Origin of the sequence: Paenarthrobacter sp. NPDC092416, from assembly GCF_044755025.1 — a bacterium.
GTDB lineage: Bacteria > Actinomycetota > Actinomycetes > Actinomycetales > Micrococcaceae > Arthrobacter.
On record NZ_JBIVQG010000017.1, the window covers coordinates 1 to 57,671 of the forward strand.

At 63.8% G+C, this 57,671-nt stretch carries 48 protein-coding genes (1 of these 48 running past the window's edge); 27 read left to right on the forward strand and 21 right to left on the reverse strand.

Translation table 11 applies throughout. From position 1 onward, the window contains the following. Positions 1–259 precede the first annotated feature (259 nt). Positions 260–664: a cupin domain-containing protein gene (locus ACIQC5_RS21620; RefSeq protein WP_400287151.1), complete on the reverse strand. Its 405-nt coding sequence runs from the start codon at positions 662–664 to the stop codon at positions 260–262. A gap of 35 nt (positions 665–699) precedes the next feature. Next, positions 700–1,605: a helix-turn-helix transcriptional regulator gene (locus ACIQC5_RS21625; protein ID WP_400287152.1), complete on the reverse strand. Its 906-nt coding sequence runs from the start codon at positions 1,603–1,605 to the stop codon at positions 700–702. A gap of 130 nt (positions 1,606–1,735) precedes the next feature. On the opposite strand from ACIQC5_RS21625, the gene ACIQC5_RS21630 reads away from it, so the two are divergent. Both ACIQC5_RS21630 and hrpB read left to right on the forward strand, forming a co-directional pair. Beyond that, entirely contained in the window at positions 1,736–2,779 is a 1,044-nt protein-coding gene (locus ACIQC5_RS21630; protein WP_400287153.1) for an NAD(P)-dependent alcohol dehydrogenase, read from the forward strand. Between the two features lie 131 nt (positions 2,780–2,910). Then, positions 2,911–5,520 (forward strand): ATP-dependent helicase HrpB, encoded by a 2,610-nt coding sequence (hrpB, locus tag ACIQC5_RS21635; RefSeq protein WP_400287154.1) that lies wholly within the window; start codon positions 2,911–2,913, stop codon positions 5,518–5,520. An 18-nt stretch (positions 5,521–5,538) separates the two neighbouring features. Here the strand turns inward: hrpB and ACIQC5_RS21640 are convergent, their stop codons facing one another. Together ACIQC5_RS21640 and ACIQC5_RS21645 are read right to left on the reverse strand one after the other, a co-directional pair. Next, on the reverse strand, positions 5,539–7,170 hold the full coding sequence (locus ACIQC5_RS21640) for an amidohydrolase (RefSeq protein ID WP_400287155.1): 1,632 nt from the start codon (positions 7,168–7,170) through the stop codon (positions 5,539–5,541). Then, complete coding sequence (locus ACIQC5_RS21645) at positions 7,160–8,617, reverse strand: APC family permease (protein WP_400287156.1); 1,458 nt, start codon at positions 8,615–8,617, stop codon at positions 7,160–7,162. Before ACIQC5_RS21645 ends, ACIQC5_RS21640 begins: the two co-directional genes overlap by 11 nt. A 143-nt stretch (positions 8,618–8,760) precedes the next feature. On the opposite strand from ACIQC5_RS21645, the gene ACIQC5_RS21650 reads away from it, so the two are divergent. The 3 genes from ACIQC5_RS21650 (at position 8,761) to ACIQC5_RS21660 (ending at position 12,441) form a co-directional block, all read left to right on the forward strand. Further along, positions 8,761–9,378: a TetR/AcrR family transcriptional regulator C-terminal domain-containing protein gene (locus ACIQC5_RS21650; protein ID WP_400287157.1), complete on the forward strand. Its 618-nt coding sequence runs from the start codon at positions 8,761–8,763 to the stop codon at positions 9,376–9,378. 32 nt (positions 9,379–9,410) lie between these two features. Beyond that, positions 9,411–10,190, forward strand: coding sequence for a M50 family metallopeptidase (locus ACIQC5_RS21655; RefSeq protein WP_400287158.1), 780 nt, complete (start codon positions 9,411–9,413; stop codon positions 10,188–10,190). Positions 10,191–10,356: 166 nt separating this feature from the next. Then, positions 10,357–12,441: an elongation factor G-like protein EF-G2 gene (locus ACIQC5_RS21660; protein WP_400287159.1), complete on the forward strand. Its 2,085-nt coding sequence runs from the start codon at positions 10,357–10,359 to the stop codon at positions 12,439–12,441. Positions 12,442–12,444: 3 nt separating this feature from the next. On the opposite strand, the gene ACIQC5_RS21665 is transcribed toward ACIQC5_RS21660, so the two are convergent. Further along, positions 12,445–13,110 (reverse strand): alpha/beta family hydrolase, encoded by a 666-nt coding sequence (locus ACIQC5_RS21665; protein WP_400287160.1) that lies wholly within the window; start codon positions 13,108–13,110, stop codon positions 12,445–12,447. Between the two features lie 100 nt (positions 13,111–13,210). Here ACIQC5_RS21665 and ligD point away from each other — a divergent pair, with 100 nt between their 5' ends. Together ligD and ACIQC5_RS21675 are read left to right on the forward strand one after the other, a co-directional pair. Next, a complete protein-coding gene (ligD, locus tag ACIQC5_RS21670) occupies positions 13,211–14,236 on the forward strand; it encodes a non-homologous end-joining DNA ligase (protein WP_400287161.1) in 1,026 nt (341 codons plus the stop codon). Positions 14,237–14,432: 196 nt separating this feature from the next. Next, entirely contained in the window at positions 14,433–15,554 is a 1,122-nt protein-coding gene (locus tag ACIQC5_RS21675; RefSeq protein WP_400287162.1) for a serine hydrolase domain-containing protein, read from the forward strand. A gap of 38 nt (positions 15,555–15,592) precedes the next feature. On the opposite strand, the gene ACIQC5_RS21680 is transcribed toward ACIQC5_RS21675, so the two are convergent. From ACIQC5_RS21680 to ACIQC5_RS21710, 7 genes are all read right to left on the reverse strand, one after another. Further along, positions 15,593–16,213 carry an L-threonylcarbamoyladenylate synthase gene (locus ACIQC5_RS21680; protein WP_400287163.1) on the reverse strand — a complete coding sequence of 207 codons (621 nt, stop codon included), beginning with the start codon at positions 16,211–16,213 and terminating at the stop codon, positions 15,593–15,595. A gap of 20 nt (positions 16,214–16,233) precedes the next feature. Continuing rightward, the gene (locus ACIQC5_RS21685; protein ID WP_400287164.1) at positions 16,234–17,088 is read right to left on the reverse strand and encodes an ABC transporter permease; all 855 of its coding nucleotides are present in this window, start codon (positions 17,086–17,088) and stop codon (positions 16,234–16,236) included. Next, positions 17,078–18,031 (reverse strand): ABC transporter ATP-binding protein, encoded by a 954-nt coding sequence (locus ACIQC5_RS21690; RefSeq protein WP_400287165.1) that lies wholly within the window; start codon positions 18,029–18,031, stop codon positions 17,078–17,080. Before ACIQC5_RS21690 ends, ACIQC5_RS21685 begins: the two co-directional genes overlap by 11 nt. Then, positions 18,028–19,083 (reverse strand): outer membrane lipoprotein carrier protein LolA, encoded by a 1,056-nt coding sequence (locus tag ACIQC5_RS21695; RefSeq protein ID WP_400287166.1) that lies wholly within the window; start codon positions 19,081–19,083, stop codon positions 18,028–18,030. The genes ACIQC5_RS21690 and ACIQC5_RS21695 overlap by 4 nt, the downstream gene beginning before the upstream one ends. Before the next feature lie 269 nt (positions 19,084–19,352). After that, positions 19,353–20,423 carry an SIS domain-containing protein gene (locus tag ACIQC5_RS21700; protein WP_400287167.1) on the reverse strand — a complete coding sequence of 357 codons (1,071 nt, stop codon included), beginning with the start codon at positions 20,421–20,423 and terminating at the stop codon, positions 19,353–19,355. 86 nt (positions 20,424–20,509) lie between these two features. Next, the gene (locus tag ACIQC5_RS21705; RefSeq protein WP_400287168.1) at positions 20,510–21,427 is read right to left on the reverse strand and encodes an N-acetylglucosamine kinase; all 918 of its coding nucleotides are present in this window, start codon (positions 21,425–21,427) and stop codon (positions 20,510–20,512) included. Further along, on the reverse strand, positions 21,424–22,857 hold the full coding sequence (locus tag ACIQC5_RS21710; RefSeq protein WP_400287169.1) for a sugar porter family MFS transporter: 1,434 nt from the start codon (positions 22,855–22,857) through the stop codon (positions 21,424–21,426). Before ACIQC5_RS21710 ends, ACIQC5_RS21705 begins: the two co-directional genes overlap by 4 nt. Before the next feature lie 112 nt (positions 22,858–22,969). On the opposite strand from ACIQC5_RS21710, the gene ACIQC5_RS21715 reads away from it, so the two are divergent. From ACIQC5_RS21715 to ACIQC5_RS21740, 6 genes are all read left to right on the forward strand, one after another. Further along, entirely contained in the window at positions 22,970–23,701 is a 732-nt protein-coding gene (locus tag ACIQC5_RS21715; protein WP_400287212.1) for a GntR family transcriptional regulator, read from the forward strand. Between the two features lie 64 nt (positions 23,702–23,765). After that, positions 23,766–24,560, forward strand: a complete 795-nt coding sequence (locus ACIQC5_RS21720) for an IclR family transcriptional regulator (protein WP_400287170.1) — start codon at positions 23,766–23,768, stop codon at positions 24,558–24,560. A gap of 233 nt (positions 24,561–24,793) precedes the next feature. After that, positions 24,794–25,555, forward strand: coding sequence for an SDR family NAD(P)-dependent oxidoreductase (locus ACIQC5_RS21725; protein ID WP_400287171.1), 762 nt, complete (start codon positions 24,794–24,796; stop codon positions 25,553–25,555). Positions 25,556–25,604: 49 nt separating this feature from the next. Beyond that, positions 25,605–27,263, forward strand: a complete 1,659-nt coding sequence (locus tag ACIQC5_RS21730; RefSeq protein WP_400287172.1) for an FAD-dependent oxidoreductase — start codon at positions 25,605–25,607, stop codon at positions 27,261–27,263. Continuing rightward, positions 27,260–27,550 (forward strand): Dabb family protein, encoded by a 291-nt coding sequence (locus ACIQC5_RS21735; protein WP_400287173.1) that lies wholly within the window; start codon positions 27,260–27,262, stop codon positions 27,548–27,550. Before ACIQC5_RS21730 ends, ACIQC5_RS21735 begins: the two co-directional genes overlap by 4 nt. 64 nt (positions 27,551–27,614) lie before the next feature. Further along, positions 27,615–28,985, forward strand: a complete 1,371-nt coding sequence (locus ACIQC5_RS21740; protein ID WP_400287174.1) for an MFS transporter — start codon at positions 27,615–27,617, stop codon at positions 28,983–28,985. Here the strand turns inward: ACIQC5_RS21740 and ACIQC5_RS21745 are convergent. From ACIQC5_RS21745 to kynA, 3 genes are read right to left on the reverse strand one after another with little or no spacing between them, the layout of a single operon-like run. Then, the gene (locus ACIQC5_RS21745; protein WP_400287175.1) at positions 28,972–29,823 is read right to left on the reverse strand and encodes a PaaX family transcriptional regulator C-terminal domain-containing protein; all 852 of its coding nucleotides are present in this window, start codon (positions 29,821–29,823) and stop codon (positions 28,972–28,974) included. The two genes, ACIQC5_RS21740 and ACIQC5_RS21745, sit on opposite strands and share 14 nt — an antisense overlap. Further along, entirely contained in the window at positions 29,820–31,058 is a 1,239-nt protein-coding gene (locus ACIQC5_RS21750) for a kynureninase (RefSeq protein ID WP_400287176.1), read from the reverse strand. Before ACIQC5_RS21750 ends, ACIQC5_RS21745 begins: the two co-directional genes overlap by 4 nt. Before the next feature lie 47 nt (positions 31,059–31,105). After that, complete coding sequence (gene kynA / locus ACIQC5_RS21755; protein WP_400287177.1) at positions 31,106–31,975, reverse strand: tryptophan 2,3-dioxygenase; 870 nt, start codon at positions 31,973–31,975, stop codon at positions 31,106–31,108. 153 nt (positions 31,976–32,128) lie between these two features. Here kynA and ACIQC5_RS21760 point away from each other — a divergent pair, with 153 nt between their 5' ends. The 6 genes from ACIQC5_RS21760 (at position 32,129) to ACIQC5_RS21785 (ending at position 36,813) form a co-directional block, all read left to right on the forward strand. Next, on the forward strand, positions 32,129–32,635 hold the full coding sequence (locus ACIQC5_RS21760; RefSeq protein ID WP_400287178.1) for an HAD domain-containing protein: 507 nt from the start codon (positions 32,129–32,131) through the stop codon (positions 32,633–32,635). A 178-nt stretch (positions 32,636–32,813) separates the two neighbouring features. Next, the gene (locus tag ACIQC5_RS21765) at positions 32,814–34,019 is read left to right on the forward strand and encodes an anion permease (protein WP_400287179.1); all 1,206 of its coding nucleotides are present in this window, start codon (positions 32,814–32,816) and stop codon (positions 34,017–34,019) included. Continuing rightward, positions 34,016–34,237, forward strand: coding sequence for a hypothetical protein (locus ACIQC5_RS21770; protein WP_400287180.1), 222 nt, complete (start codon positions 34,016–34,018; stop codon positions 34,235–34,237). Before ACIQC5_RS21765 ends, ACIQC5_RS21770 begins: the two co-directional genes overlap by 4 nt. 127 nt (positions 34,238–34,364) lie before the next feature. Beyond that, positions 34,365–35,339, forward strand: coding sequence for a hypothetical protein (locus tag ACIQC5_RS21775; RefSeq protein WP_400287181.1), 975 nt, complete (start codon positions 34,365–34,367; stop codon positions 35,337–35,339). Continuing rightward, positions 35,336–36,247, forward strand: coding sequence for a hypothetical protein (locus ACIQC5_RS21780; protein ID WP_400287182.1), 912 nt, complete (start codon positions 35,336–35,338; stop codon positions 36,245–36,247). Before ACIQC5_RS21775 ends, ACIQC5_RS21780 begins: the two co-directional genes overlap by 4 nt. Positions 36,248–36,261: 14 nt before the next feature. Next, the gene (locus tag ACIQC5_RS21785) at positions 36,262–36,813 is read left to right on the forward strand and encodes a dihydrofolate reductase family protein (protein WP_400287183.1); all 552 of its coding nucleotides are present in this window, start codon (positions 36,262–36,264) and stop codon (positions 36,811–36,813) included. 12 nt (positions 36,814–36,825) lie between these two features. Here ACIQC5_RS21785 and ACIQC5_RS21790 read toward each other — a convergent pair whose 3' ends face one another. Beyond that, positions 36,826–37,290: a hotdog fold thioesterase gene (locus tag ACIQC5_RS21790; RefSeq protein WP_400287184.1), complete on the reverse strand. Its 465-nt coding sequence runs from the start codon at positions 37,288–37,290 to the stop codon at positions 36,826–36,828. Positions 37,291–37,450: 160 nt separating this feature from the next. Between ACIQC5_RS21790 and polA the strand changes: the two genes are divergently transcribed. The 4 genes from polA to rpsA all read left to right on the forward strand — a co-directional run bounded on the left by polA (position 37,451) and on the right by rpsA (position 44,181). Further along, positions 37,451–40,093, forward strand: a complete 2,643-nt coding sequence (polA, locus tag ACIQC5_RS21795; protein WP_400287213.1) for a DNA polymerase I — start codon at positions 37,451–37,453, stop codon at positions 40,091–40,093. A gap of 75 nt (positions 40,094–40,168) precedes the next feature. Further along, positions 40,169–41,470, forward strand: a complete 1,302-nt coding sequence (locus ACIQC5_RS21800; protein WP_400287185.1) for a GNAT family N-acetyltransferase — start codon at positions 40,169–40,171, stop codon at positions 41,468–41,470. A 34-nt stretch (positions 41,471–41,504) separates the two neighbouring features. Further along, positions 41,505–42,530: a polysaccharide deacetylase family protein gene (locus ACIQC5_RS21805; protein WP_400287186.1), complete on the forward strand. Its 1,026-nt coding sequence runs from the start codon at positions 41,505–41,507 to the stop codon at positions 42,528–42,530. A 172-nt stretch (positions 42,531–42,702) separates the two neighbouring features. Further along, positions 42,703–44,181: a 30S ribosomal protein S1 gene (gene rpsA, locus ACIQC5_RS21810; RefSeq protein ID WP_377672504.1), complete on the forward strand. Its 1,479-nt coding sequence runs from the start codon at positions 42,703–42,705 to the stop codon at positions 44,179–44,181. A 1,184-nt stretch (positions 44,182–45,365) separates the two neighbouring features. Here rpsA and ACIQC5_RS21815 read toward each other — a convergent pair. Then, positions 45,366–46,055 (reverse strand): IMPACT family protein, encoded by a 690-nt coding sequence (locus ACIQC5_RS21815; protein ID WP_400287187.1) that lies wholly within the window; start codon positions 46,053–46,055, stop codon positions 45,366–45,368. A gap of 22 nt (positions 46,056–46,077) precedes the next feature. Here ACIQC5_RS21815 and coaE point away from each other — a divergent pair, with 22 nt between their 5' ends. From coaE to ACIQC5_RS21835, 4 genes are all read left to right on the forward strand, one after another. Next, the gene (gene coaE, locus ACIQC5_RS21820) at positions 46,078–47,319 is read left to right on the forward strand and encodes a dephospho-CoA kinase (RefSeq protein ID WP_400287188.1); all 1,242 of its coding nucleotides are present in this window, start codon (positions 46,078–46,080) and stop codon (positions 47,317–47,319) included. A gap of 29 nt (positions 47,320–47,348) precedes the next feature. Beyond that, complete coding sequence (gene uvrB, locus ACIQC5_RS21825) at positions 47,349–49,448, forward strand: excinuclease ABC subunit UvrB (RefSeq protein WP_400287189.1); 2,100 nt, start codon at positions 47,349–47,351, stop codon at positions 49,446–49,448. Positions 49,449–49,614: 166 nt separating this feature from the next. Beyond that, a complete protein-coding gene (locus ACIQC5_RS21830; protein WP_400287190.1) occupies positions 49,615–50,643 on the forward strand; it encodes a TerC family protein in 1,029 nt (342 codons plus the stop codon). Between the two features lie 29 nt (positions 50,644–50,672). Beyond that, positions 50,673–52,001, forward strand: coding sequence for an MFS transporter (locus tag ACIQC5_RS21835; protein ID WP_400287191.1), 1,329 nt, complete (start codon positions 50,673–50,675; stop codon positions 51,999–52,001). Between the two features lie 60 nt (positions 52,002–52,061). Here the strand turns inward: ACIQC5_RS21835 and ACIQC5_RS21840 are convergent, their stop codons facing one another. From ACIQC5_RS21840 to ACIQC5_RS21855, 4 genes are all read right to left on the reverse strand, one after another. Then, entirely contained in the window at positions 52,062–53,447 is a 1,386-nt protein-coding gene (locus ACIQC5_RS21840) for an alpha/beta fold hydrolase (RefSeq protein ID WP_400287192.1), read from the reverse strand. After that, on the reverse strand, positions 53,398–53,898 hold the full coding sequence (locus ACIQC5_RS21845; RefSeq protein WP_400287193.1) for a GNAT family N-acetyltransferase: 501 nt from the start codon (positions 53,896–53,898) through the stop codon (positions 53,398–53,400). The genes ACIQC5_RS21840 and ACIQC5_RS21845 overlap by 50 nt, the downstream gene beginning before the upstream one ends. A gap of 94 nt (positions 53,899–53,992) precedes the next feature. Further along, positions 53,993–55,348 carry a CoA transferase gene (locus ACIQC5_RS21850; RefSeq protein WP_400287194.1) on the reverse strand — a complete coding sequence of 452 codons (1,356 nt, stop codon included), beginning with the start codon at positions 55,346–55,348 and terminating at the stop codon, positions 53,993–53,995. A 12-nt stretch (positions 55,349–55,360) separates the two neighbouring features. After that, positions 55,361–57,671, reverse strand: the 3' portion of a protein-coding gene (locus ACIQC5_RS21855; protein WP_400287195.1) for a DEAD/DEAH box helicase. Its footprint extends 224 nt past the window's final position; the window shows 2,311 of its 2,535 coding nt (coding positions 225–2,535); its start codon lies beyond the right edge, outside the window — the gene reads right to left on this strand; it ends in the stop codon at positions 55,361–55,363.

Sequence of the window (57,671 nt, forward strand, 5' to 3'; positions counted from 1 at the left end):
CGGATCATCAAAAACAGAGCGTCGCAATCATGCCGGGACCGGCAGGCCAGCACACCCACATCCTTCACCAGAAAGGGGCTACGAAAAAGGTAACGGGCGATCGGGAATACGCGACGGGAGGTGAGAGGGCGATCGGGAAAACGCGACGGGAGGTGAGAGGGCGATCGGGAAAACGCGACGGGAGGTGAGAGGGCGATCGGGAATACGCGACGGGAGGTGAGGGAGATCAGGAAAATCCGCGGGGACAAACCGCTCCGGATCACTCCGGGTAGCCGTACTCCTCCTCACCCACCAATTCGCCCCAGGTGGTCTCCGAGCCGTCACCAGCGCCAGTGGTCTCCCACATAGCAAGGTGGCTCATGAAATGATCCGGCGCAGCACCATGCCAATGCCATTCTCCCGGCGGTGTGTAAATGGTGTCGCCTTGGCGGATCACTTGGACGTCGCCTCCGCGTGACTGCACCAATCCGACGCCGTCGGTAACGTGCAGGGTCTGGCCAGCGGCGTGGGTGTGCCATGCTGTCCGGGCGCAGGGGGCGAAACGAACGATGTTGACGCGCATCCTTGAGGGTTCCTCGCCCTTGGCGATCACGTCGAAGTAGACATCGCCGGTGAAGAGGCCTGCAGGGCCTTTGGTGCTGGTCGTCTTGGGAGTGATTTCCATGATTCCTTTTTGTGGCGGAATGTTTAGTGGCGCAACTAGTCGTGATTCATGTTCCGGAGAGCTTCTTCGGGTTCGGGTGCAAGGGGAGTCGCGGCCCAGCTGGCAAGTAGCTTGAAGGCGTCGGCCGTGGGCGTACCTGGCTCTGCGTTGTAGACGGTCAAGGTCAGTCCGGCGTCTGCCGAGAACTCCATTGCTTCGTAGAGCATATGGAGTTCACCGACGATCGGATGGCGGAAGAATTTTTGCCCGGTGTAGTGCTGGCGAACGTTGTGCGCAGCCCATCGAACACGGAATTCCTCGCTGCGGGTGGACAGTTCGCCGACCAAATCGGTCAATCCACGGTCGTACGGGTCGCGTCCGGCCTCGGTGCGCATGATGGCCACGGTGTCGTTCGCGGCGCGTTCCCAATCAGGGTAGAAGTCGTGGCTGCGTTGATCGAAGAACAGGTATCGGGCAAGGTTGGGCGGCTCCGCCGCGTTGCCGCGTTGATCCGCATAGACCTCGGAGTAGAGCGCCCGTCCCATGGCATTGCTCGCCAGAATGTCCAGGCGGCCGTTGCGCACGAAGGCCGGCGAGTGCGTGATCGCATCAAGAGTGAGCTGAACGCCGGGACGGATGGCCTGTTTCCGCACCGGCCTGCGGCGCATCTTCCCGCCGTCGCTGGCCGCGCGGGCAAGGTCAAAGAGGTGGGAACGTTCGGCGTCGTCCAGTTGCAGGGCATTGGCCAGCGCCTCAAGGACACTTTCCGAGACACCTGAGAGGTTTCCTCGCTCCAGCCGGGTGTAGTACTCCACGCTGACACCTGCCAGGACGGCAACCTCGCCGCGGCGGAGCCCGGGTACGCGCCGGTTGCCGCCATAGGCGGCAAGTCCCGCCTGCTCGGGTGTGATCTTGGCCCTCCGAGTGGAAAGGAAATCACGCGTCTCGGTCCGATTGTCCATGCTTCCAACGGTATGTCTTCCGGGCGGTTAAGGGAGTCCCTGTCAGTACCCCTAACAGCAGTAACTCCTTCCATGTATCGGAACAGGGTTAGATGGGAACATCCAATAAAGTCCACCCAACAGGAGAAACATGCCTACGGCCAACGCTTACGCCGCCCCGTCCGCCACCGGAGACCTGACTCTGACCACCATCGAACGCCGTGAGGTGGGCGCCCACGACGTGCACATCGACATCAAGTTCGCCGGCATCTGCCACTCGGACATTCACACCGTGCGCGGTGAGTGGGGCCCGCAGCAGTATCCACTTGCACCCGGCCACGAGATCGCCGGCATCGTCACCGAAATCGGCCCAGCAGTCACAAAGCACAAGGTTGGCGATCGTGTCGGCGTCGGCTGCATGGTCAACTCCTGCAAAGAGTGCAAGAACTGTTTGGCCGGCGAGGAGCAGTACTGCCTCAACGGGAACGTCGGCACCTATGGTGCAGTTGACCGCGACGGAAGCATTACCCAGGGCGGTTACTCCAGCAACGTCGTCGTGAACGAAGACTTCGTCGTCTCTATCCCGGATGGGCTGGCCCTCGACGTAGCCGCACCGCTGCTGTGCGCTGGCATCACCACTTACTCGCCGCTGCGCCACTGGGGCGCAGGTCCCGGCAAGAAAGTCGCGGTGGTCGGCCTTGGCGGCCTGGGCCACATGGCCGTCAAGCTCGCCCACGCCATGGGCGCTGAGGTTACTGTGCTCTCGCAGTCCCTGAAGAAGATGGAAGACGGCCTGAGCCTGGGTGCGGACCACTACTTCGCCACCAGCGATCCGTCCACGTTCGAGACGCTCGCCGGCAGCTTCGACCTCATCATCAACACCGTCAGCGCCTCCATCGACATCAGTGCCTACCTGCAGTTGCTGACGCTCGACGGCACGCTGGTCAACGTTGGCGCTCCGGCCGAACCTCTGCCGGTAAACGTCTTCTCGTTGATCACGGGTCGCCGCTCGTTCGCCGGTTCAGCGATCGGCGGCATCCGCGAAACCCAGGAAATGCTCGACTTCTGCGCCGAGCACGGCTTGGGTGCCGAGATCGAGGTCATTCCGGCCAGCAGGATCAACGACGCCTACGAACGCGTCCTCGCCTCGGATGTCCGCTACCGCTTCGTCATTGACGCCTCCACCATCGCCTAAAGCTACCGTTCCGGGGCACCATCAGGCCGCGGCCCTTTGACCACCGTCAAGTGACTGACCAGCGTCAAGTCACTGACCACGGTCAAGGGACCGCGGCCTCGTGTGCTGCTCCCAGCAGGGACAATGGTCTGGTGACTTTCAGACTGGACATCATCGGAACAGGATTGGTCTTCGCTGATTCCTTCACGGACCTAGCCACCGCTTTGGAAGAACAGGGCGACGGCGGTACGGCAGTTGTGCAGGCACCGCCGGGTACGGGCAAGACCACCTTGGTGCCGCCGTTGCTCTCCAACCTCGTGGATAAAAGGCACCCGGGCCAGGCACGCGTCGTCGTGACTCAACCCCGGCGGGTAGCCGCGCGCTCAGCCGCGCGACGCCTGGCCTCGTTGGACGGCAGTCGGCTGGGTGGGCGCGTCGGCTACACAGTCCGCGGTGACAGCAAGACCGGCCCGGACACGATCGTGGAATTCGTCACGCCCGGCATCCTCCTCCGGCGCCTCCTCGCCGACCCCGGCCTTGACGGCGTTCACGCGGTCATCCTGGACGAAGTCCACGAGCGCGGTCTCGAAACCGACCTCCTCGTCGGCATGCTCGCCGAAGTCCGCGAACTGCGCGAGGACCTCACGCTGGTCGCCATGTCTGCCACCTTGGATGCCCCGCGTTTCGCGGCGCTGCTGGGAGGCAAAGCGCACGACGGCGGTCAGCCGGCGCCTGTTGTCGACTGCCCTTCCGCGCTGCACGCCCTGGAGGTCGCCTGGGTTCCGGGCCCCACCCACCGCATGGACGCGCGCGGCGTGGCGCGCAGTTTCCTTGATCATGTTGCAGATACCGCCGCCGCCGCACATGCCGCTGCCCTTGAGGGGAATCCGGAGGTCGACGCCTTGGTCTTCCTCCCGGGGGTCCGTGAAGTGTCCGACGTCGCCGCCAGGCTTCGCGCGCGGGTCCGGGGTGAAATTGAGGTGCTTGAGTTGCACGGCCAGATCGGGCCGGAGGCGCAAGACCGGGCGATCTCGGGCCGCGTGCCCGGCGGATCACCGCGGATCATCGTGTCCACAGCACTGGCCGAGTCATCCCTCACGGTGCCGGGCGTGAGGCTCGTCATAGATTCAGGCCTGTCCCGGGAACCGCGCCGCGACGCTGGCCGCGGAATGTCGGGCCTGGTCACGGTGTCTTGCTCCAGGGCATCAGCTGAACAACGCGCGGGACGTGCCGCACGCCAAGGACCCGGCAAGGTGGTCCGTTGCTACGACCAGAAGGATTTCGCCGCGTCTCCAGCCCACCAAACACCGGAGATCTCCGTGGCAGACCTGACTGGCGCGGCCTTGGTGCTGGCGTGCTGGGGAACACCCCGCGGCGACGGACTCGCCCTGCCGGACGCCCCGCCACGCGCAGCCATGGATGACGCCGTGGAAGTGCTTCGCGAGCTGGGAGCGATAACAATCCACGGCGCTGCCACCGATCTTGGCAAGACCTTGGCGCGCGTCCCTGCGGACCCGCGGCTTGCCCGGGCTTTGTTGGACGGGTCCGCCGTGGTGGGCCGGCGGGCAGCGGCGGAAACGGTCGCCTTGGTGGCTGGCGATCAGCGCGCACCCGGTGCCGATCTCACCAAGTTGCTGGGTTCGCTGCGGGCTGGCACGGACCCGGCCGCCAGGCGTTTCGCTGAGGACGTCAAACGCTTGGAAACGATCGCGCGTCAGGAGGCAGCCGCCGTCGTCCATCCGAAACCAACCTCGGACGTGACGGCAAGGGAGGCACCCGGCTTTGTGGTGGCGCTGGCTTTCCCGGACCGGATCGCCAGGCGCGTCCCCGGTGACGGCCCCGCAAGCTATCTCCTGACATCAGGCACCAGGGCCGGGTTGCCGGCAGGAAGTCCGCTTTCCGGGTACGACTGGTTGGCCGTTGCAGAAGTATCCCGTGCCCAGGGTCGGGACGCCGCCGGGACGGGCGCCGTGATCCGCTCCGCAGCACCGCTTTCGGCGCAGCTGGCGGAAGCGGCCGCGCCGGAGCTCCTCACCGAAACCGTGCATGCCACCTTCAGCGCGGGCCGGGTCACCGCCAGGCTGGAGCGACGGCTGGGTGCCATGGTGTTGTCCTCGACGCCGGTCCGACCGGCCGTTGAGGATGGGCGCCACGCTGTGGCCGAGGCACTGAAGAAGGCAGGCCTGGCCATGATCGGTTGGTCCGCCCCGGCTGATGCCCTGCGTAAACGGCTTGCACTGCTACACCGGGAACTCGGCAATCCTTGGCCGGACGTCAGCGAACAGAGCCTGTTGTCACGGCTGGACGAATGGCTTGGTCCGGAACTCGAAACCATGGCTACGGGCGTGCCCGCCAGCTCCCTTGACCTCACCGAAGCGTTACGGCGACTGCTCCCGTGGCCGGAGGCCGCCCGGATGGAGGGCTTGGTTCCTGAGCGCCTGGAAGTACCGAGCGGCTCACGGGTGCGGATCGACTATCCGGAGGTGGACCACGACGCCGGCCGGCCGGTTGTGGCGGTCAAGCTCCAGGAATGCTTCGGTTGGGACAGCACGCCGCGACTGGTGGACGGCAGGGTGCCGGTGCTCTTCCATTTGTTGTCCCCGGCCGGACGACCATTGGCGGTGACGGACGATCTCGCGTCATTCTGGTCCGGACCGTATTCCCAGGTCCGGGCAGAGATGCGTGGGCGTTACCCCAAGCATCCCTGGCCCGAAGATCCCTGGACGGCGCCGGCTACGGCCAAGACCAAAAACCGGATGTAACGGGCGCTGGCTGCGGGGCTATCCGAGCCGGTCCAGCATGAACTGGATCTCGCCATCCACGAACGTTCCGAGCACAGCGCCCGCAGCGAACTCATCGGGGGCCGTGGTCAGCGGGTCGAGTTCGAACGCTGTGAAGTCGGCGCGCTTGCCCACGGTAATTGACCCTGAAACGTCCCACTGTCCTGCCGCCTTGGCCGCGTGCGAGGTGTATCCCTCAAGGGCCTGCAAGGCAGTGAGGGCTTGACCGGGAGCGATGGGAACCTGATCGGGATGCCCGGAACGGCGCCGCAACTGGGCATCGGCAATGATCGGCAGGGGTTGGTACGGGGCGATGGGCCAGTCGGAGCCGATGCCGAGGACGACGCCGGCATCCCGGAGGTCCCGGCAGCGCCAAGCGTGATTTGCCCTTTCCTTGCCGAGTCGCAGGGACCAATTGTCGCTATGGTCGGCCAGCGAGTAGTGCGTGCAATGGGAGGGCTGCATGCTGGCAACGACACCCGATTCCTTGAACCGCGCCACCAGGTGGTCAGGCACTGTTTCGATGTGCTCAATCCTGTGGACGGTCCGGCGCAGCACATCGGAGGCTACAGATCCGCGCAGCGACTCCAACGCGTCAAGGACATGGGACACGCCCGCGTCGCCAATGGCGTGGGTGGCCGTTGGAATGCCGCGCGCGGCGAAGTAGCTGACAGCGGCAGTGTATTCCTCCGGCCGTGGCCAGAAGGGGGCGGTGGACTCGCCGTAGGTGTCCGGTTCATAGAGCCATGCGGTTCCGTTGTCCACGGTTCCATCGACGAACAGTTTGATGGCTTCGATGGACCAACGGCGCCCACCGGTTCCGATGCTGCGAGCCAACTCTTTCCAGTCAGCTTCGCCGGTGCCGGGCATGCACCATGGCGCCGTCCGAAGCCGCAGGGGCAGCTCGCCGTCGGCCTCCAAAGCGCGGAAAAGCGCTGATGATTCATCGCTGTGGTCCATGACGTGGCCGCCGGTGAGGCCTGACCGCGCGAAGTCCCGAAGGAGCGCGCCCAAGCGGTTCTTCCGCTCATCGAACGACTCTTGGGGCACGTACCGCTGGACAAGTTCAATGGCGGCCGCTTCCAGCAAAAGTCCAGTGGGAACACCCTCGGAATCGCAGACTACCTCGGCCGCCTGCTGGAACTCGTGCCGGCCGCGGATCCCCGCGATCTCCAGCGCCCGGCTGTTCGCCAAGGCGGAGTGCCCGTCGAACAAGCGCACTATTGCCGGCCTGTCGCCGGACACCTCGTCGAGCACGCGCCGATGCAGGGGAACGGTCCCGAAAGCATTCGGGTTCAGTCCCCACCCACGTAACCACCCGGCGTCGTTCGCGGCCTCTGCCCGGAGCAGCGCGCGGACCTCGTCCAGCGTTGTTGCGCCTGACAGATCGCAACCGATGGTCAGATCGAGCCCGAACACGGGGTGAATATGGCAGTCAACCAGGCCAGGGGTCAGGGTCGCGTTGCCGAGGTCCACCACACGGGTGCCGGCCTGCCGCCACTCGTGGGCGTCCAAGCGGCTCCCGATGGCGGTCACCAGACCGCCACGCACCGCTACGGCTTGGACGGGGTCACCGTGGCGATCATCGAGCGTGTGGATGGTGTCGGCAAGGACGATGAGGTCAGGAGTCATGGGTTTCAAAGCTTCCAATTCGGGCGAAGACGTCGGGGCGGGCGGTCCGCAGGCTGCGGGCAATGAGCAGGCCTGCCAGGAAAACGAGCGGCGCCACCAGCAAGAGGATGGTGTTGGTCAGGGCGTCGGCGAACGTCAGGAGTTCGATGTTGATGGCGATCAGCGCAACAACTCCGAAGAGCAGGATCGCCGATGCGATGCTCAGGGGCACTAGCATGCGGTTGGTCGCTGCGGCAGGGTTGCGGCGCAGATAGATGAAGGCGGCCACCGACACCAGGCCCTGCAGGGCAACGATGCCGAAGATGCCTGGAGTATTGACCCAGATGAGCAGCTGCTTGTAGGGGTCTGCTCCTGCGATGGCGCAGATGATGATAACAACGGCGGCCAGGACGGTTTGGATCTGCCCGGCACGGTGTGGCGACTTGTACTTGGGGTGGGTCTTGCCCAGGAAAGCGGGAAGGACGCCGTCTTTGGCGAGCATGTACACGTAGCGGTTGATGGCGTTGTGGAACGCCAGTTGGGATGCGTAAACGCTGGTTACTATCAGCACATACATGACTACCTCGGCCCACGGACCAACGTAGTGGTTGATGGTGGCGAAGAACATGCCATCGGCCAGTTCACCGGCGGCGGCTACCACATCGCCGTCACCGTAGGCCTGGATGACGGTCCACACGATGAAGGCGTAGAAGACTGACATGAAGCCTACGGCGATGTATGTTGCGCGGGGCACGGACTTGTCCGGGTTGCGGGCTTCGCGCCGGTAGAGAACGGTGGATTCGAAGCCCATGAAGGCGGCGAAGCAGATGGCCAGGATGGCAAGGACTCCCGGGGTGAAGGCATGTTCGGGAAGGAAGGACGTCAGGCTGATGCCCTTGGCGCCGCCGCCGGCGAGGATGCCTGCTCCCATGATGGCCAAGATGGCCGTCTCGGCAATGAGCAGGACGCCCAGGACTTTGGCGCCGACGTCGATGCCCCGGTAGCCCAGGAACCAGACGGCTGCGATCGCGACGAGCGCCACTACGGGCCAAGGTACGTCCAGTCCGAACAGGACAAGCAGCATCGCCTGGGTTTGCACGGCGAACAGGCCGTAGACGCCGATTTGCAGGCAGTTGTAGGAAACGATCGCCAGGATGGCGGAGGCCAGGCCGACTGTCTTGCCCATGGCAAGGGTGATGTACGTGTAGAAGCCACCTGCGGCTTTGACGTGGCGCGTCATGGCCATGAAGGAGACGGCGAAGACCAACAGCACGGCACCGGCAATGACATAGCCCATGGGGGCGCCAATGCCCCCGATACCGATGGCAACAGGGGCCACGCCAGCCATGACGGTCAAGGGCGCTGCCGCGGAGATCACCAGGAAGGCGATACCGCCGGTGCCGATGGCATTTCGTTTGAGCCCGTTTCCAGCATCCGCTGCTGGGGGTCGGGTTTCGAGATCAGACATGGGGGTCCTCTGGGTCAATGCGGGGAGTTTGGAGGTTTATAAGCGAAAGGCTTTCGTTTATCGTAGAGCCTTGTGATCCCCGGCACAATACCTGTGGGCAAAGTTCTGGTTAGAGTCGTAACAACAACTGATTGGAGACCTCAATGCCCCGCCCCTTGGTTCCGCTGATTTCCATAGACGCACTCGTCTCGGCTGCCTTGGAGTTGGTGGACGAGGCGGGGGACTTCAGCCTGCCAAAACTGGCCAAGAGGATCGGCGTCAGCCAATCGTCCATTTACAACCACGTCAGCGGACGCGAAGAAATCCTTGAGCTCATGCGTGGCCGGATCATTGCCGAAAGCCCGTATGCCGTCCACGAAGGCCAGGACTGGGAAGCCGCCCTGCGGACCGTAATCCGCAGCTACCGCGACGCGTTCGCCCGGCACCCACGCCTTGCGCCCCTTCTTGTGCTGCAAACCGTCCAGGAGTCCCAGGTTCTGTCCCTCTACGAAAACCTGGCAGTTGCCTTGGAAGACGCCGGGTTCCGGGGACAGGACGTGGTGTCCGCCATTTCCACGATCGACAGTTTCGCGCTGGGCTTCGCCCTGGACCTGGCAGCTCCCGACGTCGTGTGGGCACCTCCCGCCGAGGGTTACCCCACGCTTAGCCGGGCGCTCACTTACGCTGGCCCGTCTGATCAACGCGGCGAGCGGGCCTTCGACTTCGGCCTGGAGATCCTGATTGCGGGACTCCGCTCCCGACTGCAGTCGACGGCAGCCTGACTCCCAGACTTGTTCCGTAGGATTTCCCGTTGATGAGAACCGTGATCCACCGTGGCATTGGCACAGCAACCGAACCAGGAAACCTCGCGGAGGCGTGGTGGCTTGCCGTAGTGCGTGGGTTCACCGATACGCACACCACCGTGGTGCCCCTGCCGGCCCTTCTGGGCATCCTGGCGTGCGCCGTTGTCCTCAGCATCCCGCGGGTCACCTGGCGTTGGTTCGGTCTCTACGTCACGTTCGTCCACGAACTGGGCCACGCTTACGCCGCGCTCATGACGGGCCGATTTGTGCATGGCCTGCGGATCGGGCTGGATCATTCAGGACGTCTGGTCAGCAGCGGCCGCGGCAACTTTGGCGCAGCCTGGTCCGGGTTCTGGGGCTATCCGGCACCGGCCGTGGTGGGGCTCGCCCTCATTGGCGCCGTTGCCGCCGGGCGTTCCGGCGCCGCGATGTCGGTGGGCGCGCTGATCCTGCTGGTTTCCCTGATTTTCCTGCGGAACCTCACCGGGATCCTCGTGGCCGTATGTAGCGCGGCCATCGCCCAGGTGCTCGTTTTGTTCGCGCCGCCCACCACGGTCAACTACGTTGTCCTGGCCCTTGGCATCGCCCTTTCCGTCGGTGGCGTGCGCGACCTGTTCAAGGTGGCCGGCGTCCACACCCGCCGTCGCGACCGCCTGGCCGCGTCGGACGCCTATATTTTGGGCCGGTCCACGGGCGTCCCCGCGTTCGTCTGGTTGTCCGGCTTTGCGGTGGTCATCACCGGATGCGCGGCGGTCTCCGCATGGTTGTTGTGGGGAATGCTCTCCACCTAGCGCGCTGCCCATGGTCCTCGTGCAGAGGCGCACGACGCCGGACTGGCAACTTTTGACCGCTGGTGGCTCTTGCCGTGTGGTCGCCTGAGGGTGTCCAATCCTCTTACACGTTCGAACTTTTCGCGCGTTCGAACTCCGAGCTTGGATACGACACCAGGAGGTGCTCATGTCCGCGAAGGGCACACGCGAGACGGCCAAGGCTGCCGGCCCCGGAACTGCCGAGACCAGGCGCAGCGAGAATGGGACGGTACTTGCGGCCAGCGATCCTGCGAAGATCCGCAACGTTGCGCTTGTGGGACATTCGGGCGCCGGCAAGTCCATGCTGGTCGAAGCCTTGCTGGCCGCAACCGGAGCCATCACCAGGATGGGGTCCATCAGTGAGGGGACCACCGTCAGCGATTCGGACCCGTCAGCCATCCATCAACAAAGATCCGTCACGCTCACGGTCGCACCGATCCTCGTTGGCGACATCAAAGTCAATCTGATCGACACGCCAGGGTACACCGACTTCACCGGGGAACTGCGGGCAGGGCTCCGGGCCGCCGATGCAGCGCTCTTTGTCGTCTCAGCCGTCGACGGCATCGACGGCGCAACGGTGGCCCTCTGGAACGAATGCGAAAAGATCCGCATGCCGCGGGCAGTGGTGGTCAGCCGCCTGGATCATCCGCGCGCGGACTTCAGTGCCGCCGTCGCCAGGTGCCAAGAGGCTTTCGGCGACGCCGTCCTGCCGCTCTATCTACCGGGTGACGGGGGACTGCTGGCTGTACTCCATGGAACCGGCAACGGACCCGCGGTGGAGGAAGTCCGGGGCGCGTTGATCGAAGGGATCATCGCGGAGAGCGAAGACGAAACGCTTATGGACCGCTACCTCGAAGGCGGGGAGCTTCCCCTTCAGGACCTGATCAGCGACCTCGAAACGGCCGTGGCCCGTGGATCGTTCTTCCCCCTGCTTCCTACCTCTGCCGAGACCGGACTCGGACTTCCGGAGCTGATGTCGTTGCTGACCGAGGCCATGCCGTCACCTCCGGAGCGGGCGATTCCGCCCGTGATGCAGCTCGACGGTTCTGCCCTGCGTTCCCTTGAGGGTGACCCGTCGGGGCGACTGGCCGCGGAAGTCGTGCGAACCACCGTTGATCCGTTCCTGGGCAGGGTCTGCCTGGTCCGTGTTTTCTCGGGCACCCTCCGCGAAGACTCGTCGATCCATATTGGCGGGCGGGGCCTGGCTGACCGGGGACATGAGGATCACGACAGCGATGAGCGCGTTACTCATCTTTATGCGCCCGTGGGACAGAGCTTGAAGGCCATTCCGTATTGCATCGCCGGAGATATTTGTGCCATCAGCAAACTGGCCAATGCCGAAACGGGCGACACCGTCTCGGATAAGGACTCGCCTTTGCTGATCGAGACGTGGAGCATGCCGGAACCCTTGATGCCAATAGCCATTGAGGGGGCTTCGCGCAGTGACGAGGACGCGCTGGCCAAGAGTATGGGCAAGGTTGCCGCCGCCGATCCGACCCTTCGCGTGGAGCGTAACCCGGACACGCACCAGCTCATTTTGTGGTGCATGGGCGAGGCGCATGCAGACGTAGTGCTGGACAGGCTGCGGGCCCAAGGGGTCAAACTCCAGACAGTGGAGGTGATCACACCGCTTCGCGAAACCTTCGCGTCCAAGGCGACCGGGCACGGAAGGCATGTTAAGCAGTCGGGCGGCCACGGGCAGTTCGCCATCTGTGACATCGAGGTTGAGCCGCTGGCACGCGGCGAGGGATTCCTGTTCGCCGACAAGATCGTGGGCGGGGTCATTCCGGGGACGTTCGTTACTTCAGTGGAGAAGGGCGTGCGGGCCCAGATGCTCAAGGGGGTATCGGCCGGATTCCCCGTGGTTGACATCAAAGTGACCCTCGTTGGTGGAAAGACCCACAGCGTGGATTCCTCGGACGCAGCGTTCCAGTCAGCCGGAGCCTTGGCTCTCCGCGAAGCCGCGGCCACCGCCAAGATCCAACTGCTCGAACCCGTATCTGCCGTGGTCGTTAGCGTTCCCGACGATTACGTGGGTGCGGTGATGAGCGACCTCTCCACCCGGCGGGGGCGCGTCACCGGGACTACTGCAGCCAACGGCGAAGGAACGGAGATCAGCGCCGAAGTCCCGGACCAGGAACTTCTTCGCTACGCCATTGAACTCCGCGCCCTCACAGCAGGCACCGGGCGTTTCCGCCGGTCCTATCTGCGGCACGAACCCGTGCCGAAGTAGCCTTCAGGCGTTGTCCCTGAGGAAAGCCGCCACCGCAGGCGCGAGCGACGCGCCAAGCTCGGCGCTAGTGCGTTTGACGCCCTTTACGGCGAACGAATGGTCCGCATCTTCGCTCCACTGGAGCGTCGCCGTCGGGCCGATTTTGCCCACCACGGACTCAAGGAGTTCCGGAGTCGCGAAAGTGTCCCGGGTGCCTTGGAGGAAGAGCATGGGGACGGTCACGCCATACAAGTGTTCGTCGCGCAGCTTTTCCGGCTTTCCCGGAGCGTGCAGCGGATAGCCCAGGTACACCAAGCCTTTGGCGCGCATGCCTTCCGCTACGGCCATGGAGGCCATCCGCCCACCGAAGGACTTTCCGGCAGCCCACAGCGGTCCGTGCTCTGCCAGTCCGGCGGCCTTTTCCATGACCGCCCGCCAGGTAGCGATGGCCAGCGGGGGACGATCCGGGAAGCGTCGGCCTGCTTCCCGGTAGGGAAAGTTGAAACGCAGGGTCGCAACGCCTTCAGCTGCCATGGCTTCGGCGAAGCCCTGGAGGAAGGGGTGCTCCATGCCGGCCCCGGCGCCGTGGGCTACCACCAGGGTCGCAAACGACTCGTCGGGGCTCAGATAAAGTCCGGACACCTCGGTATCACCGACAGCAATGGTCACAGGGGTTTCAGTGTTTGGCATGTATCCATCATGGGGCAGCCGCGACGTCCCGCCGGGCACACGGGACGAAAAACGCCTGCAGGTGCTGACGCGCGCCACCTTAACGGGGTAGCTTGTGCCCATGGCGAGCGAAGCAACCACCGTTACTGTGCCCGGTCCCGAAGGCCCCCGCGAGGTTCGTATTTCCAGTCCGAGCCGGGTGGTGTGGCCTGAAGCGGGGCTGACAAAATTGGATCTCGCCAACTACCTCATTGACGTCGGCGAGGCATTCGTTGCGGCCAACGGAAATCGTCCGGTCAGCCTTCAACGCTATTCCGGCACCATCGAGGGTGAGATGTTCTTCTCAAAAAACCCTCCCAAGGGCGCCCCGGACTACATCCGAGCGGTGACGGTGACGTATCCGAGTGGACGTTCCCATCCACAGTTGGTCATCGATGAACCGGCCGCAGCTGTGTGGGCCGCACAAATGAATACCGTGGTGTTCCACCCCTGGGCCTCGCGGGCCAACGATCCGGATAATCCTGACCAGTTGCGGATCGACCTGGACCCGCAGCCCGGAACGGACTTCGATGACGCCATCCCGGCCGCCCAGGAGTTGCGTTCGGTCCTCGCAGAAGCCGGATTAACGGCTTTCATTAAGACCTCGGGTAACCGGGGACTTCACGTCTATGCGCCCATTAACCCCAAGCATGAGTTCCTTGACGTCCGCCACGCCGTGATCGCCGCGGGCCGTGAATTGGAGCGTCGCATGCCGGAAAAGGTCACCACTGCGTGGTGGAAGGAGGAGCGGGGGACCAAGGTCTTTGTAGACTTCAACCAGGCCAACCGGGACCGGACCATCGCCGGCGCCTACAGCCCCCGCGCGGTGCCGCAAGCACAGGTTTCCTGCCCGCTCACCTGGGATGAGCTCGAGAATGCGGACCCGGCCAAATACACCATCAAGACTGTCCCGGACCGGCTGAAGAAGACGGGCGATCCGTGGGCTTCCATGCACGATGAGCCCGGCAACATCGATGCCTTGCTGCAGTGGTGGGAACGTGACGTCAAGAACGGCCAAGGCGAAATGCCCTTCCCACCCGAGTTCCCCAAGATGCCGGGCGAGCCCATGCGTGTGCAGCCGAGCCGGGCGCGTAAGCCGGAGGAGTAGACGGGGAGTCCGTGTGCGGCCGGATCCACGGAAGGGAGGGGCGGGCAGCGCTACTTTGGCAGTCGGCGTGCTCGTGCTCCTCAGCGTGTTTCTGGGCGGCTGCACCGGTGAACCCGGCCCCGGGCCCTTCCAGCCCACCCCGTCGTCGACCGCCTCCGCGCCGAACGTAACGTCGTCGACGTCGAACCCTCAGGCGGTGACTCCGTCACCTCCGGCGCCCTCCCCAACGGAGGTACCGGCGACGGCGTCGCCCGCGTTCCGGGAGCTTATTGCGATGCTTGAGCTGTACAGCCGGGAAACGCTCCAACAAGGTGGATCGGCCGTGCTGATCCACCTCAAGGTGGGGGACCAGGAATGGTCCCATGCGGCAGGCGTCCGAACCCGCGAGGGCGGCGCTGCCGTCCAGCTCAGCGATCCCGTCCACGTCGGGGGACTCACCCAAACCATGGTTGCCGTTTCGGTGTTGAAGCTCGTTGACGAAGGCAAACTCGTATTGGATGACCCGGTCAGCCGGTATGTACCTGAGATCGACGGACTCCTGCGTCCGGCGGGCCAGCTCTCCGTGCGCCAACTCCTGGGCCACACGTCCGGCCTCCCTGACTACTATGGGCCGTTGATTGGCGCCGGCCCAGCCCGGCAAGTTCTCACCACGCCGGTGAGTCCGCAACAGCGGTTGGCTCTTGCCAGGACTCTTCCCTTGCCCTTGGGCGGGCAGCAAGGGTTCAACTTTTCACGCTCGAACTACGTGCTGCTGGGGATCCTGGTGGAGCGGCTTCGCGGCAGGCCGCTCGCTGATGTCCTGAAGGCCGATATCGTGGAGCCGCTGTCGCTGACGGCCACGGCCCTAGTGGGCGCGGACCCGCCGCCAGCGGATCTTGTCCATGGCTACTTGGTGCCGGCCGCTGGGGACGGCGAACCGATGGACGTTGCCTACCCGGCCATGTTGAGGGACTCCGCGGCGGACGGCATGGTGTCCACGGTGCAAGAGACGAACACGTTCCACGCCGCCTTGCTGCGCGGAGAGCTCGTGTCGCCAGCCAGCCTCATTGCGATGAAGGGCAGCGCCTACTCCGAGTACGGACTGGGCCTGGACAACTGGAATGACAGGTGCACCAACGGTTCCTATCACGGGGAGTCCGGCGAGGTGCCAGGCTACGGGAGTGTTTCCATGAGCAGCGCTGACGGCAAGCGGCAACTCACGATTTCCGTGGCACTGCCGCCACAGCCATTGTCAGCGGTGCCCTCGGCCGCTGTGCTGGAAATGACCGGGCTCGCGCAGCTTGCGTTGAACGCCGGCTGCCGCTTCCAGTTCCGATAACGCGCGGGCGTGGCCCGCGACATCAGCACAAACGCTGTCTATTCGAACCGGGACGGATCGCCGGTCCCACGGCGCACTACCTCGGCAACGCCGCTGGAGAAGTCGATGACTGTGGTTGGCTCGGCGCCCGTGTCCCCGGAATCGATGACGGCGTCCACTTCGTGATCCAACCGTTCCTTGATCTCCCAGCCTTGGGTGAGTGGTTCGTCCTGGTCCGGGAGCAGCAGGGTGCTGGAGAGCAGCGGCTCCCCGAGTTCAGCGAGGAGCGCTTGCACCACCTTGTGGTTCGGGATGCGCACGCCCACAGTCTTTTTCTTGGGGTGCAGCAGGCGCTTTGGTACTTCCTTGGTGGCAGGAAGGATGAAGGTGTAGCTGCCCGGGGTGACGGCCTTGATGCTCCTGAAGACGTCGTTGTCGATCATGACAAACTGGCCCAGCTGGGCGAAGTCCTTGCAGACAAGGGTGAAATGGTGTTTGTCGTCGAGATGCCGGATGGTCCTGATGCGGTCCAGTGCCTCCCGGTTGCCGATCTGGGCGCCCAGCGCATAGCAGGAGTCTGTGGGATACGCGATCAGGCCGCCGTTCTGCAGCATATTAACCACTTGGCCAATGGCGCGCGGTTGGGGATCTTCAGGGTGGACGTCAAAGAATCTGGCCATGGAACGAGATTACGGCAAAGCTAGGACAAGACGTCCTTGGTAGAGAACTTCCCGTAGGCCAGCGCGCCGCAGACCGCGATGTAGCCGGCCTGCAACAATGCGTTGTCGCCAAACGACGTCCAGGAAATGGGCTGCCGCAACAGGTCCGCGAAACCCAGCCAGTGGTGGCTGAAAAGCCATGGGTGCAGCCACTCCAACTGCGGTAGGTTGTCCAGCACCTGGGAGACCACCGACAGCACGATGGTGGCAGCCATGGCACCCACTGGTACGTCCGTGAACGTGGAGATGAGCAGGCCGATCGCGGAGAGGCCCAGAAGGGATACCGTGATGTAGGCAGCGATCAGCAACGATCGCACGGCCGATTCACCCACGCTGATCGTGTCCCCGGACAACAGCGTCACCGGTCCGACAGGGAATAGTACGACGCCGGCCAAGGCGCCGAACGCTGCCACTGTGGCGGTCGCGGCGAAGCAAAACGTGACGGCCCCGGCATACTTCACCAGGAGGAGGCGGATGCGTCCCGCCGGAGCCAGCAGCAGATACCGCAGGGTGCCCAGGTTTGCTTCCCCGGCGATCGTGTCACCTGCCACCACGCCTACCGTGAGCGGAAGGAACAGTGGAACGCAGACCACCAGGGCAGTGACGGCGACGAACAGTCCGTTTTGGGTGATGCGGTCCAGGAAGAGCGGACCCCGGCCGGGCGTCGTTGGCCGTGACGAGAGTTTCACGGCGATGGCTATCAATATCGGCACCGCTGCCAAGGCAAGGAGCATGGCCCAGGTCCGCAGCCGCCGGAACAACACGGACAATTCCGAGCCCAGCAGTGCCCAACCGACCCCGGGCCGGACAGGTGGTACGGCAGTTTCAGCCGACAACGTCGAACCCCTCTCCCGTCAGGGACACAAAGCGTTCCTCCAAGCTTGCGTTTTCGACGGCGAAGCCGCGCACCCGCACCCCGTCTGCCACGAGCGCGGCAACAATCGCCTCGGGTTCCACACCGTCGAGTCCTGTCCCCAGCAGCGCACCGCCGCCGGGAACCTCGCCAGGGACCAACCCCAGGCGGGTCAACACACGGAAAGCACGTTCGACGTCGGGCGTTCGCACCAGAACATGCGCTTGGCCCGCAGACCGGAGCTCGTCCAGCGTCCCTTGGGCAACGAGACGGCCAGCACTCATGACCCCCACGTGCGTGCACATCTGGTCCACCTCGGCCAGCAGATGGCTCGACACGAAAACCGTGGTGCCGCCGGCAGCGAGCGAACGGACCAGACTGCGGACTTCCCGCGTGCCTTGGGGATCGAGCCCGTTGGTCGGTTCGTCCAGCACCAGCAGCTCCCGTGGCCGGAGCATGGCGTTGGCCAGGCCGAGGCGCTGCTTCATGCCCAGCGAATAGGCGCGCACCTTCTTCCCGGCCGCTTGACCCAAGCCCACTCGGTCCAAGGCGTCGTGGACCCGCTGGCGACGGGTGGACGATGACGCGTGGCGATCGGCTGAGTCGAGCCGCATGAGGTTGCCGGCTCCACTGAGAAACGGATAGAAGCCCGGGCCTTCCACCAGGGCACCCACGTCCGGCAGCACTGACGCGAGCTGCAGTGGCATTTCTTGGCCCAAGACGCGGATCTCACCGCTGTTGGCGGAGGCAAGCCCCAACAGAACACGGATGGTGGTTGTTTTGCCGGAACCGTTGGGCCCGAGGAAGCCGAAGACAGAGCCGCGTGGGACCGAAAGATCGATGCCATCGACCGCAGACCGGTGACCGAAGCGCTTAACGAGCCCATGCGTCTCTATGGCGAGGTCGCCCGATGCGCTGTCTGTCACGAGGCGAGAGCTGCCGACTGCAGCCGGTCCAAAGGCACCATGCCCACGTAGATGCGGCCGTCGTCGAGAATCAGGACGCTCAGCAGGGACGTTGTCAGGGCACGCCCACCGGGAACCGGCTGAAGCGCCTGGGCGAACTGCGGGTTGGTAGTGAGCTCGGCCGGCGCCGATCCTGCGGGCAGGCCAAGCACCGTGTCCCAGCCGCTGCCTGAAACGGAAGGGCCGTTATGCCGAAGAAGCGGCAAATCCTGCGGCGTAGTTCCGTCAGGCAGAGTTCCGTCAGGCGGAGTTCCGTCAGGGGTCGTTCCGTCAGGCGGAGTTCCATCGGGTACCGGCATGGTGGGTTCCGGTACGGTCGTGGCGGGCGTACCAGGTGTGGCGGGGACAGCCTTTTCCGTAACACTGGCCCCCGGCGGAGGAGTGAAGTCAAACAGGCCCGCATCCGGGGTGGAGAGGTTCAACTCTGTGTACTTGAGCGAGTAAGCAGCCTCGGGCTGCCCCTTCGCCCGCACCTCAACACCCACCGGGAGCCCGGTTTCGGAGTCGACGTCGATCGCCACGGAATCCACCAGCGTCTCCGAGCTGCGAGGCAGCAGGCTCAAACGATAAGCGCTCCGGCCAGCCACGGTTGAAGCCTCACCTACGGTGACCTCGGTGGTGGGATCGATCGCTGCCAGGAACCGGCCTGCCATGGCTTCAGGAGTGGGCATCTCCGGACGGACAGTCTTTGACGGAACCGCCTGCTTCAGATCCGCTGCCGACGGAACCGGGACGGCCAAATGCGTGGCGCTGTTATCCGCCGAGTTATAGAACCAGACGTCGCCGCCGTTGACCACCACATCACGTTCGGCCATCCGGTCAAGGACCTGAAGCCGCGCCTTGAAAGGTCCATCCACGTAAACCCGGGCAGTGTGGGAACCCGTCAGGAACTCCAGCGCAGAGGCCGACCCCGGGACGACGCCCGGGCCCATGGTGGGGACCTCGGGGATCCCCAGTTCCGCGGTTTGCACCACAGTGCCGGACAACGCACGCACCTCTGTGCGCGCGATCATCGCAAGAATTTCATCCGCAGTTTTTGGTGGCAGGGAAACAGTGGCTCCAGCCTGGACCGAGCCAAACAATACAGCCACAGCCAGAGCAAGGGGGACCAGCACAGCCGGCAACCAACGCTGCCTGACCCGTGACATGACTACCGACCACCTGAAGCGAAGGGCATGGTTCCAGACTACTCCGCTTGGCTGCATGGATCACGGGCCGCATGAGCACGCGTTGGGTGGCTGGAAGGCGTCTGCACAACCAGCCACCCAACGACGAGCGGCTGCTACCAGGTTTCGGTGACCTTGAGCAGGCCACGCGGAGCATCGGGGTCGTTGCCGCGTTCCACCGACAGCTGCAGGGCCAGCTGCTGCAGGGGCAGGATCTGCAGGATGGGGGAGAGCTCCTCCGGGACACCGGCCGGCAGCGGCAGTACCAATCCACCCGGCAAGGCAGCGGCCGGATCGCCCACGACGCACACGTGGGCGCCACGGTCGGCAAGCCTGTCCAGGACGGGGCGCATGGCTGTTCCGCCAACTCCTTCAGGGACTACCGCGATCACCGGATGCTGCGAGTCGATCATGGCAAACGGCCCATGCAGGAGGTCAGCACCGGAGAAAGCCTGGGCCGGCAAATAGGAGGTTTCCATGAGCTTGAGCGCACCCTCCCTCGCTGACGGGTAAGAGTAGCCGCGGCCGGTGGTGATGATGCGGTCGGCAAAGCGGTACTGGCCGGCAACATCAGCCACTGAGTCGTTGGCCAGGACGGAAGCCGCCCAATCAGGAAGCCCGGCAGCCTCCGACGCCGTGCCGCCACGCCAGGCGTCGATCAACAGCCACAGCGACAACAGCTGGGCGGTGTAGCTCTTCGTCGCGGCTACCGCTGTTTCACTGCCGGCCTGAATATCCAGGTGGTGCTCCGCAGCCGTAGCAAGCGGAGATGCCGGGGAATTCGTCACCGCAATGGTGAGCGCGCCGAGGCGCCGGGCTGCCGCCGTCGACTCCACCAGGTCCGGGGACCCGCCCGACTGGCTGACAGCCAGCCACAGCACGCCGTCCAAGGTGGGCGTCGCGCCATAGGCGGTGAGGGTCGACGGCGAGGCCAGGCCCACCGGCAGCCCCACGCTGATTTCAATGAGGTACTTCGCGTACAACGCCGCGTGGTCACTCGTGCCGCGGGCAGCAAGGAGCACAAACCGGGGAGCAGCCTTTTTGATCGTTTCGGCCATGGCCAGGAAGGGCGCGCGACCCGACTGCAGCAGATTGGCAAGAACTGCCGGCTGCTCCGCGATTTCGCTGGCCATGCGCAGGCCGTGGAGAGTGTTCGGGGACGTGGACGTGCTGGGAGTGATGGTCATGTTTCCTGTCTGTCTAGGGGAGGGACTCTGTCGAGCGGGAGGCTCTCACGTGGCTCGTGCACAACCACGCAGGTTGGGTCCGAACTTCACGGAGCGATCAGCTGGCGGGCAAGGCTCACAGCGCCGCGAACCGGCGCCTCTTCCAGGATCCGGACTGACGCCGCATCCTCTGGTCCAACCTTCCGGGTCACGGCGCTTGCAAGCTGCGGTTGATTGACCAACAGCGCGCCCGCCATCACCAAGGGCAAATCCAGTCCCAGCTCGCCCAGGACCTGGCGGGCCAATCTGGCCAGGGAGTGAGCAGCTTCGGCCTGGATCCGCACCGCTGCCGGTTCGCCTTCTGCAGCGAGATCCAAGACGATTGGTGCCAACGCCGCCCAGTGGTGGGGCTCAGGCTTCGCATAGAACAGATCCATGAGCTGCAGGGCATCGGCGCTCGCCGTCGCGGCCATCAGGGCCTTGACCAGCGTGCCCGGTTCCAGTCCGGCGTAGTACTCGCGCAGTGCTTCGCGGACGGCGTCGCGCACCACGGAGTAGCCGCCGCCTTCGTCGCCCAGCAAGTAGCCGTAGCCGCCGCTGCGGGCCTCTTGTCCGTCCCGGTTGCGACCCCACGCTACCGAGCCGGTTCCTGCCACCAGGACCGCACCGGCGTCGAGCCCTGCCGCGGCGAGGATGATTCGCGTGTCATGGACGACGTCGATTCTGGCGCCGGGAAAATGTTCCGTCAGGAGGGCGGACAGCACCGCCCGGCTGGCTGGAGTGTCTGCCCCCGCCGCGCCGACGCAGACGGCGCTGACGCCGCTGCCAATCTGCGCCGCGATCCTGCGAAATACTGCGTCCACTCCCTGGTGGCCCACCGACGATAAGTTCGCGCTGGACTCGGTGATTTCGACGTCGGCCGTTCCGCCGTTCGCGCCTGACACACCTGCCTGCTGGCCGGCATCCGAGCGGAGGGCGTGGGTTTTGGAGCCACCCACGTGCAGGCCCAACACTGCCGGCGTCACCGGACGGCCGCCGGTTCTGTATTCTCGCTCTTGGTTGCCTGGACTTCGTTGCCGGGTTCAGGCCACGTGCCGCCGTTCTCCCAGTACTGCTGGATCTCCTCCAATTGGCGTCCCTTCGTCTCGGGGGCAAACTTGCGGACAAACACAAAACCGAGAATAGCCAGAACACCGAACACTGCGAAGGTGCCGGCGCCACCCAATCGCTGAAGCATGGTCAGGAAGAAGGCTGCCACCAGGACGTTGGCCACCAGATCCGAGGTCAGCATGGCGCTGGCACCAAGCGAACGAAGCCGGGATGGGAAGCTCTCGCCGGCGTAGACCCACACGAGGGCGCCGAAGCCGAACGTGAAGCCAACGGTGAAGAGAAGGACGCCCAGGAAGCCGAGCACGGTGAGCAACCCGCCGAAGTTCTGGCCTGCCGTGAAGACGCCAACCAGGAGAATGTTGGCCACCACCATCATCCCGATGCCGGTCAGGAGGACCGGACGGCGGCCAACACGGTCCACCAGGGACAACGAGACGAAAACTGCGATCAGGGCGGCCACCTGCACGGCGGCGGGAAGCAACAGGAGGGCGGCGTTGCCCGTGAAGCCCATGGCTTCGAAGATGCGGGGGCTGTAGTAGACCACGGCGTTGATGCCGGTGATCTGGATGAAAAAGCCCAGGCCCACCACGAACACTGTTGCGCGCAGGTAGGGTGTGCGCAGCATTTCGCGGAGCCCACCGCCGCGTTCTTCGTTGATGGCCCGCTGCATTTCGGCCAGCTCGGCTTCGACGTCGGTATCGGGTTCGATTGCAGTCAGTGTGCGGCGGGCATCGGCGGTCCGTCCGCGCATCATGTACCAACGGGCGGTGTCCGGCAGCTTGATCACGATCGCGAGGACGATCACCGCGGGCACGGCAGCGAGCCCCAGCATCCACTGCCACGAGCCGGTTCCTGCCAGCAGGTACGCCGCCAGATAGCCCACGATGATGCCGAAGACCGTGGCAACCTGATAGGCCACCAGAAGAGCGCCGCGAACTTTGGCAGGGGCGGATTCAGCGACGAAGACCGGAACCACCACTACCGAGATGCCGATGGTCAGACCCAGCAGCAGGCGCGCGATCAGGAGCATCGGTACGTCCGTGGCCATGGCACTGAGCAGTGCAAAGAGCGCGTAGCCAATGGACAGCCCCACCATGCAGGCTTTTCGGCCGAGGCGGTTGGAGAGCCAGCCGCCCACCAGGGCACCGAGGACTTCACCGGCCACGACGGCCGTAGTCACCAGCTCCTGCTCGGAGGTGGTGAGGCTGAACTGCTTGGTGATGAACAACAGCGCACCGGCGATGTTGGACATGTCGTAGCCGTAAATCACCCCAATGGTTGCTGCCGCACCGCCCACCAGGAGGCCGAGCTTGGGGGTTTGTCGCAAGTCTTGCAGGATCGACATCTTTGTCCCTTGAATCTGTGGAAATGTAGGGTCTTGCCGGAGTGTTTCCGAAATTGGTTTAGACCAACCTGCACAAGATTGGCATAGACCAATCACCTTGTCTACAAGTAGGATGTCCAATATGTCCACAGATGCCGCCCCGGCGACGCCCAAGTATTACCTCCTGAAGACCGAGGTGCTGGCACTCATCGCCGGGGAGCAGCCAGGCACGCTGATCCCCACGGAGCGGGCGCTGGCTGAGAAGTACAAGACATCGCGCACCACGGTCCGGCAGGCGATCAGTGAACTCGTGGCCGAAGGAAAGCTTGGCCGGATCCAGGGTCACGGAACCTTCGTGGCCCCACCAAAGATGACGCACGTCCGGCAATTGACCTCCTTCTCGGATGATGCGCGGACGCAGGGTCTTCGCCCCGATTCCCGCATGCTGGGCCTCGCCGTCGTCAAGGCGGATGCCGACGTCGCAGCGCACCTTGGCCTGGACCACGGTGAGCCGGCAACCCGATTGGAGCGCATCCGCCTGATAGACGGCGAACCCTTGGCCCACGAAATTGCGTACCTGCCCGGAAAACTGCCCCGTTTCAAAGCCAATCTGGCCAAGGCTGGATCCCTCTATGCGGCGTTGGCGGATATTTACGACATCCGGGTCGCCGACGTCGAAGACACGGTGGAAACCGCCCTTGCCGGCCCGGAGGAGGTCCGGCTGCTGGGCATCGAAATGGGGGCCCCGCTGCTGGTGGTGCACCGGCTCGCCCGGGACGCCGCGGGCGCACCGGTGGAGTGGACCCGCAGCACATTCCGTGGCGACAGGTTCCGGTTCGTCTCGCGGGTGAAGGCAGGCGCCTGACCGCCCCAACAGATCCTGATCGCGGGAGATCCGCATATTCTGGGGGAGTCAACAAGGAGGCGATGTGGCCAATTCCCCGTCGGGCGAGTCAGTCATCCGGCGCGTCGTGCGATTGGTGGGCGCCTTCGACGACGTCCACCGCACCATGAGCGTGGCCACCCTCTCGCGCCGCTCCGGCCTGCCAGTCACCACAACCTATCGCCTGGTGGACGAAATGTTGGCTGAGGGCCTGCTGGAACGGGAAGCCAACTCCGAAGTCCGTGTTGGCACCAAGCTGTGGGAGCTCGTATCCCGCAGCTCCCGGATGATGGGGCTCCGCGAAGCAGCCCTGCCCTTCATGGAGGACGTCCAGGCAGTGGTCCAGCACTCCACCACGCTGGGGATCCTCGATTCTGACGAGGTCCTGTATATCGAACGCATCGGTTCCCGCAATTCCATGGTTGACATCACCAAGGTGGCTGGCCGCCTGCCAGTGCACGGGACATCGTCAGGACTGGTGCTGCTGGCCTACTCGGCGCCCGCTTACCAAGACCTGTTCCTGTCCCGCACGCTGGAGAAGTTCACGGAGTCGACGTTGACTGAACCCGCCGAGCTGCGGCGTCATCTGGCAAACATCCGGCAGCGCGGCTTCGCCTCGATGCCAGGCATCATCGTTCCGGAATCCAGCGGCATTGCTGTTCCCGTATTCGACCGCTCCAACTCCGTCGTGGCCGCCCTCAGCATCGTCGTACCGCGAAACGACGAGAACCCTTCTGCCCGAGTGCCCGTGCTGATGACCGCAGCCCGCGGAATTTCGCGTGCCTTGGGGTGGCGCGGTGAGCTCAAGGGCGCTGTGCGGCAAAGCAACGGCGGGATCTGATTCCCGTTCATCGGTAACTCTGTGGCTCCACTCACAGGGTCACTGGCAGAGTGGAAACCAAGCAGGGCACGCCGGTTGGACGGTCTACCAGGGCCATCCAGTTCGACGAAAAGTCCCAGGGCACCTCGCCCGATCAACGCACACAGCGGCCGCATAGGCGCCATTCCGTGCTGCCCTGCGACGCCGTCAGGATGCTTGATGAGCCGCAACGCCGCGGCGAAAGGGAGTTGGTTATGGAGAACGCAACGCAGCGCGTCGCCGGGAAAACAGCAGTCGTTACCGGAGGCAGGGGAGACCTGGGCAGCGCAACGGTCCGCCTCCTCGCGGAGCACGGGGCGACGGTCGCGAGCCTGGACCGCGCAGGGACCCCCGCCGGCGCGGGCCACGCTTCGGTCACTGAGTACGACGTCGACGTCACCGATGAAGCCGGCGTTGCCGCAACAGTCCGCCGAATCAGCGAGGAACTGGGCTCCCCGGACATCCTCGTCAACGCCGCTGGCATCATCGGCCCGGCAGGCGCCAGCCACACGGCCACCATGGAGGACTTCACCACCATTTTTGATGTCAACGTCAAAGGCGTCTGGCTGATGACTAAGCACGTCGTGCCGGCCATGATCGCCAAACAAGCAGGCAGCATCATCAACTTCTCGTCGATCCACGGATTGACCGGTGGACGAAACGTGCCGCTTTACCACGCCACCAAGGGCGCGGTGCGGCTCCTGAGCAAGTCCGACGCCGCGGCCTATGGCGCCCACGGCGTCCGCGTGAACTCCATCCATCCCGGCTCCATGAACACCAGGATGAGCCGACGCTCGGCCGAGCAATCAGACATCGGCGCGGAGGCCTATTACCAGCAACTCGTCGGCGGAAATCCACTCCCGCGGCAAGGCGAGCCTGAGGAGATCGCTTACGGCGTCCTGTACCTGGCTTCTGACGAATCACGTTTCACCACAGGCTCGGAGCTGGTCATTGACGGCGGATACACGGCCGTCTAGGAGACGCCGCCCCCAAAGACCAGTGTGCCCACACACGAAAGGCAACCCCATGAAATTCCTGAACGGCACTCCCTCAAGCACCTACGACGTCGTGGTTGTAGGCTCCGGGGCAGGCGCCCTTACAGCAGCCGCAACGGCTGCCCGGGCCGGCAAATCCGTGATTGTCCTGGAAAAGACCGCGCTGCTTGGCGGCACCTCGGCCATTTCCGGCGGCATGCTCTGGGTGGCCGACAACCACCACGCCCGCGAGGCCGGCATCAGTGACTCCAAGGAGGCTGCCGCCGAATACGTGCGCGCCGTCGCCCGGGGCCGCAGCCGCGACGAGCTGGTGGCCGCCGCCCTCAACTACGGCGACGCTATGATCCGGTTCACGGAGGAAGAGTGCGGAGTCCGTTTTATCTTCCTGAACAATTTCCCGGACTACCGGCAGGACCTCCCCGGTTCCGTTGAAGGTGGCCGGACAGTGGAGCCGGAACTGTTCAACATCCGCGAAGCACTCGGGGATCTGGCACCACACGTCCGTTCCGATGGGCGGGCACCGTTCACCATGCAGGAATACGAAACCTGGGGTGCATTCACCAAGTTCCCTTGGGAAGAACTGAACCAACGCCAGGAAGCAGGGCTGGTCGCAAAGGGCCATGCCTTGGTGTCGATGTTGCTGGCCAGCCTCGTACGCGACGACGCTGCGCTGGTGGTCGGTGCCCGTGGGCACCGCTTGCTGAACGACGGCGGCAGGGTGGTGGGCGTGGAGCTCGAGTCAGGTGAAACTTTCCACGCGAACGACGGTGTGGTGCTGGCCACCGGCGGGTTCGAATGGGACAAGGACCTTGCCGATTCTTTGCTGGCTTCCCGTCTTTACATCATGTGCTCACCGCCGTCGAATACCGGGGACGGGCTCAAGATGGCGCAACGGATCGGTGCGCAGACCCGGGGTACCAGGGAAGCATGGTGGGCGCCCATGTCCATTACAGGTGACACCCGCGACGGGCAACCGATCGGTACGTTGCTTCGCTTCGAGCGCCAAGGGCCGGGCTCGCTCATGGTTAACCGACACGGGCGGCGCTTTGCCAACGAGTCCCAGAACTACAACGACCTCGCCCGTTGCCTGCAGTCATGGGACTCGCCGAATCATCAGACTCTGAACACTCCGGCCCACGTGGTGTTCGACCGCAGCTACCTGGAGCGCTACGGGGTCCTGGCACACCGGGCAGGGCAGCCCACGCCTGGCTATCTCCTTGAGGGGGCCACCCTGGAGCAGCTGGCGGGGAAGATCGGGGTTCCGGCGGAGAACCTGAAGGCCACCGTTGAGCGCTTCAACGAGTTCGCTGTTAAGGGCGAAGATCCGGACTTCGGCAGGGGCGAAAGCGCCTACGACAAATACTGGGGAGACGACGATAGCCCGTGGCCCAACCCGTCGTTGGGTCCGCTGCAGACCGGGCCGTTCTACGCCATGGAAGTGGTGAACGGCGCCTTTGGCAGCAACGGCGGTGTGGCAACGGATGGCCTGGCGCGAGTCCTGGACGTCGATGGCTGGCCTATCCAGGGCTTGTTTGCTGCCGGTAACACCACGGAGAATGCCTTCGCCGCGGGCTACCCGGGCGCCGGAGCGACCCTCGGTCCCATCATGACCATGGGGTACCTGGCCGGCCGGACCTTGGCCGGCCTGCCCGCCGAATACACCGGGGCCAGAGTGGAGGCAGTGGCATGATCCGCCACACCGTGCTGTTCAAGTTCAAGCCGGACTTCCCGGAAGCGGACAAGGCCACCTGGATTGAAGGCCTTGGCCGGATGGACGGAAATATTCCAGGCCTGCTACGGCTCACCCATGGCCCGGACGTGCTCCAGCAAGACCGGTCGTTCGACTACGCCATCGTGGCTGACTTCCGCACCGTCGAGGACATCGAGGTATACAACACCCACCCTCTGCACGAGCCGCTGAAGAAGTACTCGTTGCCCAACAGCGAGCAGATCATCGCCGTCGATTTCCAGCTGTAGCTTCTACCCCAACCATTCCGTCAGGCCACCTTCGGCCCGGACACCGTCGTCCAAGGAGAATCACATGACAGGCACAACCCAGCAGTTACCACCGCTGCGCAAAACCCCTGGAAAAGCCGCCCTCGCTTCCTTCCTTGGAAGCACCCTCGAGTACTACGACTTCTTCATCTACGGCTCCGCAGCGGCCCTGGTTTTCGGACCCCTGTTCTTCCCCTCGGATGATCCCGCGGTGGGCCTGGTTGGCGCTTTCGCCACGTTCGGCGTCGCGTATGTCGCGCGCCCGGTGGGCGGACTCGTCATGGGCCATTTCGGAGACAAGCTGGGCAGGAAGAAGATCCTGCTCATCACCTTGGGCGTCATGGGCCTGGCGTCTTTGGGGATTGGTTTCCTGCCCAGCTACGAGCAAATCGGTGTCTGGGCGCCGGTGCTGCTGGTCATTGGCCGATTGGCGCAGGGGTTCTCAGCGGGTGCTGAGTCGGCCGGAGCATCCACGCTGACCCTTGAACATTCCCCGGAAGGGCGCCGCGGATTCTTCACGAGCTTCGTGATGACCGGCTACGCATCGGGCATGGTGCTGGCTACGCTCGTGTTCATTCCCGTTGCTGCGCTGCCCACGGAAGCCCTCATGACGTGGGGCTGGCGTATCCCGTTCTGGTTGTCGATCGTGGTCCTCGCCATCGCGTACTGGGTGCGGACCCATCTGGACGAAACCCCGGTTTTCGAAGAGGCCAAGGAACACCATGCCGTGGCACGGCTGCCTCTGGGCGACGTCCTGCGTTTCCAGTTGCCGGATGTGCTGCGCGTGATCGGGATGTCCATCATGTCTGTCATGCAAACCATCTTCACTGTCTTCGGCCTGGCCTATGCCACCGGGTCCGCCGGCTTCGACAAGGCGTCCATCCTCACGGTCAATGCCGTGGCCATTGGCTTGTCCATGTTCGTGATGCCTCTCGTGGCGAAACTTTCGGACCGGGTGGGGCGCAGGCCATTGCTCCTGACCGCGGCCATCGGCTGCTCGGCCACGATCTTCGCTTACTTCTGGGCGTTGTCCACGGGGAACATCTGGCTGGTGTTCGCTGCGGCCTTCGTCAACATGACGTTGCTGTACTCGTGTTTCAACGGCATCTGGCCGTCCTACTTCGCCGAGTTGTTCGCCGCTCCAGTGCGCTATTCGGGGATGGCCTTGGGAAACCAGTTGGGTCTGGTCGTTGCGGGATTCGGTCCTTTGATCGCAGGCCTGCTGCTGGGGAAGGGGACGGACGGATGGCTACCGGTCGCCCTCTTCGCGGTCCTGTGCATGGGGATCGCCGCTGTAGCCGCCTTCTTCTCCAGGGAAACCGCCAAGACCCCTATCCAGTTGCTCGGCGAGCCATATCTCCGAGGAATGGCCCGCCGGAACGCACCTTCAGGTCGACCGCTTGTCAGGAAACCGTGACGCCCAACGTGCTCCGCACAAACGCCTGGCTCGGCTCTTCGTAGGCGGCGACGATCCTGGCGAACAACGCAGTCCCCTCGGCCCCGGGCCAGTCTTCCGGAAGAAATGCCTGGGGCAGCCCGGGGTCCAGGTATGGGATGATCCGCCACCGGTCGATGCACCGCACATACGTGGCAAAGGCCGCGGCCGTCGCATCCACAGACCCATCAGTTCTGGACGGGACGGCCGCGGCTTGCTCCTGGATGAAGTCGCTGTGCAACGAGGCAATGACGTCCAGGTCCCACCATTTGGCGGCAGCTTCCCGCAGATTACCGCCCACCAGTGGTGTTTCCGTCACGAAGATCGTCGCCATGTCCCGCAGTTCCAGGTCGGCGAGGATTTCCTCCACTTCGTCACGGAGCGAATCCGGGCAGATCCACAAACCCGCGGCCACCGTGCCGCAACCGATCCAGTGGAGGCGTCGCCGCAGTTGGTGGCGTTTTTCGCGTTCGGTCTCCGGGATGGAGAAAGAGACCAGGCACCAGGAGTCCGAGGCTGACATGCTGCGCGGGTTGTAGATGCGCCGGTCGCCACGGGCGAGCATGGTGGTGGCGCCTTCGGTCAGGGTGAAGCCCGGGATTCCGTTGCGCGACTCTTGAAGCACCACATCCTTTTTCCGCAGCCGGCCCAGCGCCGTCCGGGCCACTGTGCCGGAGGTGCCCAGGGCCTCCATCAGCGTGACGATGTCCTTGGCTGACATCCACCCACCGGCGTCCCGGAGATACAGGCCAATAACTGTTCGCAGCAACGACGTAGTACTCCCTGGCCGGGAGTCCATGTCGTCAAGGACGGCACTCACTGCAGTTCGGCCAGGGCGTCGCGGATTGCCGCTACTCCCAGCTCAACCTCGGCGTAACTGGTGCTCAGCGGGGACAGGCCGATGCGAAGTCCGTGCGGAGGACGGAAATCGGGAATCACGCCACGTTCCCACAGCTTGGCCGTGACGTCGGCAAAGAGCGGGTGGTCCACGGTGATGTGCGAGCCACGTTCTGTGACGTCGCGCGGACTCACGATCTCGGCGCCCAAAGGAACCAGCATTTCCTCGGAGAGCGCGATCGCGTACTCGGTGAGCTTGATCGACTTCTCCCGGACGGCATCCATGCCCACGGCGGCAATCAGTTCCACCATGTCCTTGAGCGGCTGCATGGCCAGCACAGGTGGGGTGCCGGTGATGAAGCGGCGCATGCCCTGGGCCGGGCGGTACGCGTCCGTCATTCCGAAGGGGTTGTCAGCACCCATCCAACCCCAGATCGGCTGCTGCAGGCGGTCCTGCTGGGAAGCGTTGACATAGGCGAAGGCGGGGGAGCCCGGCCCACCGTTGAGGTACTTGTAGGTGCAGCCGACAGCAAGGTCGACGCCCCACGCATCCAGTTCCAGGGGCACGGATCCCACAGAGTGGCAGAGGTCCCACAGCATGAGGGCGCCTGCTTCGTGGACTTTGGCAGTGATCGCAGCCGCGTCGGCCAGGAATCCCGAGCGGTAGGCCACGTGGCTGAGGACTACGACGGCGGTACGCTCACCGAGCAGCCCGTCCAGGTCTGCAGGGCGGACTCCGCTGGCCGGGTTGGAGGCGATCCAGGTGATGGTCGCACCCTTTTCGGCAGCGATGCCTTCAATGATGAATCGGTCGGTGGGGAAGTTGTCCCGGTCCACCACGATTTCGTCCCGGCCTGGCTGTGCGTCCACGGCAGCCCGGATGAGCTTGTACAGCATGACGGACGTAGAGTCGCCTACCGTCACCTGGCCTGCAGCGGCCCCCAAGGTCACTTGGCCGATCCGGTCTCCCACCACTGTGGGTTCGTCCATCCACTGTTCGTCCCATCCGCGGATGAGCCGGCTGCCCCACGCGTCGTGGACGAAAGACGCCAGGTTGGTGGCCGTGGCCTTGAGGGGCCGTCCCAGCGAGTTGCCGTCAAGGTATGAGGCGAGTTGACCGGCGTCGGGCGTGTAAAACGCATCGCGCTGGGCGGCGAGCGGATCGGCGGCGTCCAACTCGGCCGACGTTGGCCGTTGGGTCTGCTGGGCGGTAGTCATAGTTTCTCCTGCGGAGGGCTGGGGCCCGCAATGGGCCGGATGGATGCTTAGTTGCCGATTTCGGTGCGGACGGCGTAGAGCTCAGGGAAGAACGTGAGGTCGAGTGCGCGCTTGAGGAAGTCCACACCCGACGAGCCACCAGTGCCCACCTTGAAGCCGATGGTCCGCTGGACTGTGCGCAGATGGCGGAAGCGCCACGCCTGGAAGTTGTCTTCGATGTCCACCAGGTCTTCGCAGGCCTCATAGAAGCCCCACGGGGTGTCATCGGATTCGTAAATCTTCTGGAAGACCGGAACCAGCTCCTGGCGGAAGGTCCAAGGTTCGCTGGTGTCGCGTTCGAGGATGTCGGCGGGAATGTCGTAGCCGGCACGGGCCAGGACGGCCAGGAACGCGTCGTACAGCGTAGGTTCTTCCAACAGTGTGCTGAGGAGCGCGTGTGCTTCCGGGTCGCTTTCAAAGACCCGCAGCATGCCGCGGTTCTTGTTGCCGAGCAGGAATTCAACGCCGCGGTACTGGTACGACTGGAATCCGGAGGAACTGCCCAGGAAGCCGCGGAACTCGGCGTACTCGCGGGGAGTGAGGGTGCCCAGGACCGACCATTGTTCCGTCATGGTTCGCTGGATGGCCTTCACGCGTGCGATGCACTTCAGGGCCTTGCCGAGGTTGTCGGCGTCAAGGAGCCTGCGGGCTTCCAGCAGTTCATGAAGGACCAGCTTGAGCCAGAGCTCGCTGGTCTGGTGCTGGATGATGAACAGCAGTTCATCGTGGTGTTCCGGTTCGCTCAGGGGGTGTTGTGAGCTCAACAGTCTGTCGAGGTCCAGGTAACCGCCATAAGACATCGCATGCCGGAAATCGGTGCGGACTGTGTCCTCGATGTGGCGGACGCTCTGGGGGGAATGGACTGGGGGCTTTTCCATATCTTCGAGATTATCAGTTTCTTGACGAACGTCAAGAGAATGATTTACCGCTTGTTGGGGTGCGTGTTCTGATGTGACAAGGTGGGCGCCTGTTCCGTGACGTACGCTGGCCTTAAGTTCAGGTGAACGCGCGAGACGAAAGGGGAATCGACCATGGCACCCATCGTGCGCGTGTCCATTTATTTGGACGTCGACGGCGTGGTGAACCCCTTCGGCCCCTCGGGAGTCAGCGATTGGGGTACCGAATGGAGCATCGCAGACGCTGGCATCCTCGACGTCGCCTTCGCGCCGGAAGCAGTTGAAGAGCTCAACGAACTTGCCCGGCATCCCGCCGCGCGTTTCGTGTGGCTCACCACGTGGGAGCGGCTGGCTCCGGAATACCTTTGCCCGGCCATCGGCTTGAACGGCCAGGACTGGCCAGTGCTCTCCAGCCAAGGCTGGGACGAAGGCCCAGAATGGTGGAAACTCGTCGCCCTTCAAAAGGATCTGGCTGCTACGGGGGTCGAACGGATTGTCTGGCTGGATGACCAATTGAGCCAGGAGTCGGATGCGCGTTCGTGGGCCGAGTATCAGCAGGACAGTGTGCTTTGCATCTCACCGGATCCACGCAGGGGTCTCTCCCGACGCGAACTTGCGGCAGTGCGGGCCTTCCTGGGCTAGCCGGGAGTGTGCCCACGTTTGTTAGTGCCGTGGCTGGCACGTAGGATTCTTAAGGTTTCAAGCCGGCCGGAATGAACTCCACAAGTCCACTCAGTTGAACAATCACTGAACTATGCTGTGGATGGCAGGTATGGGGAAGTGAAACTGCTGAACGTCGACTCTGCAGATTGGGCAACAGGTGGAAATCACCTTCATGGTCGCGCTGGTAATAGCGTTGGCCCTATTCTTTGACTTCACTAACGGGTTTCACGACACAGCCAATGCGATGGCTACGCCTATCGCTACGGGGGCGATCAAACCCAAGACGGCGGTGGCCTTGGCTGCCGTGCTCAACCTCGTAGGTGCGTTCCTTTCGACGGAAGTGGCCAAAACCATTTCCGGGGGACTGATCCGGGAAGGGTCGGACGGCATCCACATCACCCCGGACATCATCTTCGCCGGGCTCATGGGTGCTGTGCTCTGGAACATGGTCACCTGGCTCAAGGGCCTGCCGTCAAGCTCCTCGCATGCGCTCTTTGGCGGCCTGATCGGCGCAGCCGTGGTGGGCATCGGCTTCCACTCCATCAACTTTGAGACCGTGCTGCAGAAGGTCATCCTGCCGGCAATCTTTGCCCCGCTGATCGCCGGCGGCGTCGCATACCTCTGCACGCGCCTCGCCTACGCACTGACCTCCCGCCACGATCCCGAAACCGGAGACAAGCTCACGCAGAAGCGTGGGGGCTTCCGGACCGGCCAGATCTTCACCTCCAGCCTCGTGGCCTTGGCTCACGGCACGAACGACGCCCAGAAGACCATGGGTATCATTACCCTGGTCCTGATCGCAGCGGGGACGCAAACCCCGGGCAGCGGTCCGCAGTTCTGGGTTGTGGCAGCCTGTGCCTTCGCCATTGCCATTGGTACGTATGCGGGCGGTTGGCGCATCATCCGGACCATGGGTTCCGGCCTCACTGAGGTGAAGCCAGCACAGGGCTTCTCGGCCGAGACCAGCACCGCCACGGCCATCCTGGCGTCCTCGCACCTTGGTTTTGCCCTGTCCACGACCCAGGTTGCCTCCGGCTCGGTGATTGGTTCCGGCTTGGGCCGCAAGGGCACGTCCGTCCGTTGGGGTACTGCCGGCAAGATTGCCTTGGGCTGGTTGTTCACGCTCCCGGCGTCGGCCATTGTCGGTGGTTTGACCGCCCTTCTGGTAGGTACGGGCGTTGTCGGTGTTGTTATTGCCGCCGTGCTCGGTTCCGCCGCGGTGCTGTTCATGTTTGTGGCCTCCCGCAAATCGCACGTCGGGCACCACAACGCCGTCGAAGTTGAAGAAGCCGGGCATGCTGTCCGGTTCCGCAAGAAAAAGAAGTCCCGCAAGTCCGCCAAGAACGAGGATGTGCAGCGATGAAGTGGTTGGAACTGCTGCAGGTCGCCGGGGTGACCCTGGTGGCTGCCGTGAGCCTGGTAGTGCTCTACTCCCTTGGAGTCCGGCTGACGGCCATTGCCGGAGACGCCCAGCAGAAGTCGCCGGCCCTGGTCCGCTCGCTGGCGTACGTGTGCTTTGGGATCTGTGGCCTGGCCGTGCTCTTTGGGATCTACCTGATCGTTCCATATTTCGGAAAGTAGGGCCGTTTCGCGGCCCACGTGCGACCGGGAACCCAGCACCCTGTTTCTCTGGCAGTAAAGTCCATTCGGGAGAATAATCAGCAGTGTACTGACTGCATGGTCATGATCCGGCAGATGTGGGGCTGTCATGAAGAGCCGTTCCCGAAAACTTCACGTGGGACTGGTGCTGATCCCGGTCCTGGTGGCGGTCCTGTCCGGATGTGTTCCGTCTGCCGGTGACGGCGCGTCGTCGAGCGCCGGGTCGTCGTCAGCCAGCACGACTGCTCAAACCCAAGCCACCAGCGGACCCACCGCGCAGCAGCCAGCAGGTCCGGCCGGTCCGGGAGCTCCGCAGGCGGAGGCCCCTGTGGTGCGCTGGGTTCCCATTGGGCCTGTCGGTCCCAACGATCCCACCTCGGGGCAGCGCTACCTCCTTCTCCAGCAATTCCAATGCGATGCCTTGGCCCAAAGTGTCCAGGATGCCGATGACGCAGCAGTCTGGCTGGCCGCGGCCGCCGTCTGCAAAGCCGTGCAGAGCGGCAGCCAGCAGGACTGGCAGAGGGCGTCCATCGCCGTCGCTGCCACACCACGAATACCGCAGACGCAATGCCTGGAGTACACAGTCGCGGCCACCTCTGCGGCCATGGTCGCCGCGCAGCGGAGCAGCCAGGGTCTCTCGCCCCGGGTTGAGCCGGGGCCCGGGGAGGCCTGCCCCAGGCACTTGAGCGGACTGACCGTCGTCGACGAGCAGCTCAAGGTGGTGCCGGGCCGCACGCGTGCGTCCGGTCCGCGTTCAGGCGGCACGATCGTCCGCTTGGACGGCTACTACGTCCGCATCGGGGACATCCTGTTCGACGGCGAAGTCAGCTTCCCGGAGACCGTCTCCGGAGACGGCGACTACCAGACCCGCTACCTGCGGATGCCAGCGTCCGATGGGCGGGACTCGATCCGGATCAGCATCACAGACACCGTTGATATCAGCGGCACCGTGACGTTCTTCTATGACGATTCCACCACCGGCCCGTCGCCGGATCCCGGTGGCCAAACAACGCCTGATCCAACGGAGAGCACCCCGGCGCCCGGTCCCTCCTCGAATGGGGCCTCCTCGACGGCCGCCCCGTGAGTGAGCATGAGGCCGATCCTGTCGCAGCCGACGGCGCGGACCAGCGCAGCCTGATCAACACCCGGTGGCAACGAACGCTCGAGGTTCTCTCGGTCATCGGTCCGCCGCTGACCGTGGCCACCGCGCTTCTTGTCTATTTCGGGTGGGCACGCACTGACGCCCAGGCAAAATCCATGGGACTGGACGTCAGCTTGTTCGGCTACACGGTGCAGGACTTCATCCTGCGCAGCATCCAGTCCCTGTTCCAGCCCTTGGCGTGGCTGGTGGTCATCGGTCTCCTCTGGCTCATGCTGGACCGGGCCGTGGCAAAGCTGATGGAAACTGCCCGCCATCGAGACTCCATCCGCCGGACGGCGACGGCGGTGATGCTCCTTGGCTTCGCCTACGCGGCGGTGATGTGGGTGGCGATTGTTACCCAACCCGAGCGTGTCCTGCTATACGTGCCCTACTTGATTGCGACCGGACTCGTCGTTGGCGCATGGGGGTTGAGCGTCCGGCGCCGCGCTGTGCCACCAGCTGGGCGCACACTTCGCATCACTCCGCGCGGCCTTGAGAGGTCGCTCATTTTCGTTCTGGTCACCTTGCTCCTCTTCTGGGGCACGTCGGACTACGCCCAGGCCTTGGGGCGCGGCGCGGCGCTGGACTACCAGGAACGGTCCGCTTTGCTGCCAACCGCCGTCGTCTACAGCAAGGCTCGGCTGGCCGTCACGGCACCGAACGTGCGCGAAGTTTCGGCCGGCACGGAGGCAGAACCGCTCTACCGCTACACAGGATTGCGGCTCCTGGTGGTCAGCGGCGGACGGATCTTCCTGCTCAACGACGGCTGGACCCTTGCAGCCGGACGTGTGGTGGTGCTTCCCGACGACGGCAGCGTCCGCGTGGAGTATGGGAACGCCGCAGCGGACTGACTAGTCTTGGGGCCATGTCGATCTTTCAGTACTACGTAGCCTCAACCGTGGACGGCTTCATCGCCTCCCAGGACGACGACCTGGGCTGGCTCCTGCAGTTCGACCGGGTGGAAGGCGTCAACGAGAGTATCGAGTCATTCATGGCCGGCGTTGGATGCATTGCCATGGGCGGCGAGACGTATCGCTGGCTCATGGAACACGAACCAGGCAAATGGCCGTACCCGGACACTCCATGCTGGGTCTTCACGCACCATGAATATTCCGCACCACCGGGTTCGAATGTCACCTTTGTGCGCGGCGACGTCCGCGAATTCGCCCCTGACCTGGTGGCCGACGCCGGTGACAAGAACGTGTGGCTGGTGGGTGGCGGTGACCTCGTGGCGCAGTTCGCCAACGCGGGACTGCTCCACGAGATGATTGTCACCATCATCCCCGTGGTGTTGGGCTCGGGAAAGCGGCTGTTGCCGCTGGACGGCCCGACGGCGCCACTTGAGTTGGTCTCGTCGCGCATCATCGGCGGGGCGGCGGCAGAGTTGCACTATCGGATGCCGCAGAAGGGAACCTAGAAGCGGTTCGGCTCAGTGGCGGTTGTCACGGATCATGTTGGTGATCCGGGCAGTCGAGAGCCGGCGGCCTTTCTCATCCGTGATGACGATCTCGTGCGTGGCCAACGTACCGCCCAGGTGGATCGCAGTGCACGTCCCCGTTACCAGGCCACTGGCAATCGAGCGGTGGTGGGTGGCACCCACCTCAATGCCGACAGCGTGACGCCCCCTGCCCGCATGAAGGGAGGCCGCAAACGAGCCCAGCGTCTCTGCCAGGACCACGTGTGCTCCGCCGTGCAGGATGCCTGCCACCTGGGTGTTTCCTTCCACGGGCATGGTGGCCACCGTTCGTTCGGCGCTCAGCTCCGTGAAGACAATGCCCATTTTGGCCACCAGTGCGCCCACGCCGTGGCGGGAAAGCCAATCGTGGAACTCCTCGGGCACACCTGCCGCCTTGAGTTCGTCGATAAACCTGTTCGGCGTGAAATTGTCCATCATGCCAACTAGGCTGGCACTTGTGAGTGAAACAACCAAACCGGACCAGATTCCAACGGCCTCAGCTGCTGCCATCGCAACAGCACCCACCCCCTCAACAACTGCATCGCCCAGCAACGCTGGGGAGGGCCGGCCCAGGTTGCTGGTCCTGGATGGCCATTCCATGGCTTTCCGGGCCTTCTACGCCCTTCCCGCAGAGAACTTCTCCACTGCCCGAGGTCAGTTCACCAACGCCGTGCACGGCTTCACGTCGATGCTGATCAACCTCATCAAGGACCAGAAGCCCACGCACGTCGCCGTTGCCTTCGACGTCTCTGACGACACCACTTTCCGCAAGGCCGAGTACAGCGAATACAAGGGCGGCCGTAACGCCACTCCGCCTGAATTCGCTGGCCAGATCAACCTCATCTCCCGGGTCATGGAGGCGTGGGGGATCAGGACCATCGCCCTCCCCGGATACGAGGCAGACGACGTCCTGGCCACGTTGGCCTACCAAGGTGACGCAGCAGGCTTCGAAGTCCTCCTGGTTTCGGGCGACCGCGACTCGTTCCAGCTGATCAATGACAACGTCTTTGTCCTGTACCCCAAGCAGGGTGTCAGCAACATCCCCAAGCTGGATGCCGCTGCCATCGAAGAGAAGTACTTCGTGAAGCCTTCCCATTACTCGGACCTCGCGGCCCTGGTGGGGGAGTCTGCGGACAACCTTCCCGGCGTCCCGGGTGTGGGTCCCAAGACCGCGGCAAAGTGGATCAACCTCTATGGCGGCCTTGAAGGCATCCTGGAGAACGTTGAATCCATTGGGGGGAAGGTTGGCGGGGCGCTCCGGGAAAACCTGGAGAACGTCAAGCGCAACCGCCGTCTGAACCGTTTGCTGCATGACCTGGAACTCCCTGTAACCCTGGAGGATCTCCACGAACCACGGCCGGACAGGCAGGCTGTCGAGGAGCTCTTTGAGGAACTCGAATTCCGGACCCTTCGTACCCGGCTGTTTGATCTTTACGGTGACGACACCGCTGGGGCAGCACCGGACACCATCGACGCCCCCGAGTTCGCCACGCTCACGAACGCTGCTGAGCTCGAAGCGTTCTTCTCGGCTGGGTCCGGCGTCCGCTCCGCCCTGGCGGTCCGTCCCGTCCCCGGACGCATCGGCGAGGACGCCAGCGCCCTGGCCGTCGTACGGAACAATGGTGCCGCCTACATCGAGCTGACCAGCCTGGATGCCGACGCTGAATCCGTACTGGCTCGTTGGCTGCAGGATCCCGAAGAAGCCAAGGTCATGCACGAGTTCAAGGCTGCCATCAAGGCATTGGACAACCGCGGGCTTGGCCTCGAAGGCGTCGTTGATGACACGTCGATTTCCGGCTACCTGATCGAACCCGACCGCCGCAGCTACGAGCTGGCAGAGCTCGCCCAGCACCACTTGAAGATCACCATTGCCGCTGCCGCCGCTGCGTCGGGCCAATTGGAACTCGACCTCACCGGAGACACCGATCAGGCCGCGGCCGCAGCGCTGGTGCAGCAGGCCGCCGTCGTGCATTCCCTCAGCAAGCACTTCGAAAAGGAACTGGTCGAGCGCAAGGCGGATGCCCTGCTGACCACCTTGGAACTCCCGGTGGCCCGCGTGCTGGCGCAGATGGAACGCACGGGTATTTTCGTTTCCATCGATCGCATGAATGAACAACTGGCGGACCTCACCAAGGTGATCGAGAACGCGCAGGAACAGGCGTTCGCTGCCATCGGGCACGAGGTCAACCTTGGTTCGCCCAAGCAGTTGCAGACTGTCCTGTTTGAGGAACTCGGCCTCCCCAAGACCAAGAAGATCAAGTCGGGCTACACCACCGATGCCGCGTCATTGAAGGCATTGCTGGAAAAGACCGGTCACGAATTCCTGGTCCAGCTCATGGCTCACCGCGAATCATCCAAGCTTGCCCAGATGGTGGAAACACTGAAGAAGTCGGTGGCGGAAGATGGGCGCATCCATACCACCTACGCCCAGAACATCGCGGCTACCGGCCGTATCTCCTCCAACAACCCGAACCTGCAGAACATCCCGGTCCGCAGTGAAGAAGGCCGCCGGGTCCGCAGCATTTTCGTGGTCAGCGAAGGCTATGAATGCCTCCTGTCCGCTGACTACTCGCAGATTGAAATGCGCATCATGGCGCACCTTTCCGGGGATGAAGGACTCATCCAGGCGTACAAGGACGGCGAGGACCTGCACCGCTTCGTTGGCGCGCGGATCTTCAACGTGGATCCGGCCGATGTCACCAGCGCCATGCGTTCCAAGGTCAAGGCAATGTCCTATGGCCTGGCCTACGGACTCACCTCCTTCGGCTTGTCCAAGCAGTTGGAGATCTCCGTCGACGAAGCCCGGACCCTTATGAAGGACTACTACGACCGTTTCGGTGCCGTCCGCGCATACCTCGATGGCGTCCGTGACGAGGCCCGGGTTGATGGTTACACCGCCACCATCGAAGGTCGTCGCCGCTACCTTCCGGACCTGACCAGCACCAACCGGCAGGCCCGCGAAGCCGCCGAGCGCATCGCTTTGAACTCACCCATCCAGGGCTCAGCTGCTGACCTGATCAAGCGGGCAATGCTGGGCGTTTCGGCGGAGCTTGCCAGCCAGGGCCTCAAATCGCGCATGCTCCTTCAGGTTCACGATGAACTCGTCCTCGAGGTGGCCACCGGTGAGCGTGAAGCTGTGGAGAAGCTGGTGGCCGAGCAAATGGGCAATGCTGCAGACCTTTCTGTTCCTTTGGACGTCCAGATCGGCGTCGGATCCAGCTGGTACGAGGCCGGACACTAGAGGTTCGTCAGGATCGCCGGAGGGCGCGCCGCCGAGATGGTGGCGCGCCCTCCGGCGTCTGGTTAGGCTCGGGGCGTGGCTGATCCCAATGAAAAATATTCTGTCCAACGTTTCCATGCCGTAGACGAGCCGGAGAACCCGGCCTACAGTCGTTGCTCCACGTGGGTGCAGGCAGTCTCCCACGGCTTCCACCAAGAACGACGCAATCCGGAATACCTGGCCAAAACGCTGGCTTCGTACACGATCGATCACCGTGAACTGACGGGCGTGTACGTTAATGGCGCCGTCCCGGACCACGCGCTGGGTGCCGATGTTCCGGTGGCTACCTATGCCACCATGCGCAAGTCCCTGAATGTCGGCTTTGGACGGCAGCTGGAGTCCAACCTGGTGACGTCAGTGACGGTTCGCGGCACGCATCGCCGCAACGGAATTCTGCGTGGAATGATCACGGCGGATCTTCAGGGCGCCAAGGACGACGGCCTGGCCATGGCGGCCCTCACGGCGTCGGAGGGCTCCATCTATGGCCGCTTCGGCTTTGGCGTGGCGACTTTTGAACGCAGCATCAAGGTAGACACCGGTCCGCGGTTCCGGCTCAAGGGCAAGGCCACTGGAACGGTTGAAGTAGCCGATCCAGCCGTCCTTCTCGACGTAGCCCCGAAGGTCTTTGCGCGCGTTCAACGCGTGTCGCCCGGATCCATTGAACGCCAGGAATACTACCGGCTGGCAGCATCGGGATCGATCGGGCACGACGGCAAGCCTGACGCCGCAGTCCGCAGTGCCCTGCATTACGACGCCGCCGGAACGCTGGACGGCTATGTCTCCTACCGCTTCAAAGGGTGGGACAACAAACCGTACACCATGGAGATTGTCGACCTTGTGGCTGCCACGAATGAGGCCTACCTCGATCTTTGGCGTTTCCTCGGCAGCATCGACCTCATTGATCTGGTCACTTGGTCCGAGGCACCAGTAGATGATCCGCTGACCTGGGCGCTTGAGGACCCTCGGGTCATCGAATCCTCGGATGTCCGTGACATGTTGTGGCTGCGCATTCTGGACACGCCGGCGGCGCTCCAAGCCCGCAGCTTTCCTGCGGCCGGGCGGCTCGTCCTGGAGGTCACGGACTCGCTGGGTTTGGCGGGCGGCACCTGGGTGCTGGAGTCCGACGGCGGTGCTGCCGCCGTCGTGGAAGCCGAACCCGGCGAGGCGCCCGACCTGACAATGGACGTCACAGAGCTCGGTTCGATGTACCTTGGTGCAGTGTCGCCGGTGACACTTGCCGCTGCAGGCAGGATCTGTGAGCACCGCCCTGGTGCGGCATTCACGGCCCAGCAGCTCTTTGCGGTGGAACGATCGGCGCACTGCCTCACGCATTTCTAGATAATTCACAACTCAACACCAGATAAGGACATCCATGGGGGATTCCAAGCGGCGGCCGTTGGCCGGCCGGCGATCAGTGCTGCTTGGAATGGCGGGCCTTGCGTCCGCTGCGCTGGCGGCGTGTGCCACCGAACACGTGGACCAGCCCGGGGGATCACGTACTGGTCCGTCGCCGTCGTCAGTTCCGTCCGCTGCCGCACCGGGCCCGGCGCCGAACGTTGCTCCCGGTGGCGCCATCGGGCCGGCCACGCCACCACCGTCCATCGCCGCCCAGTCAAGGGAGCAGGCTGCCGCGGCCTTGGCCGCAGGACCCGGCAACCAGGCGGCAGCACCGCCGTCGAACGCGTCCGCCGTTGTGCCCACCAAGCAGCAGATCATCGACGAGTTCGGGCACCAACGGCCACAGGAGTGGGGGCTGCATGTAACTGGGGTTGTTAACAGTTCGGCCGCCCGGCAGGTGGCGCTGACTTTCGACGCCTGTGGTGGCCCGGGCGGTGCGGGATGCGACCAAAAGCTGCTGCAAACGCTCCGGAAGCTCAACGTGCCGGCCACGTTGTTCATCAACAGCCGTTGGATCCAGGCGAATCCCGGGCTCGTGGCCGAGTTGGCTGCCGATCCGCTGTTCGAGTTGGCCAACCACGGCACACGGCACTTACCGCTGTCCGTCAATGGAAAGGCTGCCTATGGAATCGGTGGCACCGCTGATGTGTCCGGCGTCTACGAGGAACTGACGGGCAACCAGACCGTCATGGAGGACATCACCGGCAAGACGCCACGCTTTTTCCGGCCCGGCACCGCGTTCTATGACGATGTCGCGGCGGCCATGACGCGCAAGCTCGGGATGCTTCCTGTCAACTTCACCGTAAACGGTGACGGCGGAGCTACTTTCCCGCCCGCGACCGTGGCCGCCGAAGTGGGCCGGGTTGGGCCCGGGGACATTGTGATTTCGCACTTCAACCGGCCTGCAGCCGGTACGGCAGAGGGCTATGCCCGGGCATTGCCCCGCCTGATGGATCAGGGAGTGACGTTCGCGCGGCTGGGCGAAGTGCTGCCGCTTTGACCGCCCTTGGCCCATGCGACTAGAATAAACGGGCATGTACTACGTGTACGCATCCATTTTGCAATAATCCACAAATCAGGATGACCCGGCCTTGCGCCGTGCTCTGCCGTCCGGACCCGGACGGCAGCGGTTTGCCTGACCGACTCACTATCCACAACGGAGCCCCTACTACATGACCATCACCTCCACCGAGAAGCCCGGTACCCCCGTAGTCGCCATTAACGACATCGGTACCGCTGAGGACTTCCTCGCAGCTGTCGACGCCACCATCAAGTACTTCAACGACGGAGATCTCGTCGAAGGTACCGTCGTCAAGGTCGACCGCGACGAAGTTCTGCTCGACATCGGTTACAAGACCGAAGGTGTCATCCCTTCCCGTGAGCTTTCCATCAAGCACGACGTTGACCCCGGTGACGTTGTCGCCGTTGGCGATCAGGTCGAAGCCCTGGTTCTCACCAAGGAAGACAAAGAAGGCCGCCTGATCCTCTCCAAGAAGCGTGCTCAGTACGAGCGTGCCTGGGGCGACATCGAGAAGGTCAAGGAAGAAGACGGTGTCGTTACCGGTACCGTCATCGAGGTTGTCAAGGGTGGCCTCATCCTGGACATCGGTCTGCGTGGCTTCCTGCCCGCGTCCCTCGTCGAAATGCGTCGCGTCCGCGACCTCGCTCCGTACATCGGTCAGCAGATCGAAGCCAAGATCATCGAGCTGGACAAGAACCGCAACAACGTTGTTCTGTCCCGCCGTGCATGGCTCGAGCAGACCCAGTCCGAGGTTCGCTCCACGTTCCTCAACAAGCTGGAAAAGGGCCAGGTTCGTCCCGGCGTCGTTTCCTCCATCGTCAACTTCGGTGCATTCGTGGACCTGGGCGGCGTAGACGGTCTCGTTCACGTTTCCGAGCTGTCCTGGAAGCACATCGACCACCCGTCCGAGGTTGTCGAGGTTGGCCAGGAAGTCACCGTCGAGGTCCTCGAAGTGGATCTGGACCGCGAGCGTGTCTCCCTGTCGCTCAAGGCTACGCAGGAAGACCCGTGGCAGACCTTCGCCCGCACCCACGCCCTCGGCCAGGTTGTTCCGGGTAAGGTCACCAAGCTGGTTCCGTTCGGTGCGTTCGTTCGCGTCGAAGACGGCATCGAAGGCCTCGTTCACATCTCCGAGCTGGCCGTCCGCCACGTTGAGCTCGCCGAGCAGGTTGTCTCCGTTGGCGACGAACTGTTCGTCAAGGTCATCGACATCGACCTCGAGCGTCGTCGTATCTCCCTCTCCCTCAAGCAGGCTAACGAGGGCGTTGACGCTGACAGCACCGAGTTCGATCCCGCTCTGTACGGCATGGCCGCTGAGTACGACGAAGAGGGCAACTACAAGTACCCCGAGGGCTTCGACCCCGAGTCGAACGAATGGCTCGAGGGCTACGAGACCCAGCGCGCCGCTTGGGAGCAGCAGTACGCTGACGCCCAGACCCGCTGGGAAGCTCACAAGAAGCAGGTTGCCCAGCACGCTGCTGACGACGCTGCTGCTGCAACGTCCGGTGAGAGCGATTCCGGCACCACCAGCTACTCCTCTGAGCCGGCTGCATCCGAGGCTACCTCGGGCGGCACCCTGGCATCCGACGAGGCTCTCGCAGCACTGCGCGAGAAGCTGACCGGCAACTAATTCCGCCGGCCCTCACGGGACGCGCTGAATAGCCAAAGAAGGACCCCCGCCACACGGTGGGGGTCCTTCTTGCGTATGCGTTCCCGCCTCGTTGCCGCCCGCACCTTTCGCTTTCGCGCCATCCGCGCGCACCCTTTCCCGCCATCCGCCCGCTTCCTTTCCCGCCCACCGCTCCCTTTCCCGCCCAGCGCTCCAGTTACCCCCTCGTGAACCCCCGCCCGCACCCTTTTCCGCTATACGCTCCCGTAAGGACTGGTGCGCCAGGCGGCAACTGGTGCGCCAGCGTGACGTTGGGGGTACGCTCGGCGGCAACTGGTGCGCAGACCTGGCCGTGCACGCGCTGAGAAGGTTCAGCAGCTACGCATTCCGGCAGGGGTGTTCCACGTGCGCTTCCCCGATTGACCCCCTGCCCGCACCTTTTCCCGCTATCCGCACCCGTAAGGACTGGTGCGCCCTGCGGCAAGTGGTGCGCCAGCGTGACGTTGGGGGTGCACCCGGCGGCAACTGGTGCGCAGACCTCGCCGTGCACGCGCTGAGAAGGTTCAGCAGCTACGCATTCCGGCAGGGGGTGTGTCCTCGTGCGCTTCCCTGATTGACCCCCCGTCCGCGCCCGTTCCCGCCCAGCGCTCCAGTTACCTTTCCCGCCCGCACCCGCCCGCACCCGCCCGCACCTTTTCCCGCCATCCGCCCCCGTTAGGACTGGTGCGCTCGGCGGCAAGTGGTGCGCCAGCGTGACGTTGGGGGTGCACCCGGCGGCAGGTGGTGCGCAGACCTGGCGGTGCACGCGCTGGGAAGGTTCAGCAGCTACGCATTCCGGCAGGGGGTGTGTCCTCGTGCGCTTCCCTGATTGACCCCCTGTCCGCGCCCGTTCCCGCCTAGCGCTCCAGTTACCTTTCCTGCCCCCGCCCGCTCGCACCTTTTCCCGCCATCCGCCCCCGTAAGGACAGGTGCGCCGGGCGGCAACTGGTGCGCCAGCGCGACGTTGGGGGTGCGCCCGGCGGCAACTGGTGCGCCAGCGTGACGTTGGGGGGGGGTGCTCGGCGGCAACTGGTGCGCAGGCCTGGCCGTGCGGCAACTGGGGCGGCCCCAGGAACGGATGTGGAGCCTGAAGCGGGAACTGGTGCGCCCTCGCCGCTGCGGTTCCGAAGTACCAGCAACGGACACAACTTGCCCCCGCGGTGGGGCTAATGGGGGACGTCTATCCATTCCGTGCCCTCGGGCCGAAGGACTGCGGTGCCGGCAGTCAGCGAGGCCACCCGCGCGTGCGCTTCAGAGATCGCGGCCGACTCGTCCTGCAGGGCCACCCGAAGTACGGCATGTTTGGCCCCATATCCAGTCGCTGCCATGACGTATCCCGCGCCACGGAGCTCGTTTTCCAGCCGCCCGGCCTCAGCATGTGGAATGTCGATTGCACAGAGGCGAAGCCTGCGGCGTTGCACCAGAGGAGCAAGGTCCAAAGCTGCTGAAACTGATTCGGAGTATGCTCGCACCAACCCACCGGCACCGAGCAGAATCCCACCGAAATAGCGCACGACGACGGCGCTCACGTCGCTGAGGTCGGTGGCCCCGGGCGTCGTCTCACGTTTGATGAGGGCTTCCAGCATGGGAATGCCAGCTGTACCTGAGGGTTCGCCGTCGTCGCTGGAGCGCTGAATCATCCGGTCGGGCCCGATGACGAACGCCGAGCAGTGGTGACGCGCGTCGTGAAACTCCCGCCGGAGTTCCGATACCAGGGCGCGGGCTGTTTCTTCATCTGGCGAACGGCGGAGAACGGTGATGAATCGGGAGCGCCGGATCTCCAGTTCATGGCGGAAATCCGGCCCTTCGGCGAGCGTTGTGTAGGCGATCGCACGACTGTCATCCTCAATTTCCACCGCTTCAGTCTAGTGTGGAGGGGTGTTGAAGATCGGGCTGACGGGCGGCATCGCCTCTGGAAAATCACTGGTGGCATCGAGGCTGCAGGAGTTGGGTGCGATACTCATCGACTCGGACCTCATTGCACGGCAGGTGGTCGAACCCGGCACCAAGGGCCTCGCGCGTGTTGTTGAGGCGTTTGGACCTGGCGTCCTGGACTCTCAGGGCCGGCTCGACCGCCCGGCCCTCGGAGCAATCGTGTTCGCGGACCCGTCTCAGCGTCAGGTGCTCAACGGCATCATCCATCCGTTGGTTCGGGAGGCCGCAGCTGCGGCCATGGCCCACGCCGGAGATGGCGACATTGTGGTCCAAGACATCCCCCTGCTGGTCGAGACCGGCCAGGGGAGCAATTTCCATTTGGTGATAGTGGTGGATGCCCCGGACGACGTGCGGATCCACCGCATGGTGGACCTCCGGGGAATGACTGCCGAGGACGCCGTGGCCCGGATGTCAGCCCAGGCCAGCCGGGAGGCCAGGATTGCTGCTGCGGATGTTGTCCTGGACAACTCGGGAAGTCGGCAGGAGTTGCTTGGAACGGTCGACGCATTGTGGGCGGACAGGCTCGTTCCGTTCGCCGACAACCTCCGGAAGGGCATCCGCGCCCATCGCGCGGACGGTCCGGTGCTGGTGGCGCCAAGGGCTGAATGGGCACAACAGGCAGCCCGGCTTGGCGTGCGGATCATTGCATCAGCACCTAAGGAAATCCTTGCCGTGGACCACGTGGGCTCTACCTCAGTGCCGGGTCTCGCGGCCAAGGATGTGCTGGACCTCCAAATCGCGGTGTCAGGCCTGGACGCGGCAGACCGTATAGCTCCGGCGTTGGCGGCGGCAGGCTTTCCCGTCGTACCCCACGCCAATCAAGACACACCCAAGCCGACACATCCTGACCCTTCGCTCTGGCAAAAACGATTCCATGCGAACGCAGATCCAGGGCGAAGCGTGAATCTCCATGTCCGTGTGGCGGGCTCACCGGGCTGGCGGTACGCACTGCTTTTTCGTGACTGGCTTCGCGCCGATGCGCACGCCCTCGGAATGTACGAGGCGCACAAACGCGAGGTCGCTGCAAAGCATGCTGACGACGCCGGCACCGCGGGTTACGCCGATGCCAAAGAACCGTGGTTCACCGAGGTCGCCTGGCCAATGATGGATGACTGGGCCACGCGCACGGGGTGGCAGCCGCCGTCGTATTCTTCTGTTTCTGCTGGGCGCAAACCCGGACAGTAACTGTCCGGGGCCGGGGGTAGATTGGTTTCATGAGTCTTGCCCAAGAGATCAATCGTGTGGTCGCGCCCTTTGAAGTCATCAGCGAATACCAGCCGGCCGGTGACCAACCGGCCGCCATCGCCGAACTGACCGAGCGTATCAAGAACGGCGAAAAAGACGTCGTGCTGCTCGGTGCTACCGGTACGGGTAAAAGCGCCACTACCGCCTGGCTGATCGAGCAGGTGCAGCGGCCCACACTGGTTATGGTCCAGAACAAGACGCTTGCCGCACAGCTCGCCAATGAATTCCGCGAGCTCCTGCCCAACAACGCGGTGGAATACTTCGTCTCCTACTACGACTATTACCAGCCTGAGGCGTACGTAGCCCAGACGGACACTTTCATCGAGAAGGACTCCTCCATCAACGAGGAAGTCGAACGGCTGCGCCACTCTGCCACCAACGCGTTGCTGACTCGCCGCGATGTGATCGTGGTCGCAACGGTTTCCTGCATCTACGGCTTGGGCACACCGGAAGAATATATTGCCGGGATGGTCACGCTTCGCAAGGGCGCAGAGATGAACCGCGACGACCTCCTCCGAAAATTCGTGTCCATGCAGTACGCGCGTAACGACATGGACTTCCACCGGGGCACGTTCCGGGTTCGGGGCGACACAGTTGAGATCATCCCGATGTACGAAGAGTTGGCCATTCGCATCGAGTTCTTTGGCGACGAGATTGAAAACATCCACACTCTCCACCCGCTGACCGGTGAGGTGATCCGGGACGAGGAGGAGATGTACGTGTTCCCTGCCTCGCACTACGTGGCCGGCCCGGAACGGATGGCTCGCGCCATCAAACGGATCGAGGACGAGCTCGCCGAGCGGTTGCAGGTCCTGGAAAGCCAGAACAAGCTGGTGGAAGCGCAGCGGCTCCGGATGCGCACCAACTACGATCTCGAGATGATGCAGCAGATGGGCTTCTGCAACGGCATCGAAAACTACTCGTCCCACATTGACGGCCGTGCCCGGGGGACCGCTCCGCATTGCCTTCTCGATTACTTCCCGGAAGACTTCCTGCTGGTGGTTGACGAATCCCATGTCACCATTCCCCAGATCGGCGCCATGTATGAAGGCGACATGTCCCGTAAGCGGAACCTCGTGGACTTCGGCTTCCGCTTGCCGTCGGCCATGGATAACCGGCCTTTGAAATGGGACGAATTCCTGGAACGCATCGGCCAGACGGTGTACCTGTCCGCAACGCCCGGCAAGTATGAACTCGGTAAGGCGGACGGCTTTGTCCAGCAGATCATCCGACCCACCGGGCTGATCGACCCCGAAGTGGTGGTCAAGCCCACGAAGGGCCAGATCGATGATCTGCTGGAGGAGATCCGGACCCGCACAGCCAAGAATGAACGCGTCCTGGTCACCACGTTGACCAAGCGGATGGCTGAGGACCTGACGGATTACCTGGTGGGTCACGGCGTCAAGGTGGAGTACCTGCACTCCGACGTCGACACGCTCAGGCGTGTTGAGCTGCTCCGTGAACTCCGGATGGGTGTCTTCGATGTCTTGGTGGGCATCAACCTGCTCCGTGAAGGCCTCGACTTGCCCGAAGTCTCCCTCGTGAGCATTCTCGACGCAGACAAGGAGGGCTTCCTCCGCTCTTCTACGTCCCTTATCCAGACGATCGGCCGTGCAGCCCGTAATGTGTCCGGCCAGGTCCACATGTACGCGGACAGGATCACGGATTCCATGGCCCATGCCATTGAGGAAACCAACCGTCGCCGCGCCATCCAGGTCAAGTACAACGCCGACAATGGCATCGACCCCCAGCCGCTGCGAAAGAAGATTGCCGACATCACGGACCAGTTGGCCAAGGAAGATGCCGACACCCAGGAACTACTCAACAACAACCGGCTGGCCAAGGGCGGCAAACGTGGCAAGTCCGCGGCAAAGGGTGCAGTGACCGTCCGCAGGGACGGACTGGCCGCCGCTCCTGCCGAGGACCTCGTTGGCCTCATCGAACAACTGACGGAACAGATGCATGGCGCGGCCGCCGAACTGCAGTTCGAAGTCGCCGCCAGGATCCGTGACGAGGTGGGAGAACTCAAACGCGAATTACGTCAAATGCAGTCTGCCGGGCACGCCTAAGGTAAGGTTTAGGTCACGTAGGGGAGTATCCCAAGCGCTACGTCCGTCAGCACGCAAGGCACAGATGCCTCGCCGGATCTAGCGGGCCGCCACATCAGCATTCAATGCACAGGCAGGCCGGAGAGACTTACACCGCTTTCCCGTACCCTGCGAAAGGCCCTCGTTAATGGAGCTTCCTATTTGGTTTGAGGTCGGCTCATTTGTCGCCCTCGGCATCATTCTGCTGATCGACCTCCTGCTGGTCGTCAAGCGTCCCCACGAACCGTCCATGAAGGAAGCCGGCCTCTGGGTCGCTTTCTACGTGGCATTGGCACTGGTGTTTGCCGGCGCAATGTTCTATTTCACAGGCCCCGAGTACGGCAGCCAGTTCGTTGCCGGCTGGGTGACTGAATACAGCCTGAGCATCGACAACCTGTTTGTCTTCATCATCATCATGGCCCGCTTCTCGGTGCCTCGTAAGTACCAGCAGGAAGTGTTGATGGTGGGCATCATCATCGCGCTCATCCTGCGCGGTATCTTCATCGCACTTGGCGCGGTGGTCATCGAGCAGTTCAGCTGGATCTTCTACATCTTCGGCGCGTTCCTCCTGTGGACTGCCTGGAAGCAGGCCACCGATTCCGGTGAAGATGAAGAAGAAGGTGCGGAGAACCCGCTGGTGGCGCGGCTTCGCAAGGTCTTGCCGATGTCTGAAAAGTTCGACGGCGGCAAGCTGCGGACCACGGTGGACGGCAAGAAGGTCTTCACCCCGATGCTCATTGTCTTTGTGACGATCGGCATGACCGACCTCCTGTTCGCCGTAGACTCGATCCCCGCCATTTTCGGCCTGACTCAAAGCGCATTCATCGTGTTCACGGCCAACATCTTCGCCCTCATGGGCTTGCGCCAGTTGTACTTCCTGCTGGGTGGCCTGATGAGCCGCCTGATCTACTTGAAGCACGCACTTTCCGTCATTCTCGCCTTCATTGGCGTCAAGCTCGTCCTGCACGCCATGCACGTGAACGAACTTCCGTTCATCAACAACGGCCACCACATCGAGTGGGCTCCGGAAATCCCCACTTTCGTTTCGCTGGCGGTCATCGTCGGAACCATCGTTGTAGCGGTTGTCGCGAGCCTGCTGAGCCCCGCGGCACGCCAGTCCAAGCTGGATGCCCGCCTGGAAGAGGACGCGAAGAAGAGCTTGAGCGAAGCAGAGTAACCAGACCAAGAAAGTTGTAGTCTCGTGAGGTGACTACCACTTCAAGAACGGCGCTGGACCCCCAACGGGTCCAGCGCCGTACTGTTTTACTGCTGAGTTCCGCCCAACTGCTGAGCGGCATTGGCAATGGCGCCACCCTGTCCATCGGCTCGTTGCTGGCTGTGGACCTTTCCGGTTCGGAGGCATGGGCAGGGTCGATCACCACGGTGCTCACGCTGGCCGCTGCCATTTCTGCGTTGCCGCTGGCAAAGCTTGCGGAAAACCGGGGTCGTCGGATCGGCCTGGTGACGGGACTTGTGGCGGCCATGCTGGGAGCGCTGCTGGTCATCGCATCCGTGGTGGCCGGTTCGTTCCTGCTCTTGCTGGTAGGGGCGGCCTTCCTGGGACTTGGCACGGCGGCAAACCTGCAGGCGAGGTTCGCCGCCGTCGACCTCGCCGAACCCGAGCACCGCGGCAGGTCCTTGTCCATGGTGGTCTGGGCCATCACCATTGGCGCTGTTGCCGGCCCCAATCTGATCCAGCCCGGGGCCGTGGTGGGTTCCGCACTTGGCCTGCCGCCCATCGCCGGCCCGTTTGTCTTCTCCGTGGTTGGGCTGCTCTTGGCGGCCGTCCTGCTGTTCGCGGGGCTGCGCCCGGACCCGTTGCTGCTCTCACGTCGCCTCGCCTCACAGGCTTTAGGGGCCGACGGCGGTGGGCAGCCACCGGTCAGGGGAACACTCAGGTCCGGGCTTGGTGCCGTTCGCTCGTCCCCTCGGGCAGTCCTGGCCCTGGCGGCCGTGGTAGTCGCCCACGGTGTGATGGTGGCAATCATGTCCATGACCCCGCTTCATCTTCAGCAGCTGGTAGGCGGACCGCACGCGGGCCATCATGGGGCCACTGATGCGGGCACGGATGTCTTGGTGGTGATTGGGCTGACGATTTCATTGCACATCGCCGGGATGTTTGCGTTGTCTCCCATGTGGGGTTGGCTCACGGATAAGGTGGGCCGACTGCAGGTCATTGCTTTGGGCCATGGCCTGCTGGTCATCGCCGTGTTGGTGGCCGGCTTTGGCCAGCATGAGCCCGTTTTGGTCACCATTGGCTTGATGATCCTGGGCCTGGGATGGTCAGCTGCCACGATCGCAGGATCAACCCTATTGGCGGAGAGCGTCGACCAGGACCAGCGCGTCACCGTGCAGGGTGTCTCGGATACGCTGATGGGTGCCGCCGGCGCTATCGGTGGCGCGACATCTGGAATCACACTGGCATGGCTCGGCTATCAGGGCCTCAACATTTCTGTCGGCTTCCTGGCGGCTGTGGTCCTGGTGATGGCCGTAGCCACCGCCGCAGGGATCAGACGCATCAACCCAGGTGCATAAGGAGCTGCCGTCGTTCCGAGGGGCACACAACGACTGCAGCTGCCACTCAAGCCCTGGTCGTTACCGGGGAGCGCGGACCATGCCGAACAGCCGGCGGAAGATGCCCTCGCCGTCCTCCCCAATGCCGTCGTGGTGGAAATCGTCGGTAATCCACGTCTGGAGACCGCGAACCGCCGCCGCAGTTTCGAGCGAGAGATCGTGGTCCACGTAGATGTCGTCCTTGTAGACAGCAGCAGCAACCGGGACCGTGTTCGTGGCCAGTTGGCGCGTGTCGTACAAAGGCTTCCAATCATTCTTGGCAGCGAGCAGTTCCGCTACTTCCCGGAGGGGAGCCAAAGCGGGATCCTGTTCGAAGTACCAGGGGTAGACCATTTCGCCGGTGAAGAGCGGTTCCTCAGCAGAGGGCAGGAACTCGGGAAACTCCTCCAGAACCTTCCATGCGGCCCAATCCGTCGCCTGTCCTTGACCGTAGATGGACTCATGCAGGACGGCATAGAGCGGATTTGCAGCGCGGCTCACCAGCCCACGGACCTGCTCAAGGAAAAGTTCAGATAGCCTCTCCCCGGAGGGCGTGTCGATGAAGGCATCTTCCAAAAGGTAGTGGAGCGAGTCGACCCGTGTATTTCCGCCAAGGAACGAGCCCACCATCTGAAAGCGCTCGGGCGTGAGCTGTTCCCCGCTTGCCAGGAATTCGGGCTGGGTATCAAGATGCCGGGCGATCCGGGTCACGGTCTGCCGGTCTTCGGGGTACCAACGGAAGTATTCGGCGTTGCGCTCCGCGACCCGTTTGAACGTGGCCCGATAGACCCGCTCGGCCGGCCCATGCAAAGGCGCGAGGCCGCCCGTGATGAGGACTTCGCGGAGTCCTTCGGGAGCGAACGAGAGGTAGCTCAGCGCACAGAAGCCGCCAAAGCTTTGACCCAGGACAGACCAAGGGCCGGATTTCAAGAGCCCCCGGATGAACTCGGCGTCCCCAACGATCGAGTCGGCCCGGAAGTGCGTCAGGTACTCCGCTTGTTCCACGGCGTCCCCGCGGCCTGCCAAGGACAAGCGGTCAACAGGCGTGGAGAGGCCAGTCCCGCGCTGATCCAGCATGAGGATGCGGAAGTCCTTGGCGGCAGCCTTCATCCACCCCGCGAGTGAGGTGACCCGGTTGCCCCGGCCACCCGGACCGCCCTGTAGGAAGAGCAACCAGGGCAGCTCGGCAGCTTCCTTGACCGTGTGGTCCGTCGACGAGTACTCCCTGGCGAAAACGGTGATCGTCTCTCCGCCTCCATCGGCGTCGTGGTTGATCAGGCGACCGTTGTCCGACCACGAGTGCTTGAGGGGGACAGTGAAGTAGTGTTCTGCCGTTCGCAGGCCGCGGAATTCGTGGCGAGCCCGGATGCTGTGCAGTTCAGCCACGCGCAAGGGCCTTACTCCCTGTTCCGAAAGCCTCCAGAGCATTGCCGGTCAGCCTGAAGGTGGACCATTCGTCCATGGGGAAGGCGCCAAGATTCTTGTAGAAGTTGATGGACGGTTCGTTCCAGTCCAGGACGCTCCACTCGACGCGGGCATAGCCGCGTTCGACGGCGGTCGCGGCCAGATGCTGCAAGAGCGCCTTGCCGTGGCCCTCACCTCGTGCGTCCGGATCGACGTAGAGGTCTTCGAGGTAGATGCCATGCACGCCTTCCCATGTTGAGTAGTTCAGGAACCACAAGGCGAAGCCCTGGACCTGGCCGGCCGCATTCTCCGCCATGGTGGCGTACACGCGCGGGTTGGCTCCGAACAGCACTTCCGTGAGCATTTCAGGGGTGTTCTTGACGGCGTTGGGCTCTTTTTCGTAGATCGCAAGGTCATGGATCATTCGAAGGATGGCTGGGACGTCGTCAACGGTTGCAGGGCGGATTACACTCATGCCTTCGAGCTTACTAGTGGCCGGCACCACGCCAACGCCGCACTACCGGCAGCCGCAGTACCGGCAACGCCGCACTCCCAGTAACACCGCGACACTACCGCCAGCGAAGCTGCGAGCTGCCGTAGCGGACAGGTGGCCGGGTGTAGGTGAGCGGAACGCCGTCCACCATCAACGGTGGTCCCACATGCCGAAGGCGACCGTAGTCGCAGTCCATGATCCGGTAGCTGGGCTCCCGCAGCCGTTCGTCACCAAGGGAAACGGCAGGGTGCGCCAGGAGTTCCTCCGCGGTACGGGCCAACGACAACCTCGCGATTCCACCAATGCCGGTTTGGAGCCGTTCGGCCAGGAGCGCGATGGTTGCCGCCGCAAGGCCGTAGCCGGTGGCGTGGTCCAGCGCCTGGACCGGCAAAGCACCGGGCCGCCACCCGTCGTCGTATGTCCGCCCGTAGCGGGTAGCAATGCCGCAAGCGGCCTGCACCAGACTGTCGAAACCACGCCGTCCGCGCCAGGGCCCCTCGGTACCCCATGCACTGAGCGCAACCACCACAAGACCGGGCCGTTGGTCCAAGAGCGTCGACGGGTCCAGACCGAACCGGTCCAGCCCACCGGCACGGTAGCCGCTGACGACGACGTCGGCCGCTTCGATCAGCCGCCCCACCTCCACCAGGGCATCGGGATCAGAGAAGTCCGCCTCAGCGCTTCGTTTGTCAAAACCAGTGTCGATGAACGCATCAAGCAGTTCGGGCATCCGCGGCGGGTCGATACGCAAAACGTCAGCACCCAATGCACCGAGCAAGCGGGTGGCGATGGGCCCGGCGATGACCCTGGTCAGGTCCAGGACTTTTAGCCCGGCGAGGGGAGTCGCCCCGGTGGACGGCACCCATTCTGGAGGGGGCGCTGCACCTGAAGCAGAGGGGAGCTCCAACGAGATCCACGGGCCCGATACCGCCGTATGCATGGCCGTTGTGGTCCATTCGGAGCGCGGGCGCACGGCCGCCGCCACGCCGTTGTTCGACGCGATGGCCTGTTCCGCTTCCAAGGAGGTCATCCGGAGAAGCGCCGCGTCTACGCCGGGAGGCCCGGACGCCGAGAGCGCTTCCATCAGGCGGGCAGCGTGGTGCGGATAATTGGCGTGCAGGCGGACCCAACCGTCGGAGGTTCGCCGAAACCCGGACAGCGGCGCGAATCCCTCAGGCTTCCTGTCATCGATCCGAAGATGCCCCAACGAGTCGAACGACGCCGCGGTGATGGCGGACTCAACGGAGTAGTGGTTGGAGTTCGTCAGCGCGTTGAGTGCCGTGGCCGCCGCTTGGACAGCACCCAGGGCCAGACCTTCGACGTCGAGTTCGCCGTGCCACCATCGACGCGGGCCCTCCACGGTGGCCCGTGTCTGGGCGTTGAAGGCCGCAAGCCCCATGAGGCTCGGGGTCAGATCGGGTATGGCCTCCAACGCGTCACCCGCCTACAGCCTGTTGACGTCGGTCACCCGGACCACTGCCGTTCCGGTTTCGTCAGAGGCCGCAAGGTCCACTTCCGCGGAGATGCCCCAGTCGTGGTTCCGTGCGGGATCGTCAAAGATCTGCCGGACCTTCCAGGTTCCCGCTTCTTCGGTGATCATGAGCAGTCCCGGTCCGCGTGCATCGGGTCCTGTGCCGATGTCGTCATGTTCGTCGAAGTAGTCGTCCAAGACGTCTTCCCAGCGCTCCGCGTCCCAGCCGGCATCGCCGTCGAGTTCGCCCAAAGCCGCGGAATCCTCGTCAGCAAACAGTTCCACCCGGCGGAACATCTCATTGCGCACCATGACCCGGAAGGCCCTGATGTTGGATGTGAGCGACGGCGGCGGGGGCGGCGGCGCGTCGTGCGGTGTCGGGGCAAGCCCGGAGGTCAGTTCTTCCCACTCGTCCAGCAGGCTCGAATCCACCTGTCGAACCAGCTCACCCAACCACGCAATGAGGTCCTCAAGATCCTCGCGGAGCGAATCCTGGGGGACTGTCTGCCGCAAGGCGCGGAAACCGTCGGCGAGGTACCGCAGGACGATGCCTTCGGAACGCGCCAGGCTGTAGAACTGTACGAATTCGCCAAAGTTCATGGCGCGCTCGTACATGTCGCGGATGATCGATTTCGGTGCGAGTTCAAAGTCGCCCACCCACGGAGCGGCCTTACGGTACACCTCGAAGGCCTCGCCCAGGATCTCGGCCAGCGGCATGGGGTAAGTGACTTCATCCAGCATCGCCATCCGCTGGTCGTACTCGATCCCGTCGGCCTTCATTGCTGCGACGGCCTCGCCCCGGGCCTTCTTCTGCTGCGCCGAGAGGATCTGACGTGGCTTCTCGAGCGTGGCTTCGATGACTGAAACAACGTCCAGGGCATACGACGGCGACTCCGGATCGAGCAGGTCAAGGGCCGCCAGGGCGAAGGGGGAGAGGGGTTGGTTCAGGGCAAAGTTGGCCTGCAAGTGGACCGTCAAGCGGACAGTTCGGCCTTCGGTTTCCTGCTCATCCTCCGGAATGCGCTCCACCACCCCCGCGGCCAGGAGTTCGCGGTAGATGCCCAGGGCTTTCTTCATCAGTTGCAGCTGGGATGCCCGGCCTTCATGGTTTTCGCTGAGCAGGCGCCGCGTTGCCTGGAAAGGGTCACCAGGACGTTCCATGAGGTTGAGCAGCATCGCATGCGTGACTGTGAAGCTGGATGAGAGCGGGTCCGGGACAGACTCCACCAAGCGGTTGAAGGTGGGTTCCCCCCAGGAAACGAAGCCTTCCGGTGGCTTCTTCTTGACCACCTGACGCAGCTTCTTCTGGTCGTCGCCGAACTTGGCCGTTGCCTTCGCCATGGCTTTGGTATTTTCCACCACGTGCTCGGGTGCCTGGACCACCACTGTCCCGGCGGTGTCGTAGCCTGCGCGGCCCGCGCGTCCGGCAATCTGGTGGAACTCGCGTGAGTTAAGCACTCTGGTGCGTACGCCGTCGTACTTGCTCAAAGCGGTCAACAGGACGGTGCGGATCGGCACGTTGATTCCCACCCCGAGAGTGTCTGTACCGCAGATGACCTTCAGGAGGCCGGCCTGCGCCAACTGCTCCACCAGCCGGCGGTACTTCGGCAGCATGCCGGCGTGGTGGACGCCGATACCGTGGCGGACCAGCCGATTGAGAGTCTTCCCGAACCCGGCAGCGAAGCGGAACCCGGCAATGAGCTCTGCAATGCGGTCCTTTTCCTCACGCGTGCACATGTTGATGCTCATCAGGTTCTGCGCGCGTTCTATTGCCTCAGCCTGGCTGAAGTGGACCACATACACGGGAACCTGCTTGGTGGACAGCAGGTCCTCAAGGGTCTCGTGGACCGGGGTCAGTTGGTAGTAGTAGTGCAGGGGGATTGGGCGTTCCGCGGAGCTCACCGTGGTGGTGGTCCGGCCTGTCAGTTCTGTCAACCCGGTCTCGAACCGGCTGACGTCACCCAACGTGGCAGACATCAGGAGGAACTGGGCCTGGGGCAGTTCAAGGAGCGGAACCTGCCATGCCCAGCCGCGCTGCGGATCCGAATAGAAGTGGAACTCGTCCATGATGACGGCGCCGAGGTCGGCGTCGGAGCCCTCGCGGAGCGCGATGTTGGCAAGGATCTCGGCTGTGCAGCAGATGATCGGGGCGTCCTGGTTGACGCCGGAATCACCTGTGATCATGCCGACGTTCTCGGCGCCGAAAATATCGCACAGGGCGAAGAACTTCTCCGATACCAATGCCTTGATGGGAGCCGTGTAGTAGCTGCGCTTTCCGCGGGCC

Excerpts from the sequence above, each read along its gene's own strand:
- ACIQC5_RS21750 (WP_400287176.1), bottom strand. The coding sequence starts at position 31,058 with ATGACTACCGCCCAGCAGACCCAACGGCCAACGTCGGCCGAGTTGGAC.
- ACIQC5_RS21630 (WP_400287153.1), top strand. The coding sequence starts at position 1,736 with ATGCCTACGGCCAACGCTTACGCCGCCCCGTCCGCCACCGGAGACCTG.
- ACIQC5_RS21735 (WP_400287173.1), top strand. The coding sequence starts at position 27,260 with ATGATCCGCCACACCGTGCTGTTCAAGTTCAAGCCGGACTTCCCGGAA.
- ACIQC5_RS21660 (WP_400287159.1), top strand. The coding sequence starts at position 10,357 with ATGTCCGCGAAGGGCACACGCGAGACGGCCAAGGCTGCCGGCCCCGGA.
- ACIQC5_RS21805 (WP_400287186.1), top strand. The coding sequence starts at position 41,505 with ATGGGGGATTCCAAGCGGCGGCCGTTGGCCGGCCGGCGATCAGTGCTG.
- ACIQC5_RS21640 (WP_400287155.1), bottom strand. The coding sequence starts at position 7,170 with ATGACTCCTGACCTCATCGTCCTTGCCGACACCATCCACACGCTCGAT.
- ACIQC5_RS21620 (WP_400287151.1), bottom strand. The coding sequence starts at position 664 with ATGGAAATCACTCCCAAGACGACCAGCACCAAAGGCCCTGCAGGCCTC.
- ACIQC5_RS21725 (WP_400287171.1), top strand. The coding sequence starts at position 24,794 with ATGGAGAACGCAACGCAGCGCGTCGCCGGGAAAACAGCAGTCGTTACC.
- ACIQC5_RS21740 (WP_400287174.1), top strand. The coding sequence starts at position 27,615 with ATGACAGGCACAACCCAGCAGTTACCACCGCTGCGCAAAACCCCTGGA.
- polA (WP_400287213.1), top strand. The coding sequence starts at position 37,451 with ATGGCTTTCCGGGCCTTCTACGCCCTTCCCGCAGAGAACTTCTCCACT.
- ACIQC5_RS21625 (WP_400287152.1), bottom strand. The coding sequence starts at position 1,605 with ATGGACAATCGGACCGAGACGCGTGATTTCCTTTCCACTCGGAGGGCC.
- ACIQC5_RS21700 (WP_400287167.1), bottom strand. The coding sequence starts at position 20,423 with ATGACCATCACTCCCAGCACGTCCACGTCCCCGAACACTCTCCACGGC.
- ACIQC5_RS21830 (WP_400287190.1), top strand. The coding sequence starts at position 49,615 with ATGGAGCTTCCTATTTGGTTTGAGGTCGGCTCATTTGTCGCCCTCGGC.
- ACIQC5_RS21785 (WP_400287183.1), top strand. The coding sequence starts at position 36,262 with ATGTCGATCTTTCAGTACTACGTAGCCTCAACCGTGGACGGCTTCATC.
- ACIQC5_RS21770 (WP_400287180.1), top strand. The coding sequence starts at position 34,016 with ATGAAGTGGTTGGAACTGCTGCAGGTCGCCGGGGTGACCCTGGTGGCT.
- kynA (WP_400287177.1), bottom strand. The coding sequence starts at position 31,975 with ATGGAAAAGCCCCCAGTCCATTCCCCCCAGAGCGTCCGCCACATCGAG.
- ACIQC5_RS21695 (WP_400287166.1), bottom strand. The coding sequence starts at position 19,083 with ATGATCGCGCGCACAGAGGTGCGTGCGTTGTCCGGCACTGTGGTGCAA.
- ACIQC5_RS21840 (WP_400287192.1), bottom strand. The coding sequence starts at position 53,447 with ATGCTCTGGAGGCTTTCGGAACAGGGAGTAAGGCCCTTGCGCGTGGCT.
- uvrB (WP_400287189.1), top strand. The coding sequence starts at position 47,349 with ATGAGTCTTGCCCAAGAGATCAATCGTGTGGTCGCGCCCTTTGAAGTC.
- ACIQC5_RS21845 (WP_400287193.1), bottom strand. The coding sequence starts at position 53,898 with ATGAGTGTAATCCGCCCTGCAACCGTTGACGACGTCCCAGCCATCCTT.
- ACIQC5_RS21760 (WP_400287178.1), top strand. The coding sequence starts at position 32,129 with ATGGCACCCATCGTGCGCGTGTCCATTTATTTGGACGTCGACGGCGTG.
- ACIQC5_RS21665 (WP_400287160.1), bottom strand. The coding sequence starts at position 13,110 with ATGCCAAACACTGAAACCCCTGTGACCATTGCTGTCGGTGATACCGAG.
- ACIQC5_RS21715 (WP_400287212.1), top strand. The coding sequence starts at position 22,970 with ATGTCCAATATGTCCACAGATGCCGCCCCGGCGACGCCCAAGTATTAC.
- ACIQC5_RS21730 (WP_400287172.1), top strand. The coding sequence starts at position 25,605 with ATGAAATTCCTGAACGGCACTCCCTCAAGCACCTACGACGTCGTGGTT.
- ACIQC5_RS21650 (WP_400287157.1), top strand. The coding sequence starts at position 8,761 with ATGCCCCGCCCCTTGGTTCCGCTGATTTCCATAGACGCACTCGTCTCG.
- rpsA (WP_377672504.1), top strand. The coding sequence starts at position 42,703 with ATGACCATCACCTCCACCGAGAAGCCCGGTACCCCCGTAGTCGCCATT.
- ACIQC5_RS21645 (WP_400287156.1), bottom strand. The coding sequence starts at position 8,617 with ATGTCTGATCTCGAAACCCGACCCCCAGCAGCGGATGCTGGAAACGGG.
- ACIQC5_RS21655 (WP_400287158.1), top strand. The coding sequence starts at position 9,411 with ATGAGAACCGTGATCCACCGTGGCATTGGCACAGCAACCGAACCAGGA.
- ACIQC5_RS21680 (WP_400287163.1), bottom strand. The coding sequence starts at position 16,213 with ATGGCCAGATTCTTTGACGTCCACCCTGAAGATCCCCAACCGCGCGCC.
- ligD (WP_400287161.1), top strand. The coding sequence starts at position 13,211 with ATGGCGAGCGAAGCAACCACCGTTACTGTGCCCGGTCCCGAAGGCCCC.
- ACIQC5_RS21790 (WP_400287184.1), bottom strand. The coding sequence starts at position 37,290 with ATGATGGACAATTTCACGCCGAACAGGTTTATCGACGAACTCAAGGCG.
- ACIQC5_RS21710 (WP_400287169.1), bottom strand. The coding sequence starts at position 22,857 with ATGTCGATCCTGCAAGACTTGCGACAAACCCCCAAGCTCGGCCTCCTG.
- ACIQC5_RS21775 (WP_400287181.1), top strand. The coding sequence starts at position 34,365 with ATGAAGAGCCGTTCCCGAAAACTTCACGTGGGACTGGTGCTGATCCCG.